Below are 46,306 nucleotides of genomic sequence, written 5' to 3' on the forward strand. Positions count from 1 at the left end.
GACCCGATGTGCTGGCCGCCCTGCGGGCGGGCATCCCGCTGCTGGTCACCGATGCGGCCCAGGACCCGCGCACCCGTGCGCCGGAGAGCCTCGCGGCCTTCGACGCCATCGACACGCGGGCCGCCATCACGGCCTCGCTGGTCAAGGACGGGCGCATGAGGGCGGCGCTCTACGTCCATGCACGCACGCCGCGGCCCTGGACCGAGCACGATATCGGGCTGGTGATCGAGGTGGCGGAGCGCACCTGGGCGGCGGTGGAGCGCGCGCGGGCGGAGAGCCGGCTGCGCGAGAGCGAGAGCCGGTTCCGCACCATGTCGGACGATGCGCCGGTGATGTCCTGGATCACCGATCCGTCGGGCGTGTGCACCTACCTCAATCGGCGCTGGTACGAGTTCACCGGCCAGTCGCCCGAGACGGCGGAGGGGTTCGGCTGGCTCGACGCCGTGCACCCGGACGACCGCGGCTGGTCGGGCGAGACCTTCCTGCAGGCCAATGCGCGGCGGGAGGCCTTCCGCCTCGAATACCGGCTGCGCCGCCGCGACGGCGCCTATCGCTGGGCGATCGACGCCGCCTCGCCGCGCTTCGACGCGAACGGCGAGTTCCTCGGCTATTTCGGATCGGTGATCGACATCCACGACCGCCGGCTCGCGGAGACGGGCCTGCGCGAGCTGAACGAGACGCTGGAGAGCCGGGTCGCCGAGCGCACGGCCGAGCTGATGAAGGCCGAGGAGGCGTTGCGGCAGGCGCAGAAGATGGAGGCGGTGGGCCAGCTCACCGGCGGGGTCGCGCACGACTTCAACAACCTGCTCACCATCATCCGCTCCTCCGTCGACTTCCTGCGCCGGCCCGACCTCGCCGAGGAGCGCCGCCGCCGCTACGTCGAGGCGATCTCCGACACGGTGGACCGGGCGGCCAAGCTCACCGGGCAGCTCCTCGCCTTCGCCCGGCGCCAAGCCCTCAAGCCGGAGCTGTTCGATGCGGCCGAGCGGCTGGACAACGTCACGGACATGCTGCGCACCATCGTGGGCGCGCGCATCGTCATCGAGACCGAACTCGCCTGTGACCCGTGCTGCGTCGTGGCCGATGTCAGCCAGTTCGAGACGGCGCTGATCAACATGGCGGTGAATGCCCGCGACGCCATGGAGGGCGAGGGCACGCTGACGATCCGGGCCGAGGGCGTGTCCGAGATGCCCGCGATCCGCAACCATGCCGCCAGCCCCGGCCACTTCGTGGCCGTGTCGCTCACCGACACCGGCTCGGGTATCCCGCCGGACCGGCTCACGCAGATCTTCGAGCCATTCTACACCACCAAGGAGGTGGGCAAGGGCACGGGGCTGGGCCTCAGCCAGGTCTACGGCTTCGCCAAGCAGTCGGGGGGCGACGTGGCGGTGTCGAGCACGCTCGGCCGGGGCACCACCTTCACCCTCTACCTGCCGCGGGCCGACGGGACCTGTTCGATCGACGACCGCGCGGCCCCCGGCGGCGAGGAGGCGGTCGAGCACGGCCGCGGAAGGCGGGTGCTGGTGGTGGAGGACAATCTCGACGTGGGCCGATTCGCGACGCAGATCCTGGAGGATCTCGGCTACGAGACCGTGTGGGCGGCGAATGCCGACGAGGCGTTGAGCGTCCTGGCCGGCCCGGCCCGGTTCGACGCGGTGTTCAGCGACGTGGTGATGCCGGGCATGAGCGGGGTCCGGCTCGGCCAGGAGATCCGGCACCGTCACCCGGACCTGCCGGTGGTGCTGACCTCCGGCTACAGCCACGTGCTCGCCGAGGAGGGACGGCACGGCTTCGAGCTGCTGCAGAAGCCCTACGCTGCCGACGAACTCTCGCGGGTGCTGCACCGGGTCATCGGCGGACGGCGCCGCTACGCTCCCGCGCCGGCCTGAGGCGGGCGGTCCGCCGCGCCGTCTCCGATTTGCCCTGCATCTGCTCGCCCGCCGGCGGCGCAGGTCCGCGCCGCGACCGTCCGTAAGGGCATCCCCGGGTGATTTCGCGGGCAAACCGAGCAACTAACCGGCCAGCAACACGTTGGGGGGGACCCGGATTTCCGCTCGGAGAGGAAGACCGTCATGTTGACCCGTACGACCTGCGCCGCTGCTCTGCTGGCCCTCACCACCGGCTTTGCCGTCGCCCAGACGACGGCCCCCCAGACCACCGCCCCGCCCGCCACCGCGCCGGCACCCGCGACCCCCGCCACGCCGCCGCCCGCGCGCGCCGACAACGCCTCGACGGAGGTCGACGCGGCCAAGGCGAGCAAGATCGGACTCGCCCAGGCGCTCACGACCGCCCAGAGCCAGGGCGGGGACGGGCGCGCCATCGATGCCGACTTCGAGAAGGCCGAGGGCAGCACCCCCGCGCACTGGGAGATCAAGGTGGTCTACCCGGACGGCAAGCTGGTCGAGCACTACATCAACGCCGACACCGGCGCGCTCATCAAGTCGGAGAACCAGCCCTTCGAGCGCTACTTCACCCGGTTGAAGGTCAGCGACTTCCAGAATGCCAAGACGTCCCTGAAGGACGCCATCGCGATCGCCGAGCAGAAGAGTGGCGGCAAGGCCTTCGAGGCCGAGGTGGAGCGCGAGGGCAGCTCGGTCATCTACGAGATCACCGTGGCGGTCGCCGACAAGACCCAGGAGATCAAGGTCGGCCCCGACGGCAACGTCGTGCAGTGAGCCAGGGCAGGATCGCATTTTCTGCGACGAACCGGTGACCATTTCGTCTGGGTGAATGCCCTCACGGGCGGGCGACGCGCGATGCGGGCGCCCGCCCTACCGTGTCCGGCGGCTGCCTTCCGCCTCGGCCCGCGGGCTGGGCGGCGGGCCTGAGGGAGCCGCGAGCCACGATCGCCGCCGCTCGATCAGCATCGCGAGCCGCGCCGCCCGCTTCTCGCGCCGGTCGCAGTCGCAGGACAGGTCCCAGGGGCCGTCCAGGCTCGGCCGCCCGCCATCCCCATCGAACAGGCTGGCGATCCAGACCACGGTGCCGAGCACCACCAGCACCACGATGCCGAGCACCGGCCACGCGAACACCAGCCCGGCCGCCAGCGCGAGGCCGAGCTTGAGGGCGAGCGATCCCGCGAGCTTCAGTTTCAGGAGCAGCGCGAAGGTGCCCGCGGCGCCGGCGCCGCCCCGCAGGCCCCGCAGGATCCGCACGCGCATCCGACGCCGCGCGGCCAGCGCCTCCAGCCGGCCCAACTCGCGCGAGACGCGGCGCATCGCCGTCCGGTCCTCGATCGGGCGCAGCACGGCCTGCCGGTCCACCGATCCCCCCACGCCCCGCCTCCCTCCGCACCGCAACGAACCTGCGCATACGCGCGGCGCGAGCGTATAGATGTGCGCGAGGGCACGCGCGCACGATCATGACGCAACGAAGATACCACTTGGAGGCGCTACGACAGGACGAAGCCGCCGATATGTCAAGCTCGACCATTCGCTATCGGCCGGCCCGTGTCATGAAACTGAAATAATTTCAAGTCGGACGGTTTGAAGATCCATCCTTGTCGGGTGGGATCGGATTTCGACTGCCGGAAAGTCTTGCACCGCGCGGATCGTTGTCTACAGTGCCGCCGCGGCCGGGATAGCCGCCGGACCACGACTTCGAGACGCATGAGCCTGACTTCCGCACAGATCCTCGATCTCGCACCCGATGCGCCGAGCCGCAAGGCCGGCCAGGATCAGGCCAAGCCCGCCAAGTGGAGTGCCCTCGGCCGGTCCGGGGAGATGATCTGGGGCGAGATCAAGGGCAGCGGGGCCAGCCCCTACCGCACCGTCGCGGATCTTGCCGGCCCGGCCTCGAAATGCACCTGCCCGAGCCGGAAATTTCCCTGCAAGCACGCGCTGGGGCTGATGCTGGTGGATGCCGCAGCCCGGCTCCCGGAGGCCGAGCCGCCCGACTGGGCCGCCGCCTGGGCCAAAACCCGTGAGACCCGCGCGACCGCGGCCGAGACCCGCGCCCGCGAGCCGGCCAAGCCCGTGGACGAGAAGGCGCAGGCCAAGCGCCGGCAGGCCCGCGAGGAGCGGGTCGCAGCCGCCCTCGACGAACTCGATCTCTGGCTGCGCGACCTGATGCGGCGCGGGCTCGCAGGCGTGCGCTCCGAGCCCTACGCGTTCTTCGACCGTATGGCCGGCCGCCTCGTCGACGGGCAGGCGCCCGGTCTCGCCCGCCGGGTGCGCGCCCTGCCGGGCTTCGCCGCCGCGGCCCCTCCCGCCGGGGCGCCCCGGCCGGAGGAGGCGCTGGCGCTCGGAATCGGCCGGCTCGCCCTCCTGGTCGGGGCGATGCGGCGCCTCGACTGTCTGACGCCGGAGCAGGCGGCGGCCGTGCGCGCGGCGGTCGGCTACCCGGTCACCGCCGAGGAGATGGCGGCCCGGCCCGACGCCGCGGATGCCTGGGCCGTGCTCGCCCACGCGGTGGAGGACGAGGACAAGCTCACCGCCCGCACGGTCTGGCTCGCCGGGCGCGGCAGCGGCGCCCTGGCGCAGGTGGTCGATTACGGCGCGCCCGGCTCGCCGCTGCCGCCCGTCCCGGCGGCGGGCCAGGATTTTTCCGGTGCCCTGGCCTTCCAGCCGGGCGAGCCGCCCCTGCGCGCCATCCTGCGCGAGGGGCGTGCGGCGCCCTCCCCCGCCGGGCCGCTCGCGGGTGCGACGACGGTCGCCGCGGCCCTCGACGGCTTCGCCGACGTGCTGGCCCGGGCGCCCTGGACCGAGCGCTGGCCCGTCCGGCTCGCGGGAATCCGCTTCGGCCACCTCGCCGGCTCCACGCCGGAGCGCCCCCTCCTCGGCCTGGGCGACGAGACCGGCAGCCTCGTGCTGCGGGCGGATCCGCGCCTGCCCGCCCTGCTGGCTGTGGCGGCGGGCGAGCGCGTCGACGTGTTCGGCCTCTACGACGGCTTCGGCCTCAACGTCCTGGCCCTCGTCGCGCAGGGCTGCCTCTACGCGGTGCCGGCCCAGGACTCGCAGCCGATCCTGATGCGGGCGGCCTGATGGACGCAGCGACGATCGCCGCCCCGGCCGCCGACGGCTGGGAGACCGCTCTCGCGGCGGCCCTCATCGGCGCCGAGCGCGCGCTGGCCGGACCGGCGGGCGCCCCCTTCGCGGATCTCGGTCCGGCCGGCGACGCGGGCGGCGGCCTGCTCGCGCGCCTCGCCGCGCAGGGCGTCCACCGCCTCGCCGGGGCGGGGCTCGCCCCCGACGCGCTCACCCCCGTGCCGAAGCGCAGCCTGCCCGGACCCGAATGCCCGCCCGCCGCCGCAGCGCGCCTCGCCCTCCTGCTCGCCGCCGGCCAGTCGGCCCGGTCGCGGCTAGAGGAATGGTGCGGCCTCGCGGCCGAGGCGGGCATCCGCGCGCCTGCCTGGCTGCTCCCGGCGCTTAGCCCCTATCGGTCACAGTGGCCGCGGGCGATCGAACGGATCGCCGGCCCCGAGATCGACTGGCTCGACCGCGCCTGCGCGGGCGGGAGCGCCGAGGCCGCGTCATCGCCGCAGGACTGGACGGAGGGCACGCCCGCTATCCGTCGCGATGCCTTCGCGGCCTTCCGGCAGCGCGACCCGGACGGCGCCCGCGAGGCCCTGGAGGCCGGCTTCCGCGGCGAGAAGGCGGACATGCGCCAAGTGCTCGTCGCCGCGCTGGACATCGGCCTCGGCGAGGCCGACGCGCCCTTCCTCGAAGCCTGCCTCGACGACCGCGCGAGCGGCGTCCGGGCGGCGGCGCAGCGGCTGCTGGCGGACCTGCCCCGCTCGCTCTTCGCCTCGCGCATGGCGGCGCGGGCCAAAAAGGCGCTCGTGATCGAGAGCAGCCGGGGTCTGCTCGGGGGCACGAAGCACGCGCTGACGGTGACGCTGCCGGAGGAATCGCCCACGCTCGCCCGCGACGGCATCGAGCCCCGCCCCTACCGGCAGAAGGCGGGCGGCGCGCGGGCGGGACTGCTGCAGGAGATCCTGTCGCAGACGCCCCTGCACGCCTTCGCCGAGCATCCGCCGCGGCTCTGGATCGAACTCGCGCTGCGCAGCGAGTGGGCGGGGCCGATCCTCGAAGGCTTCGTCGCGGCCGTGCGCCGCGAGGACGACCCGGACTGGGCGCGTGCGCTCGCCGAGGTCCTGGGCGAGGCCGCCGCGGGGCGCCTCTCGGGGATCCGGCCGACGAACGAGCTGCGCGACGACTGGGCGCGGGCGGCCGCCCTCCTGCCCGGAGCGGAGTGGGAGAGCTTGGTCGAGGGATTGTTTCGGAAGGCGGCCGTCGAGGTGGTGCTCGCCCATCTCGGCCACGCGCCGTCCGCCTTCTCCGAGCGCTTCACCCTCGCCCATCTCGACTGGCTCGCCGTGGTCACCCGGGCCCCGCCCGGGATGCGCGACCCGCTCACCCGGACTTGGATGATCGACCGGTTCGGCGAGCGGGCGTGGCCGGGCGAGCCCGCCGCCGCGGCCGCCGCCGCCATCCTGGCGCGCCTGCCCGCGGATGCCGACGAGCGCCTGCGCCGCCAATGCGCGACGCTGGCCGAGATCCTCGACCTGCGCGCCGCCATGCGGCGCGACTTCACCGGACCGGAGGGTGCCTGAGACATGCCGCAGACCAACGGGAGCAAGGCCGCGCAGCTGCGCCAAGCCGCCGAGGACGCCTTCGCGGAGGAGCTGGCCGCGCTGCGCGCCGCCGACGACCGGGCGCGCCCGCCGAACTGGCAGCTCTCGCCGCAGGCGGTCGTGACCTACCTGATGGGCGGGCGGCTGCCCTCCGGTTTCGAGGTCACTCCAAAGTACATCGGCGAGCGGCGCCTGATGGAGGTCGCGGTGGCGACGCTCGCCACCGACCGGGCGCTGCTGCTCCTCGGCGTGCCCGGCACCGCCAAGAGCTGGGTCAGCGAGCACCTGGCGGCGGCGATCTGCGGCACCTCGCGCCTGATCGTGCAGGGCACGGCCGGCACCAGCGAGGAGGCGATCCGCTACGGCTGGAACTACGCGCTCCTGCTTGCCAAGGGGCCGAGCCGCGAGGCGGTGGTGGCCTCGCCGGTGATGCGCGCCATGAACGAGGGCCGCATCGCCCGGGTGGAGGAGCTGACCCGCATCCCCTCGGAGACGCAGGACAGCTTCATCACGGTCCTGTCGGAGAAAACGCTGCCGATCCCCGAACTGAACGAGGAGGTGCCGGCCGAGAAGGGCTTCAACCTCATCGCCACCGCCAACAACCGCGACCGGGGCGTGAACGAGCTGTCGAGCGCGCTCAAGCGCCGCTTCAACACCGTGGTGCTGCCGCCGCCCGCCACCATCGAGGCCGAGATCGCCATCGTGGAGACGCGGGTGGCCGCGCTCGGCCGCGCCTTCGAGATCCCGGCCGAGCCGCCGGGCGCCGACCAGATCCGGCGCGTCGTCACGATTTTTCGCGAGTTGCGCGAGGGGGTGACGGCGGACGGCAAGAGCAAGGTGAAGCAGCCCTCGGGCACGCTCTCGACGGCGGAGGCGATCAGCGTCGTCGGCAGCGGGCTGGCGCTCGCCGCGCATTTCGGCGACGGCCGCCTCTCGGCCCACGATCTCGTCTCGGGGATCAGCGGCGCGGTGGTGAAGGACCCGGTGCAGGACGCCATCGTCTGGCGCGAGTACCTCGAGACCGTGGTCAAGGAGCGCGACGGCTGGAAGGATTTTTATAAAGCTGCCCGCGCGAGCGCGTGAAACTCCCTTGTAACCCTCCCCCCACGGATATCGGGCTTGCCCGATATCCGCATCACTGAGTGCTCAAGTCGGGCAAGCCCGACTTGAGAAGGGGGAGGGTGCCCGCGGAGCGGGCGGGAGAGGGGCTGCGCGACGGTGCCACTCTCAGTCGGCGTCGGACCAGCGGAAGCGGCGCTCCCCTCTCCCGACCCCCTTCGGGGGCCACCCTCCCCCGCAGAGGGGGGGGGCGCCGCGAGCCTCGCGCGCGAACCGGCCATCGAACCGAGGATGATCCGCCATGAGCCTGACCCTCGCCACCCCGAGCCGCGATGCCTGACATCCGCCTCTTCGGCATCCGCCATCACGGCCCCGGCTCGGCCCGCTCGCTCCGGGCGGCGCTCGATGCGCTCGACCCCGATTGCCTGCTGATCGAGGGTCCGCCGGACGCCGACGCGCTGATCCCGCTCAGCCTCCGGGAGGGCATGGCGCCCCCCGTCGCGCTCCTCGTCTACCGGCCGGACCGGCCGCGCGATTGCGCCTTCTTCCCCTTCGCGGATTTCTCGCCGGAATGGGTGGCGATGCGCCACGGGATCGCGGCGGGCGCGAGCGTCCGCTTCATCGACCTGCCGCACGCGAACCAGCTCGCCGACGGTTTCGGCGTGCCGGAAGAATCGCCCGAGGCCGCGCCGATCGACGCCGAGCCTCTGGCCGAGGCGACGGACACACCGCCCGAGGACGGCCCGGCCCCGGCGCCTGCCGCGATCCGGCGCGATCCGCTCGGCGAACTCGCCGCCGCCGCGGGCTATCCCGATGGCGAGCGCTGGTGGGACGCCCTGGTCGAGAGCCGCGCGGGCGCCGACGGCGACGTGTTCGCGGCCATCGGCGAGGCGATGACGGCCCTGCGCGAGGGCGCCGAGCTCGATGCGGACGAGGCGTTTCGCGAGGAGGCGCGCGAGGCGCATATGCGCGCGGCAATCCGCAAGGCGGCCAAGGAGGGGTTCGCGCGCATCGCCGTGGTCTGCGGCGCGTGGCACGTGCCGGCGCTCGCCCGCCACGACGCGAAGGGTCAGGCGACGGCCGACGCCGCGACGCTCAAAAACCTGCCCAAGACCAAGGTCGCCGCCGCCTGGGCGCCCTGGTCCTACGAGCGGCTGGCCTTCGCTTCCGGCTACCGCGCCGGCGTGCTCTCGCCGGAGTGGTACGACAGCCGCGTCGCCGAATTGTCGGGTCTGATCGGCACGCTGCTGGATGCCGACCTCGCCGGGGCGGGCGCCGAGGTGATCCGGGCGATCAACGACCGCGCCGCCCTCTCGGCCGACGTGTTCGACCTGATGGAGGCCCTGCCCCCGCTCGCCGAACTCGCCCGCTACGGCTCGGTCCGCTCCTCCGACACCGCGCCGGTGCTCGCGGTGGTGCGCGGGCTGGTGCCGCGCGTCGCCGCCGGGCTGGTGGCGGCCTGCCAGAGCCTCGACGACGACGCGGCCGCCGCCGCCAAGGGGCGCCTCGTCGCGGTCTCGGGCGCCGTCGCGCTCATCGAGGAGCCGGAGCTGAAGGCTGTGTGGCAGGAGGGCCTGCGGGGCCTCGCCGACCAGGAGCACGCCCATGGCCGTGTGGTGGGGCGCGCCGTGCGCCTGCTGTTCGACGACCGCGCCGTCGCGGCCGAGGAGGCGGGCGACCGGATGCGGCTGTCGCTCTCGCGGGCGGCGGCGCCCCCCGCGGCGGCAGCCTGGATCGAGGGCTTCCTCGAAGACAGTGGCACGGCGCTGATCCATGGCCAGGGGCTCTTGCCCGTCGTGGACGAGTGGCTGTGCGGCCTCGACGAAGACACCTTCACGGAGCTGCTGCCGCTGGTGCGTCGCACCTTCGCGACGATCGCGCCGGCCGAGCGCCGGGTGATCGGCGAGGCGCTGACGCGGCCGGGCGGCGGCGCGCCGGGCGACACCGCGCCCGGCCGGGTTTTCGACGCGGAGCGGGCCGCCCGGGTGCTGCCGATCCTGCGCCTGCTTCTCGGGCCCGCCCCGGCGGCCCAAGACACCCCTTTCACCCAAGACATCCCAGCCACCCTGGAGGATGGGCGGTGAGCGAGACCGAACGCCTGCGCCGCTGGCGCCTCGTGCTCGGCGGCGGCCCCGCCGACGGGACCGGCTGCGCCCTCGGGGAGCGGGACCAGCGCCTCGACCGGGCGCTCGGCGCCCTCTACGATTCCGACCGCGGCGCCAGCCTCGGCTCCTCCGCTCCATCTGTGCCGCGCTGGCTCGGCGACATCCGCGACTACTTCCCGGCCTCCGTCGTGCAGGTGATGCAGCGCGACGCCTTCGAGCGGCTCGACCTCAAGCGCATGCTCACCGAGCCGGAGATGCTGGACGCCGTCGTCCCGGACGTCTCGCTCGTCTCGACCCTGATCTCGATGCGGGGCCTGCTCGGCGGACGCACCAAGGAGACCGCTCGCCTCGTGGTGCGCAAGGTGGTCGAGGCGCTGATGCGCAAGCTGGAAGAACCCCTGCGGCAGGCGGTGAACGGGGCGATCGACCGCGCCAGCGTCAACCGGCGCCCGCGTCACGCCGAGATCGACTGGAACCGCACCATCCGGGCGAACCTGCGCCACTACCAGGCGGAGTACCGCACCATCATCCCGGAGACGCGCCTGGGCCACGGCCGCAAGAGCCGCGGCAGCCTCAAGGACGTGATCCTGTGCATCGACCAGTCCGGCTCGATGGCGAACTCGGTGGTCTATTCGAGCATCTTCGGAGCCGTGATGGCCTCGCTGCCCGCGGTCTCCACCCGCCTCGTGGTGTTCGACACCGAGGTGGTCGACCTCTCGGACGAGATGGACGATCCGGTTGAGGTGCTCTTCTCGGTCCAGCTCGGCGGCGGCACCGACATCAACCGGGCGGTCGGCTACTGCGAATCGCGCATCACCCGGCCCGAGGACACGATCCTCGTCCTGATCTCGGATCTCTACGAGGGCGGGGTCGAGGCGGGGCTGCTCGCCCGGGCGCAGCGCCTCGTCGGGGCCGGCGTGCAGATGGTCGCCCTGCTGGCGCTCTCGGACGAAGGGGCGCCGGCCTACGACCGGGCGCTCGCCGCGCGGCTCGCGGCCCTCGGCGTGCCCGCCTTCGCCTGCACGCCGGACCTCTTCCCCGACCTGATGGCGGCGGCGATCCGGCGCTCCGACCTCTCGGCCTGGGCGGCCACGGCGGGGATCGCGGCGGTTCCGGCCGCGGCTCAGGACGCGTAGCGCCGTGCGCGAAACCGGGTCTGGACACCCCATGACCGAGTCAGCGGGGCGAACCGGCTCGGCGTGCCGCCGGCGCATCAACGGAGTGACGCGATGATCATCTGGTCCGGCTGGGGGGCACTCACCGCCCTGATCATGGGGGCGGCGCTGGTGGCGGGCGTGCTCGTCGATCCGGCGCTCGCCCGCATCGGCCTCCCGACCCCGACCGGCGTCGTCGTGGTGTGGGTGGCCGCCGCGGTGCTGAACTGGGTCGTCGGCACGCGGCTCAACAACCGCCCGGGCCGGGAACTGGTCGATCCGCGCACCGGGCAGGTGGTGATCCTGCGCGGGCGCCACACGCTTTTCTGGATCCCCATGCAGTACTACTCGGTGCTGATCCTGCTGCTCGGCGCCGTCGCGATCCTGGGCGCGCTCGGCGCCGGGACGCCGCGGCGTCCGGGGTGATCCACCCGGACATCGCGCGCGGACAAGCCCCTTTCCCGGACGATTGAGATGATTTCCGTCTGATCGTTTCGAAATCAAGAATGGGCGGGATCCCCTCTCCCGTGTGGGAGAGGGGTAGGGGTGAGGGTGCGGGAGAGAGCAGGATGAGACGCGACCAGCACCGCGCTTCGTGGTTGAGCCTGAACCCTTCCGCTCCCTTCACCACAGTCTCAGCTTCACTGCAGGACCGTCGCCACCCTCACCCCCGGCCCCTCTCCCAAACAGGAGAGGGAGAAGCATAAGAATTCGCAAGGCTTCAGCCTGTCAGAACCGATGCAACAACAGAGCCGCTGCGCGGCACATCTCCCCTGGTTCCCGGATCTCCTTCCACTTCGTTTCAGTCGTCCGGGAAAGGGGTGGGAGTGACGGGCGTCAGCGATGAATCGAGATGCCATGAAGCGCGCCAAAGCCATCCCCGCGGAGCGGCCGGGCAAGTGGAGCGGGGCGCCGGAGCCATCGCCCGACGAGGCGCGGGTCGACTTGCCGGTGGCGCGCCGGCAGCTCGCCGGCCTGCTCCTCGGCGCGGGCGCGTTCGTCGCCACCGGGGCCTGGATGCTCGCCACTCGTCCGGACCCCGTCGTGGCCGGACTCGGCCTCCTGGCCATCGCCTTCTTCGGTCTCTGCGGCCTCGTCGCGTTGCGCGACCTCGTGCGGCGCGGCCCGGTCCTGTCGGTCTCGGCCTACGGCCTGTTCGACCGCCGATTCTCCACGGAGTGGATTCCGTGGTCGGCCCTGGACGGGTGCCACGTCGCCGGCGGGGTGCTGAGCGTGGCGGTGCGGCCGGAGCGCGATGCCGCCCTGCCGCTGACGCACCGCGCCCGCTGGATCGCCCGCTTCAACCGGATCGTCTTGCACCCGCGCGACCCGCGGTTCGCCAGCCTCTACTGGATGCCGTGCCAGGGCGTGGCAGGCGGCGGCGAGGCGGTCGCGGAGGCGATCGCGCGGGTCCTGGGCGGACCTCGCCGCCGGCGCTGACGGCCGCTCCGACACGGGCCGCCTCGCGCGGCGCTCAGTCCGCCGTCGAGAAGACGCTGTCGCCGATGAAGATCATGTCCCGGTCGGGCTGCGGCGGGTCCTTCTGCGAGCCGAAGGCGAAGAAGAGCCGCCGCACCCGCCCGTCCGCCCCCGTCAGGGTCAGCGTGTAGCGGTCGAGGGCGTAGCGCCCGCCCTCCGGCGCGCGGCGCCGGCTGAGCGCCGAGCCGACGCCGGTGGTCGCACCCGAATTCGTCGCCCCGACCGAGCCGCCCCGGCCGTAGCTGCCGTCAGGCCGGAAATCGTACCGGCTCGACACGGCGATCATCACGTCGCCGCCCATCGCGCTGTTGCCGCCGCCCGACAGCCGGCGATAGCCGCGCGACAGGGTCTCCCCCGCCCCTGCCGGGAAGGCCTTGAAGAAGCTGCCGTCCTGGAGGCGGTAGGAGAGCGGCTTTCCGCTCGTGCCGGTGAGCACGAAGTCGTCGCCCGAGCGGGTCCAGCGGCCGAAGCGGCGGGGCTTGGCCTGCCGCTCGGCCGCGAGGTCGACATCCTCCAGCGCCGCGTCGTCGATCTCGTAGGTGCTGCCGTCCCGCAGCAGGATCAGCGGCTCGAAGTCGATCGTGACCATGCCGCCGACCCCGACGCCGGTGGTGGCGCGGAAATACACCCCCTCGACCTGCGCCCAGTTGGCGGCGTGGCGCGGCTCCGCCGGGAGGGCGGCCGGCGGCGCCTCGGCGGGCGCCTCCGCCACGCGGGGTGGATCGTCGGCCCGGCGGGCTGGGCCTGCGATCCGGGCGCGCCCCTTCGCCACCAATCCCTCCTCCGTCAGATCGAGGGCGCGCAGCTTGGCCGGCGGGATGAACTCGCCCGAGAGGCCGGCGAGGAAGCGCGGCACCACGCCGAGCCGCCGGGCCGCCTGCCAGCCGGCGTGGTGCAGCACGGCCCGCAGCTTGACCTGCTCGGCGAAGGCGGCGCGCGTCTCCAGCCGGGACAGGGGCGGTTTGTCCGCCATCGGCATCACGAACTGCTCGCGGATGGCCCGGAGCGCGGCCGGGCTCGGCTCCGCCGTGGCGTCGTTGGCGACCATCCACTGGAGGACGACGAAGGCCGTCAGCACGTCCCCGGCATCGGTCGGGCGCAGGCCGGTGCCGTCGAGCAGGCTGCGGAAGATCGCGTCGTAATCGTGCTTGCTCATCTCGCGCGCCACCTCGGCCGCCGCGATCGGGTTGGTGGCCTGCAACTCGCGCACGTGGCGGGCGACGGTGCGGGCGCGCAGCTCCGCCGTGGATGTGAACGGAAGCTCGGCACCCGCTGGCCGCTCGCTTCCGCCGGGCTCGGCACCGGGTGCCCGGGGCGGCAGGGTCAGCTCCTGGGGCATGCCCATCGTCTGGGCCGCAGCCGGGCCGGCGATCAGGCACGCGAGAAGGCCGAGGGGGCGGAGGGCAGGTCGCATGGGATCGCTCCTGGTCGCGCGAGGGGTGGTCGGGGCCGCTCAGCGCGCCGGCCCGGCGCAGGCGGCCGGCGGCAGGCGGGCGAGGAGGAAGGTGCGGTTCTCGGCGTCCGGCGGCACGAACATTCCGGGCCGGCCGGGACCCGCCGCGGAAGGACAGGTGGCGTCCGGGCTGAAGCCCGGCCGGGCAGAGACGGCATGCGGCACCCGTGAGGCCGCGTCGTCGTTGACGATCCGCAGCCTTCCGTCCGGCAGGACCTCGACCGCGAAGTCGCCCGCGCAGCTCGCGCTTCGCCCGCAGCGGCGAATGCGGCCCCTTCCTCCGGGCAGCCGATCTCGCCCGTCGCGCTGCGCCCGTCGGCGAGGTCGACGCGCAGGGTCAGGGTCAGCTCCGGATCGATCCGGCCCGCGTCTCGCCGGGCGGCCACGAGGCCGCGGGACGAGCCCGAGAGGAAGAGGCCGGCGATGATCTGGCCCGGATGGCGGGCGAGATGCGCCGCGTCGTAGACGCGCCCGTAGCAGGCGCCCGCGGGCGGGAAGGCCCGCTCGGCGACGAGGCCCTGCGCCGCGGCGGTCATCGGCAGGGCGAGAAGCAGGAGCGCGGCGAGGCGGATCGGTGATAGCGGCATCGGCCCTCCGGCGTGAATGGAACGGTCAGGATTGCCGGCGGGCGCGCCAGAGCGCGACGGCACCGCCGACGAGCCCTGCGAGCAGCGTCAGCAGCATCACCGGCAGGAGGGCGATGACGATCCAGCCCATCATCGTCAGCCCGTAGAGCAGGCCGCCGATGTCGATGCCCGCGACCCGGCAGGGCTGCACCTGCGCCTCGTTCACCGGGCAGCCCGTGAGCCCCGCCAGCGACAGGCCCGCGGCGAAGAGCAGGGCGGGCAGCCACGCGAGGCCGGCGGCGATCACGGCACCCCGCCAGCCCCACCCGGCGAGCGGGCCGAACAGCAGCAGGCGGCCCAGGCGTTTGCCGTCCATCGGCGCTCGCTACCGCGCCGCGCCGCCGGCGCAGCGCTGCCAGGTGCGCTGATAGCCGGCCTCTCCGGGCCGGCCGTAGCACCAGCCCGCGGCGGCGAGCCGGCGGTCGAGGGCGTCGCGCCGCGTGCAGGCCTCCTGGGTCCGCGGGTCGTCGCCGCGGCCTCCGCGGCAGGCGCTGTTGAGCGCCGCCCAGTCCCGCAGCAGGGCGGTCGGCTCGCGGCCGGCCGGCGCGGCCCAGGCGGCCTGCGCCGCGACGAGGAGCGGGAGAACGAGGAGAGGCAGCGTCATGCTCGGCCTTTCAGGCGAGGGCGCGATCCGCGCGCCAGACCAGGGTGATCCCATCGCCCGCCTACGGCGCGCGGCTGTAGAGGCCGCGGAAGCTCACGTTCATGCCCCCGCAGGCGTTGTTGTCGTCGACGACGAGCCAGGGGCCGAGCCGCCGCATCCAGACCTTGCAGTCCGCGGCATCGCCCTGCCCGACCGGCAGCGTGCCCTTCTCGCCCATCGCGAAGCTCAGCGCGTCGCCGGAGGGCGTCACGGTGCCTTCGAGGCTGCCGAGGTTGACGGCCCCGCGCCGGACCCGGTCCGGATCGAGCGAGCCCCATGTGGCGTCGCCGGTGACCGCCAGCGTGCCAGGCCGGGCGCCCGGCTTCACCCGGATCGTCGCCTCGACCCGCGTCCAGGTGCCGAGCCAGCCCTCCGGCGCGACGGCGGCGGCCGGCGCGACGGTCACGGCCGCCGCCGGCAGCCAGCCGGACCGGCCCGTGTCGGTGCGCTTTCTGTCGCCGGGCGCGAGATAGGTGGCGCAGAGATAGGAGCCGCGCCGCGCCCCGATCAGCACGCGGTCGCCGGACACCAGATAGGCCCGAGCGCGGCATTCGAGCGAGGCGTCCGGGCAGCTCTTCCGCTCGATCGCATCCTTGACGAAGTGGGTGCGCTCGGTCCCGGTGATCGTTCCGACGGCGAGCGGCGCTGCGTCGGAGAGCTGCGGCAGGTCGCGGCAGGCGCCGTCATCCGCCGTCCCCTGTGCCAGGGCGCCGTGGAGCGGGACGAGGAGGATGGCGAGGCTCAGGTGGCGGCGCATGGGGGTCGGATCATCGGGGGCTCACGGCAGGTGTCGCCGCGGAGGCGCGGCGAGGACGAGGATGCGGGGACGAGGCAGCATGGGATCGCGACGCGGATGGGTGGCCGGGGGATTGATGCTGGCGGCGCTCACCGCCCTGGCAGCCGCCCTCTGGCTCCCGGGATTCCTGGCCCAGGATGCCTGCCTGGATGCGGGCGGGGCGTGGCAGGACGGTGCGTGCCGGCGCTGACCGCACCGGCGCCTACTTGGTCGTGATGGAGGCCGCGACGCGCTCGGCGCGGTCGATCGCGTCGGCCTCACCGGCCTCGGCCATGCCGATCACCCGCAGGTAGCGCGGACCGTCGAACAGCATCGTCTGCGTCACCGCGAGCGGCCGACCGGTTTTCAGGTCGGTCGCGGTGGCCCGCAGGCGCACGACCGCATTGGTGCCGCGGGTAGAGCGGGTCTCGTCCGTTACCGCGACGTCCTTCAGGTCGCGCAGGCTGCCGAGCGCCTTGCGGGCGAAGGCCCCCTCCTGCCCGGCACCTACCGCGGCTTGCCCGAGCGAGGGCGCGATGATGATCATCGGCTGCGTCCGCCCCGGATCGACGTCCTTCGGCCCCTCGGTCAGGAGCAGGGAATTGCCGAGCAGCACCCGCACGGGACGGAATCCGGCCCGGTCCCCGATCGTGTAGGGCAACGCCGCGATCTGGTCGTCGAGGCTCGCGGGCGTGCGGAAGGCGATGGAGCGCAAGGCCGCCTCGACGGCCTCGCCGGGCACCTGCGCGGCGGCCTGTTCGGGAACCTGCACGGTCACGAGGCCGGTGCCGGCGCCGCCCCGCACCACCGCGACCCACTTGGCGTAGGTGAGCCCGTGGGCGGCCTGGGCACCGCGCAGAAGCCGCCCCTCGCCGCCCGTAACCGCGAGCGGCTCGCCCTCTCCTTTCACGGAAAAGCCGGTGGGCCGCAGAGCCTCGGGGGTGAATTTGCGGCTGATCTCCGCGTAGGCCTCGGCGGGCATCTCCATGATGACGATCGAGGCGCCCGAGCGGTGCTCGAACCCTGAAAAACCCTGGGCGGGCGTCATGCCGGGCGGCGGCACGAGGCCGATCGATGAGGCGGGCGGGAAGACCGGCTCGGCGGCGAGCGCCACCGCGGGCAGGCCGGCGAGCGCCGCGAGGGCGACGAGCCGGCCGAGCGCGCGGCGCGAGAGCGGGACCATCATCGGGAAGAACTCCGCGGGCAGGGGCTTCAGCGCGTGGCGACGCGGCTGAGGACGAAGGTGTTGCCGGAGAACTGGACCTGTCCCGGCGCGCTCATGTGCTCCAGCATCAGGCGCAGGTTGCGGCCGAGCCGCGCCGAATCCGAGCGGGTCTCGTACCAGTACTCGGCGGCGGAGGCCCCGGAGCGCACCGGACGATGGTGCTCGTAGCAGCGGAAGGCGGCCATGTACTCCTCGGCGGCCTGGACCTCCTGGGCCGAGAAGCCGTTGAGGCGCACCACGTAGGCGGTCGGCAGGCCGCCGCAGGCCTCAGTGCCGGGCGCCGCGGTCACGCCGGCGGGCGGTGCCTCGCCCGAGGGCGCCGCGCCCATGGGCGCCGGTCCGGCATCCGCTCCGCGGCGCGGCGCCACGAAGCCGTCGAGCTTGGCGGTCAGGGCGGCGGCGACGTCGCCCGCGATGGTCTTGGCCTCGGCGCCGACCCGCTCCAGCAGGCATTCCCGGTCGCAGCCCTGCGGCAGGGGCGGCAATTGCAGGCCCGCCACCTCGAAGGAGCCGAGCGACTGGCCGGTGCGCACGTTGAGCAGCCGGCCGGGAATGCGGACCGCCGGCCGCACGATGTCCGAATAGGCCGACTTCGAGGCCGAGGCGTAGATCTGGAAGATCGCCACCACGTCGAGCGGCGGGTTCGAGACCGAGCGGGCCACCTCGATCAGCTCCGCGTCGCGGCGGCGCACGCGGTTTGGCTGGGTGAAGCCCATCGCCACGGCGGTCTCGTCGTAGACGTTGTAGCCGCGCAGGTTCATCGTCTCGGAGAGTTCGGCGATCACCCGCTGGAAGATCCGGTTGCCGCGCGGCACCGCATCCTCGTCCGCATCCTCGCCCATCACCACGACGTTGGGCTTGCCCTGCGCCAGGGCGGGCGCGGCCGAGAAATCGAGGAGCAGGGCGAGGGCCGCCGGGGCGGCCGCCAGGATGGCGCGGAATCGAAACATCGGGGTCTCCTGTGACACGGCTTTGAGGCTCAGTCGGCGCAGGGCAGCGCCGTCGGGGCGGCGTCGAAATCGTCGAGGTCGAGGGCGACGCGCAGGCGGGGATCGGCGAGGTGCGGCGCGGCGCAGGATTCCGCCGCCGGGATCACGAAGGACAGGCCGCCGGTGCGGGGGGCGATCAGGCTCACCTCGACGCGGCGGTTGATCCGCGCGAGCGGCGCGGACGGGTCCTTGAGCCGGCTCGGCCCCCAGCCGTGGACGCGCAGCCGGGCCGGATCGATGCCGTAGGCCTCGACCAGATGCGCCTTCACGGCCCGGGCGCGGGCGAACGACAGGCGGCGGTTGTAGGCCGGGGCGCCTGCCGCATCGGTGTGGCCGGCGAGCAGGAAGGCGTGGCGGGCCAGCTCGCGCGAGCCGAGCGCCTGGCCCAGCGGTTCGAGCTGGATGCGCGCCTCGGGCGTCAGCCGGGCGCTGTCGTAGGCGAAGAAGACCGTGAGATCGACCGCGCGGCCGGCATCGACGCTGAGCGCCGGCCCGCCGTCGTCGGGCGCGACCCGGACGGGCCGGGACGGCGCACCCGGGTTGCCGTCCGCGAACGGCGCGAGCGAGCGGATGATCGCCGTGGCCGAAGGGTTGGTGGCGCCGGCCTCCGCGGCTTCCACCGCCTCGTCCCGGGCCGGCGGCGCCGCGGTCTCGGGCCGGCCGAGGCCCGGCGCCTCGGTGAGCGGGTTCGCGCGGGCGCCGGCGAGCGGCAGGACGAGGCTGAGGCCCAGCAGCAGGCAGGCGCGCGCGGCTGCGCGATCGATCCGCATGTGATCACTCCCCTCTTGGGGCCTTGCTTCGGGGCCTTGCAGCCCCTTCGCTCCATCCCTGGACGCCGCAGAGCGGTTTTCGCCGCTCATCGCCCGCGCAGGATCGCGTTCATCTGGCCGGCATCGAGCGGCCCGTCGGCCGCCTTCGCGGCGGGCGGTGCCGGCGGTGCTCCCGCCGGGGCCGGACCCGCGGCGGCGGGTGCTGCCGCGGCGACCGGGCGGCCCTGCGCGGCCGCGATCTCGGCGAGCACGCGGCTGCGGCCGAGGATGGCGGTGAGCCGCGTCGCGCTGTTGAAGCTCGACGGGTCCTTCGGGTCGAGCCCGCCCTCCTTGTGGAGCGCGACGCCGGCCACCGCGGTGTCGAACATCAGCGAGCCGGAGGAGCCGCCCAGCGTGTCGCAGCGGTGGCGCAGGTCCGGCCCCTCGGGCTGGTCCTTCAGGGCGAAGCAGCGGAACCGGCTCATCACCTTGGGCCGCCCGAGCGGATGATGGATGACCAGCATCGAGCGGTTGCCCGGCACCGCCTCGCCCGAGAGCCGGGCTGTGCCGTAGATGGCGCCGGGATTGCCGGCGACGCGGGCGAGGGCGTAGTCGAGGCGCGCGTCGAACTCCACCGGGCGCGGATCGAGATCGAAGCGCCGCGAGCCCTTCCCGTCGAGGCTGAGGTAATCCATCAGGATCGACGCCTTGACGGGCGTGAGGTCGCCCGCCTGCGGCAGGCAATGGTGGTTGGTCAGCACGTAATCGCCCGGCAGGAGCGCGCCGGTGCAGGAGGCGCCGACCATCTGGCCGGAGCGGGCGTTGCGCAGCACGATGTCGACGCGCCCGATCGGCCGCGCGAGGGCGGCGAGGCCGTCCCGCGGGTCGAGTTCGCCGATCGGCTCGAACGCTCCCTTGTTCTGGTCGACATAGGCCGCGGCATCGCCCGTGGTCTGGCGCAGGGGCAGCTGGGCGCGGCCGTAATCGGCCGGATCGAATCCGACGCTCTGCGCGTGGCCCGCGCAGGGCGCCAGCAGCAGGCCCGTCAGCGCGAGGGTCCGGCAGCCTGTCCGGCGGCGTGCAGCCATCGTGGTCCTCCTCCCGGCGTGTGTAAGCCGGCTGTGTGACGGATCGTCGAAGGGGACGGGCGTCCCCTCCGTCAGCGGATCAGCGCGTGGGTGAGGCGCCCCCCGGGCGGAGGCGGCCCCGTCGCCGACAGAGCTTGAGCGGTGTAGACGAGGTTCTGCCGGGCGCCCTCGCGCAGGTAGTAGGCCTGCGCGCCGTCGGGCAGGGCCGCGGGCGGCAGGGCGGCGCTCCGCAGTTCCGGCCCCACCTCGATCCGCGCGCCCGGCGCGGTGGGCCGGAAGGCGAGGCCGCACAGCTCCGGCGCGAGCCGGCTCGCGCGCAGCCGCCCCTCTCCGTCCGCCGGCACGGGGCGGCGCTCGGCCGGATCGGCCCCGAAGGCCACGCGGCGGCAGGAGGAGCGGGCCGGCGCGATCAGTTCCTCGACCACGAGGGCGGGCGCGGCGACCCAGGTCTCGCGGACGGGTTCCGGCAGGCTTTGCGGCTCCGCCGCCGCGATCTGCGGTGCGGGATCGGGCGGCGCCTCGGCGCGGCCCTCGGGAGACGGGCGACCGTGCAGCGCGCCGAGCGCCGCCGCGCCCGCGAGACCGGCGGCGACCGCGAGGCCCGCCGCCATCGCGGCCGTCCGGGCGAGCCGCCGGCCCGGCGCGGCGGGCGCCCGCGCGTCCGGCCGGGTCAGTGCGTCGAGGGACGCGCGCACGGAGCCCGCGGGCAGGATCACGGGCGGGCGGGCGCGCCCGAGGGCGCCGAGCGCGCGCTCGGCCTCCGCCCGCTCCGGCCCCTCCGGCAGCAGCACCGCGAGACCGGCCTGCGGCGCGGCGTCGAAAAGGTCCCGCGAGCGGGCGATCTTGTCGAGGAGCGCGTAGTCGCCGGGCAGGATCGCGAGGTCGAGATCGACCGCGCCGGTGGCCCAGAGCACGAGATCGGCCTCGCCCGGCTCGGCCGCGAGGCGCAGGCCCCGCGCGATCAGCCCGTGCGCGAGGCAGACCGGCACCTCCCAGGAGCGGCCGGCGTCGAAGCTGCCGGAGAGGCGCAGTTCGTGCGGCACGGCCGCGACGCCCGGAATGCGTGCGAGCGGTCCGCCGGGCGCGGCGAGGCGGGCGTAATCCGCCGACCACGGCAGCGGCCGGTAGTCGCCCTCCGCGAATGCCGCGGAGGCCGGCAGCCCGGGACGGGGCCGCAGCGCGCGAAGCCGCAGCGGGCCGCCCGTCGTCGGCACCACGACCAGGACCGTGCGCGGTGTCATGCCGCCTCGCCGGTCATGCGCCCGCCGCTGCCGTCACAGCAGGAAGACCGCGCTGGCGGGATCGCCGAGCAGGCGACCGAGCCTGTCCGCCTCCGGCACGGCCGGATCGAGGGCGAGCACGATCGTGCCGTCGACCGGCGGGCCGAGATCGAGGCGCACGGCCTCGTCCCCGCGCATCGCCTCGATCACCCGCGGCATCCGGCCCTCGCCGCGCAGCACCAGCAGCGGGGGCGCGTCCGGCTCGGCGGGCAGGATGTCGAGCGAAAAAGGCCCGACCCGCCGGGACGACAGGCTGCCGTCGGAGGCCGCCAGCGCGAGGGGCGCGTGGGCGAGCGCCTGCGCGGCGAGCATCGTCCGGTAGCGTCGGGCGGTCTCGGGATCGCCGCGGATCGCCCGCTCCACCGCGAGGTCGACGGGGCGGCCCGGCTCCCGGGTCGCGTGGGCCCAGAGGGCTGCATGGCTCTGGCGGAGGGCGGGGGCTGGCGCGCGCAGAAGCCCGCGTGCCGCGTGGATCTCGGCCAGCAGGCGCGCCGCGCCGTCGTCGGTCATGGTCTCGGTCACGCCGCCTCCCCTGCATAGGCCGTCGCGAAGGCCTGCGCGAAGACCGCCCGGTCCGCCGCGAAGGCCGCGTCGAGGGCGTGCCGCCGGTCGAGGCTCTCGGCGGCGCGCACGAACCGGCCGGTTTCTTCGGCAAGGCGGACCAGCGCCGCATCGACGGCCGCGAAACCCGCCGCGACCCGCGCGCGGTCGTCGAACCCGGCCCGGCGGATCCGGCGCAGATCCGCCTCCGCCTCCCGGAGCGCGGCCTGCGTGTCGGCATCGAGGTCGCGGGCGAGGTCGGTCGCCGCGAGCCGCAGGGCCGCCGCGATGCGCAGCATCCGGCCGAGATGGTGCGCCAGCCCGGCCGCGCGGGCGGCCAGCGTCCGGTATTCTTCCGCCTCGGCGCAGGAGGCGCGCTCGGCGAGATCGGCGCCCCCGCCGCCCCGGCGCAGGCGGTTGGCGAGGCCCGACTGGACCCGCCCGAAGCTCGCCGCCCGCAACGCCGTCAGGGGGCGCGTGCGGTGGAAGGGTTCGAGGCGCAGCAGCTCCGCGAGGTCGTCGCGCTCGGCCCCGGTGAGGATCTTGGGGCCGTCCGGCAGGTCCGCGAGCAGGTCCGCCAGGGCGGCGGCGGGCTCGCCCGCCGCGAGGTCGGCCAGCGAGGCGGTCAGGCGCTCCTCCCAGCCTTCGATCGCGTCGAGAGAGGCGGCGGCGGAAAGACCGTCCAGGCCCTCGCGCAGGGCGGCAGCGGCCTCGTAGGTCACGAAATGCTCGGCGACGGTCCGGAAGCCCGGCCGCTCGCCGGTGCCCATCTCGACGCGCCAGAAGGCCAGGATGTCGTCGTCCGTGAAGGCGGCGCGGCCGCGCAGGAAGTTCAGGATGCCGCGGAAGCGCCGCTCCAGCGGTGCGAGCGGCAGATGGGCGCTGCGGTAGGCGGCCATGTGGCGGGCGAGGCGCTTGGCGAGCCGCTCGGCCTCCTCGGGCTCGGGCGCCTTCGCCAGATCGTCGAACCAGCCGGTGACGAGCGGGAACTGCGCCAGATCCTCCGCGGTCAGCGCGAACTCGGCCAGCGCGAGGAGCCGCGCCAGCCCGGCCCAGGTGGTACGCCACGCGCGAGGCCCGGCGAGGACGAGGCCGCGCGCATCGGCAGCGGCCATGTCGGCGCCCGCTCCGGCGAAGCGCGCCGCCACCGCCTCCGGCGTGGCCAGCCGAGGATCGAGCGCCAGGGTGACGAGGTCGCGGCCTTCGCCCGCTCCCGTGAGCCGGGCGAGCGCCGCCAGCGCGTGGGCGAGGTCCCAGAGCGGCTTGTCGCGGTTCGGCCGCACGGCGCCGGTGACGACGCGCGCGAGCCATCCCCGCTCCTCGCGAGACAGGGCCCGGCCCTCGCCCACGTTGGCGAGATCCGCCGCACAGCGCTCGTCGTAACCTCCGCTCATCCGCCTCCCTGCCCCGGGTGATCGCCGATGCACTGTCGACCCGCCGGGCGCGTCATGGTTAATCGCTGCGTCATCATTCGTCACCCTCTTGATCTGCCGAAGTGCATGCCGGCCCGGTCTTAGGTGCAGCGACGGTAGCGCGGCGGTGGATCCCTCATGGGACGCTCAACCGGGGCATCGGCGTGGGCGGTGACCGGCCACGCCGAGGCCCGGTCAGCTTGGCCATAGCTGCGCCAGAATCAGCGGTCAGGCGCGAGCCATGATCCGGATCCCAGCGCTCACCCTCGCGATCGCCTGCATTCTGGCCGTCGCGCGGGACCCCGTCGCAGCGGGGCCGTCGCCCGACGCGCGTGACTGCCTGATGCTCAAGGTGGAACTCGGCACCCGCATCGAGCAGCGCTGCGACGCCAGAGCCGGCGGGGAGATCGCGCGCCAGCATCCGGGCTTCAGGCCCGACACGGTGATCGCCTACGCCCTGACCGAGCCGCAGCAGCACGGGACGGAGGTGATCGCGCCGGGCGCCGTCGTCCGGAGCCGGGGGCACTGGTTCCGGCTCTCCTTCCGCTGCAGGACCACGCCCGATGGGCTCGGGATCGTGGCATTCGAGCACACGCTCGACCCGGAGATCCCGGGCTGGGACATGAGCAAGCTCGACCACGGCGATTGACGGCGCAACGTCGCGATCTGCACGAGGGACGAAGGTGGCCAGCGGCCGATGCCGGACGGGGCCGAACGTCGGAAATCACTCGCTTGAGGCGGCCTGATGTGGCAGTGCCGTAGCGCCCGGCAAGTCCAGCCGAAGTTTCACGACCGGCCGGCGCGATCGGATGGTGCGTCCGGGCAGATCAATCGGGTCGGGATGCGACCGTCGATCAGATCGTGTTCAGCGGTTCTGCGAAATATATTGGAGCGGGCGAAGGGAATCGAACCCTCGTCTTCAGCTTGGAAGGCTGCGGCTCTACCATTGAGCTACGCCCGCGGCGCAAGCAGAGTGCGTCTACACCTGCTTGACGTCAGGCGGCTTGATACCGCAGCGCGGGCGTTCGGGCAAGGTCAGGCTGGCGTGGATCGCGGCCGGATACGACGGATCGACCGCGTTCCGCGCCGGGCGCAAGCTGGCCGTTGACCCCCTCCCCAGCACAGACCGGAGCGCTCGCGCAGCGGACGGTTCGCCCCAGGGCCTAAACCGTTGACAGATCTGCGATCGGGCGTCTACGGGCCACCGCGTGGCCGAGGGCGAGGATTCGGCGCTCGGCCCGAGGGCAGGTGTCGGTTCACCGGCCGCGCGGACCACCGCGGATCGGGCCGCGCTCGAGCCCATTGACCAGACGGGAGGCATGGCGGTGACCGAGAGCCAAGCGCGCGAGGACCTGACCCGCTTCGCCAAGTCCCTGTTCGACCGCGGCTACTCGGTCGGCTCCTCGGGCAACATCAGCGTCGCCGTCGAGGACGGCCTGCTGATCACCCCGACCAATTCCTGCCTCGGTTTCCTCGATCCCGCCCGGATCGCCAAGCTCGACCGGGCGGGGCGGCATGTCGGCGGGGACAAGCCGTCGAAGGAGATTTTTCTCCATCAGGCCTTCTACGACACGCGGCCCGGAACCGGCGCCGTGGTGCACCTGCACTCCACCTATGCCACCGCCGTGTCGTGCCTCGCCGACACCGATCCCGAGGACGCCATCCCGCCGCTGACGCCCTACGTCGTCATGCGGGTCGGCCGCGTGAAGCTCCTCCCCTACGTCCGCCCGGGCGACCCGCGGATGGGCGAGATGATCCGCGACCTCGCCGGCAGCCACGCGGCGGTGCTGCTGGCCAATCACGGCCCGGCCGTCGCCGCGGCAGACCTCGCCACGGCGGTGTTCGCGGCCGAGGAGCTGGAGGAGACGGCCAAGCTCGTCACGCTGCTGAAGGACCGCCCGACCCGCCATCTCGACGCGGCTCAGGTTCAGGAGCTGGTCCGGGTCTTCGGCGCCGGCCGCTGAGGGGAGCGGGCTCATCCACACCATCCGGCCGCGGTTGCGTGGCGCGGGCCGCGCAACCGTGGTTTCTCATCTCATGCGCCGAACCGGACACCGCGCCAGCGCCGGATGCACGCGCGAAGGCTTCAGCAGGACGGCGGGAGCGGCATGGCGGGGTCGGGGCAGGTCGAGGCCGAGGCGGTGCGGGTCTCCGCCGCCGGACCGGCGGTCGGGCTCGCCGCCGTCATCATCGCGGCGACGGACGGCGAGCCGCGGGTGCTCACGGTGCCGGTTCCAGGCCAGCCCGCGGGCCGCGGCGAGGGCCTGCCGGCGGGTCCCCTGGAAGCGGCCCACCCGACGCTGGAGCGCGGCCTGCGCGCCTGGGTCGAGCGCCGCACCGATCTCGTGCTGGGCTACGTCGAGCAGCTCTACACCTTCGGCGACCGCGACCGCGGGCCGGACGGCGCCGGAGGCCACGCGCTCTCGATCGCCTACCTGGCGCTGGTGCGCGAGGCACGGCCGGCGCGCGCACCCGAGGCGGTCTGGCAGGGCTGGTACCGCTACTTTCCCTACGAGGACCGGCGCTCGGGCCCGCCGTCCTGCCTCGACGACCTCGCGGCGCGCCTCGACGCCTGGGCCAGGGCCGCGCCGGAGGCGGGCGAGCGGCGCCGCCGCCTCGACCGCATCGGCCTCGAATTCGGTGGGGCGGGGAGCTGGAACGAGGAGCGGGTGCTGGAGCGCTACGAGCTGCTGTTCGAGGCCGGGCTGGTGCCGGAGGCGGGCGCCCCCGAACGGGCGGCCGGGCAGCCGATGGCGCTCGATCACCGCCGCATGCTCGCCACTGCGCTGGGCCGGCTGCGGGGCAAGATCAAGTACCGGCCGGTGGTGTTCGAATTGATGCCGCCGGCCTTCACCCTCGGCCAGCTGCAGCGGGTGGTGGAGGCCCTCTCGGGCGTGCTGCTGCACAAGCAGAATTTCCGCCGTCTGGTGGCGCAGCAGGGGCTGGTGGAAGAAACCGACGCGATCAGCGCCGAGACCGGCGGCCGCCCGGCCCGGCTGATGCGCTTCCGCCGCGAGGTGCTGCTGGAACGGCCCGCCCCAGGCCTGCGCCTGCGGCGCGGCTGAGCGGTCACTCGCGCCGCAGCAGCCGGTCCACCATGACGTCCGACCAGAAGCCGGGCCGGAAATCCCGCCGCAGCGCCTCGGGGTCGTAGACGGTCTCGACCCAGTCGAGGAAGCTCAGGCCCTTGGCCTCGCCCTCCAGGCGGTAGCGGTCGAAGAACGCGTCGAGGATGCCGGTCTTGGCGAAGCGGAAATGGCCGAAGCGCGGCGAGAGCTGCCGGGCCGCCTCCGCCACCGGGCGCCCCTCGTGCAGCACGAGGTAGAGGGCGGCGGCGAAGCCCGCCCGGTCCGCGCCCGACTTGCAGTGGAGCACCGCCGGGTACTCGATGCCGGCGAAGAAGTCGCGGGCGGCGAGCAGCATCTGCCGGTCGGGCGCCTCGCGCGAGCGCACCACGAACTCGACCAGCCGCAGGTCCTGGCGCTCGCAGGCCTCGCGCTGCAATTGCCAGGAGCCGTGCTCGCGCCCGCCGCGCAGCGAGATCACGGTGCGCACGCCGCGGCGCTTGAACCACGCGAGATCGTGCGGCGCCGGCTGGGCCGAGCGCCAGAGCAGCCCCCGCCCCACCGGGTGGCGGTTGAGGTAGGCGAGGCGCAGGACACCGTGATCGACGAGCAGCATGTTCGCCCAGGCCCGGAGCCGGCCGCGGCGGCCGGCGATCGGCTGCTCCCAGCGCGCGATGCGGGCCATGCGCCGGGCGTAGCGGGTCTCGGGCGGAAGGAAGCGGTTGAACACGCGGGATGAGGGACCGGCGAGAGGACGGGCGGACGGGCGGGCCTGTCCGCCGGGCGGCGGCTATTTCTGAAGGGTCTCGGCATGTAGCAGCCGCGTGTCCCGACCGCAACGATGCGGGCGCTTTGCAGCCGGCAAACCAGCGTGGCATTGCACTTGCTCCCTGCCATCCCGCATCGTGTGGACGGACTCGCGCGATCCCGCAAAGCGACGCGCGGTCGGTCCTTCGGGAGTGGGGGAAGAGGTCGTGCGCACACAGGTCACCAGCATCCGCCGGGCGCGGTCGGACGATGCCCCGATGCTGTCGCGGGTCTTCGACGCGGCGTGGCGCGAAGCCTATCAGGGCATCATTCCGGGCGTCGCCCTCGACCGCATGCTGTCGCGGCGCGGGCCGGGATGGTGGCGCTCCACGATCGGGCGCGGGCGGCCCCTGGTGGTGCTCGACATCGGCGAGACGGTGGTGGGCTACGTCTCGTACGGCCGCTGCCGCGACCGCGCCCTCGATGCGGAGGGGGAGATCGACGAGATCTACCTCGATCCGGCCTATCAGGGGCTCGGCTACGGCACCCGCCTTTTTCGGGCCGTGCGCAACGACCTCGCCGACCGCGACGTGCCTCGGGTGGCCGTGTGGTCGCTCACCGAGAACGCGCGCGCGCGCAGTTTCTACGAGCGCCTGGGCGGGCGGGTGATCGCGGAGGCGACCGATCGGATCGCCGGCGTCGCCCTGCCGAAGGTCGCCTACCGGTTCGCCTGAGGGCGCCCGTCCCGGGGGCGCGGGTGCACCGCAACAAGCTTGTGCTGAGGATCGGCTGTCTCTAAGCAGCGGCGATCACGGGGTGCCGCGCCCCGCCGGGAGTTCGTCATCATGCGTCTCGACGCCATCGCCATCGGCAAGAACCCGCCCGACGACGTCAACGTCGTCATCGAGGTCCCGGTCGGCGGCGAGCCGATCAAGTACGAGATGGACAAGGATGCCGGCACCCTGGTGGTCGACCGGTTCCTCTACACGGCGATGCACTACCCGGGGAATTACGGCTTCATCCCCCACACCCTGTCGGGTGACGGCGATCCCTGCGACGTGCTGATCGCCAACACCCGCGCGATCGTGCCGGGTGCCATCATGAGCGTGCGCCCCGTCGGCGTGCTGATCATGGAGGACAATGCCGGCGAGGACGAGAAGATCGTCGCGGTGCCGTCGCGCCACCTGACCAAGCGCTACGACCGGATCGAGAACTACACCGACCTGCCCGACATCACCCTGCACCAGATCCAACACTTCTTCGAGCACTACAAGGATCTGGAGCCCGGCAAGTGGGTGAAGATCGTGCGCTGGGGCGACAAGGCCGAGGCGCAGCGCCTCATCCTCGAGGGCATCGAGCGCGCCAAGAAGGCGTGACGCGAGGCCCGACCTGAGGCCGGCCTCACGCCCGGAGGCCGCCCTCGTCCCAGACGCTCCAGCGGAAGACCTCGCGCCCCGCGCCGTCGAGGACGTGCACCGCCTCGGCCGCCGGGCCGGCCCGCTGCGGCACCCGGGCGCGGCGGAAAAGCCGCAGCGCCCGCTCGCGGGCAGCCTCCAGGCCGGCCACCCGCACCGAGGCCCGCTGGATCAGGCCCTCGGGGCCGGTGACTTCGATGTGGAAGGTCTCGCGCAAATCGGTGCTCCCTGGGGGCGCCCTCCATACGGAAGAGTCCCCCGGCGCGCCAGCGCGCCTCAGGTCTTCAGTACCGGCTCCTGCACGTCCCCGCTGCCGCGCCGGGCCAGGTAGTCCGGCTGAAACAGGCACATCCGCACCGCGTCGCGGTAGCGGCCGTTGACGAAGAACTCGTCCCGCAGCACGCCCTCGGTGGTGAAGCCGCAGCTCTCGTAGATGGCCACCGCCCGGCGGTTGTCCTTGTCCACGTGCAGGTAGAGCTTGTGGATGTTGAGGACACTGAAGGCGTAGTCGATGGCGATGCGCGTCGCCTGCCGGGCGTAGCCGCGGCCCTGGAAGGCGGGATGGACCGCGATCTGGAACTCGCAGCGCCGGTGCAGGTGGTTGATCTCCACGAGCTCCACCATGCCGGCCCGCTCGTCGCTCGCCGAGCCGACGATGAAGCGCCGCTCCGTCTGGTTGTGGATGTTGCGCTCATAGAGCTGCGCCAGCTCGGCGAAGGATTCGTAGGCCTCCTCGAACCAGTAGCGCATGATGCTGTCGTTGTTGTTGAGCTGGTGCACGAAGAGCAGGTCCTCGCGCTCCAGCGGGCGCAGCTTGACGATCAAGCTCATGGCGCAACTCCACGCGGTACGGCCAGTCTGATCCCGGACCCGCCGGCTGTCACGTCCTCTCCGCCAGCGCCGCCAGGATGCGCGCCCAGCTGCGCGTGCCCTTGTGGAAGCTCTGCAGGTCATACTTCTCGTTGGGAGAATGCACCCGGTCGTCGTCGAGTCCGAAGCCGATCAGCAGCGTGTCGAGGCCGAGGCTGCGCTTGAAGTCGCCGACGATCGGGATGGAGCCGCCCGAGCCGATCGCCACCGGCGCGGTGCCCCATTCCTCCGCGAGCGCGCGGCCGGCCGCGCCCAGAGCCGGCATGTCGAACGGCAGCGCGATCGCTCGCGAGCCCTTGTGGGTCACGATCTCGACCGAGCAATCCTCCGGGATGCGCGCCTGCACGAAGGCGCGGAAGCTCCGGTCCAGGGCCTCCGGGTCTTGGTCGTCGACGAGGCGGAACGAGATCTTGGCGCTCGCCTTCGCGGCGATGACGGTCTTCGTCCCCTCCCCCGTGTAGCCGCCGATGATGCCGTTGGCGTCACAGGTCGGGCGGGACTGGATCTGCTCGATCAGCAGGCGGTCGCGCTCGCCCGCGGGCCGGGACAGGCCGATCGGGCCGAGGAAGGACTCGGGCGTCAGGTCGAGCGAGCGCCAGCGCTCCAGCACCTCGGGGGGCGGCTGGCGCACGCCGTCGTAGAAGCCCGGCAGCGTCACCCGGCCCTCCTCGTCGTGCAGGTCGGCGATGATGCGTGAGAGCACCCGGATCGGGTTGGCGGCCGCCCCGCCGAACAGGCCCGAATGCAGGTCGCGGTCTGCGCAGGTCACGAAGACCTCGAAATAGGCGAGCCCCCGCAGCGAGGAGGTGATGGCCGGGGTGGTCCGATCCCACATGCCGGTGTCGCAGACCAGCACGAGGTCGGCCGTCAGCTCGGCGCGGTTCGCCTCCACCCATTCCGGCAGGTGCTTCGAGCCGTCCTCCTCCGCGCCCTCGATCAGCACCGTGACGCCGACCGGCAACTCGCCGTGGATCGCCTTCCAGGCCCGGCAGGCTTCGAGGAAGGTCATGACCTGCCCCTTGTCGTCGCAGGCCCCGCGCGCGCTGATCGCCCGGCGCCCGTCCGGCAGCGTGACGAGGCGTGGCTCGAAGGGCGGCGTCTCCCACAGGTCGAGCGGATCGACCGGTTGCACGTCGTAGTGCCCGTAGAACAGCACGTGCGGCGCGCCGGGCTTCGGCGCGTGGCCCAGCACCACCGGATGGCCGCCGGTCTCGCGCAGGGACGCCTCGAAGCCCATCGCGGCGAGGTCCGCCCGCAGCCACTCCGCCGCCCGCCGGCACTCGGCCGCGTAGGCCGGGTCGGTCGAGATCGAGGGAATGCGCAGGAAGGCGAAGAGCCGCTCCAGCGACGTGTCGAGGTCGCGGTCGATGTCGGCGAGGATCGGGTCGAGCGCGGGCATGCGGCACCTCCGGCGGGACTGCGCGCAGGCGTAGCCCAGAGCGGAGCGGGCTTGAAGCCCCGCCGACGCGGGGCCGGTCCGACCCGAGGGACACTCCACCGGGGAACCGCGGCAGGTTGGAACCGTTACGGACTAGCGCTCCGGTTGCGAGATCGCGGCGTTCGCGCGCCTCCCTGCCGGACAGCGCAGAGCCGCCGGGCCGACGCCCGGCCCGACACCCACCCTGGAAGGCCCATGCTCAGCGAGAGCGGCACGCGCGATGCCGGCGACCGGATCGCCATCACCCTGACGGTCAACGGCCAGCGGCGGCAATTGCAGGTGGCCCCCTGGACCAGCCTGCTCGACCTCCTGCGGGAGGAACTGGACCTCACCGGAACCAAGAAGGGCTGCGACCACGGCCAGTGCGGGGCCTGCACGGTCATCGTGGATGGGCGCCGGGTGAATGCGTGCCTCGCGCTCGCGGTGATGAAGGACGGCGCCAGCGTCACAACCATCGAGGGGCTTTCGACCGGGTCGCTGCATCCCGTCCAGGCGGCCTTCGTGGAGCACGACGCCTTCCAGTGCGGCTACTGCACCCCGGGCCAGATCATGTCGGCGGTGGCCCTGATCGAGGAGGGCCGCGCGCGGACCCGCGAGGAGATCCGCGAGTACATGAGCGGCAATCTCTGCCGCTGCGGCGCCTACACCAACATCGTGGACGCGGTGGAATCCGTCCTGAACGGGACCCCCGTCCGCCGGGAGGCCGCGGAATGAACCGCTTCGCCTACACCCGCGCCCAGAGCGTCGCCGAGGCCGTGCAGGCGCTCGCGGGCGACCCCGCCGCCCGGATCATCGCCGGGGGTACCAACCTCGTCGACCTGATGAAGTACAACGTCGAGCGGCCGCACCGGCTGATCGACATCACCCGGCTGCCGCTCGATGCCATCGAGGAGCACGCGGGCGGCCTGCGCCTCGGCGCGCTCGTGCCCAACAGCACGGTGGCGTACGACGCGCGCGTGACGGCGCGCTATCCCCTGCTCGCCAGCGCCATCCTGGCCGGGGCCTCGCCGCAGCTGCGCAACGCCGCCTCGACCGGCGGCAACCTGCTCCAGCGCACCCGCTGCTACTATTTTTACGACGAGGGCACGCCCTGCAACAAGCGGGTGCCGGGCTCGGGCTGCCCGGCGATCACGGGGGTCAACCGCATCCACGCGATCCTGGGCACCTCCGACCATTGCATTGCCACGCACCCGTCCGACATGTGCGTGGCGCTGGCGGCGCTCGAAGCGACGGTGCGGGTCGAGGGACCGAACGGCCCGCGCGGGATCCCGTTCGCCGAGTTCCACCGCCTGCCGGGCGACGAGCCCCAGCGCGACACAACCCTGGAGCCGGGCGAGATCGTGCTCTCGGTCGACCTGCCGGATCGGGATTTCTCGCACCACTACACCTACCTGAAGCTGCGCGACCGCCTCTCCTACGCCTTCGCCCTCGTCTCGGTGGCGGCCGCGCTGGAGATGGACGGCAATACGATCCGCACCGCGCGCCTCGCGCTCGGCGGCGTCGCCCACAAGCCCTGGCGCAACGTGGAGGCCGAGCGGAGCCTCGAAGGCCAAAAAGCCGCCCCCGAGACCTTCCGCAAGGCCGCCGACCTGATCCTGGCCGAGGCCAAGCCCTACGCCCATAACGGCTTCAAGATCGAACTGGCGAGGCGCGCCATCGTGCGCGGCCTCGCGCAGGCCGCCGCCGGCACGCCGCAATCCCAGACCGACAAGCGCATCCGCTGAGGCTTTCGCCGCATGGCCACCACCAACCTCACTGTCGGCACGGCGCAGAGCCGCGTCGACGGCCCCGCCAAGGTGACGGGCGCGGCGAAATACGCCGCCGAGTTCAAGGCGGCCGACCTCGCCTACGGCGTCGTCGTGTCGAGCGCGATCACCCGCGGCCGCATCACCGCCATCGACGCGTCCGCGGCGCTCGCGGTGCCCGGCGTGATCCAGGTCTTCACGCACGAGAACCGGCCCCGCACCGCGTGGCTCGACTACAATTACCGCGATCAGGTGGCGCCGCCCGGCTCGCCCTTCCGGGCGCTCAACGGCCCGGAGATCGCCTTCGGCGGCCAGCCGGTGGCCCTCGTGGTGGCGGAGAGCTTCGATCTCGCGCGCCACGGCGCCTCGCTGATCCGGGTGACCTATGAGGAGGAGGTGCCCAACACCGACCTCGACAGGAACCGCGACGCCGCCTACGAGCCGCCCAAGAAGCGCTCCGGCATCAAGCCGCCGCCCGACCCGCGCGGCGACGCCGAGGGCGCGCTCGCCGGCGCGCCGATCCAGCTGCGGCACGAGTACAAGCAGGCGGTGGAGCACCACAACCCGATGGAGCCGCACGCCACCACGGTGGTGTGGGAGGGCGAGGGCAAGCTCACCATCCACGACAAGATCCAGGGCGTGAACAACACCCAGGGCTACGTCTGCAGCGTCTTCAACCTGAAGCCGGACGACGTACGGGTGATCGCGCCCTACATCGGCGGCGCCTTCGGTTCGGGCCTGCGCCCGCAATACCAGCTCTTCCTGGCGGTCTCGGCGGCGCTCGAACTCAAGCGCTCGGTGCGGGTGGTGCTCAGCCGCGACCAGATGTTCACGCTCGGCTACCGGCCCGAGACGATCCAGACGGTGGCGCTCGGCGCCGACAAGGACGGCCGGCTCCAGGCGGTGCTGCACGACGCGGTCGCGGGCACCTCGACCTTCGAGGATTACCAGGAGGCGGTCGTCAACTGGTCCGGCCTCCTCTACCATTGCCCCAACGTCAAACTCGGCTACAAGCTCGCCAAGATCGATACCTACACGCCCGCCGACATGCGGGCGCCCGGGGCGGTGACGGGGGTCTTCGCCCTCGAAGTGGCGATGGACGAACTCGCCTACGCGACCGGGGTCGACCCGATCGAACTGCGCCTGCGCAACTACGCCGAGCGCGACGAGGGCGAGAACAAGGACTTCACCTCCAAGGCCCTGCGCGCCTGCTACGAGGAGGGCGCGGCCCGCTTCGGCTGGTCGCGGCGCAGCGCCGAGCCGCGCTCCATGCGCGAGGGCCGCGAGCTGATCGGCTGGGGCATGGCCACCGGCGTCTGGGAAGCCTACATGATGAAGTCGAGCGCCCGCGCCCGGCTCTCGCGCGACGGCAGCCTGGAGGTCGCCTGCTCGACCGCCGATCTCGGCACCGGCACCTACACGATCCTCGCCCAGATCGGCGCCGACGCGCTCGGCGTGCCGATCGAGCGGGTGCGCACGCTGCTCGCCGACACCGCCCTGCCGGAGGCCCCGCTCGCGGGCGGGTCGTGGACCGCGGCCTCCTCGGGCGCCGCGGTGGAGTTGGCCTGCCGCGCGGTGGCCGAGCAGCTCCTCGCCCACGCGCGTCGTCTCGACAATTCACCGCTCGCCAACGCCGACCTCGCCCACGTCACCTTCGTGGACGGCGAGATCCGGCTCGCGAGCGACCCGTCCCGGGCCGTCAAGGTGGCGGACGCGATGCGGGCGGCGGGCGTCGAGACCGTCGAGGCGACCGAGGCCGCCAAGCCCAGCCTCCTCACCAGCCTGCGCTACTCGGCCTACACCCACTCGGCGGTGTTCGCGGAGGTGCGGGTGGACGAGGAGCTCGGGGTCGTGCGCGTCACCCGCGTGGTCAGCGCCGTCGCGGCGGGCAAGATCCTCAACCTCAAGACCGCGCGCAGCCAGGTCATGGGCGGCGTCGTCATGGGCATCGGGGCGGCTCTGGAGGAGGAGTCGATGCTCGACCACAACCTCGGCCGGTTCATGAACCACAATTTCGGCGAGTACCACGTGCCGGTGAACGCCGACATCCACGACATCGAGGTGATCTTCGTCGACGAGCACGACGACAAGGTGAGCCCGATCGGCGTGAAGGGCCTGGGCGAGATCGGCATCGTCGGCGCCGCCGCCGCGGTGGCGAACGCGGTGTACCACGCCACCGGCAAACGGGTGCGCGAGATCCCCATCACGCTGGACAAGATCATCGGCTGACGCGGCGCCTTTGCCGCAGCCGGCCCCTGCGCGGGACGCGAACACCCGCGCGGCCTGTCGCGTTGGCTCCGGATTTCGAACCCGGAGACCCGACGTGAGCCAGCCTGACCACGAGACCACCTGGAAGGAGTTCAGCGAGGCGGTGAACATGACGCCGGCCGAACTGGAACGCTGGCTCGCCACCGAGGAGAGCCGGTCGGTCGGCTGGAGTCAGGACGGCGAAGGCGAATCGGTCGGCCACCGCGAAGGGCGCCGCATCGTCGAGATCAAGCACCGCCGCAAGGCCGACCTCACCGACGACGACTACGCCCACATGCGCAAGGTCGTCGGCTACGTCCGCCGTCACCTCGCCCAGGGCGGTCCCGAGACCGACAAGGCCGAATCGCGCTGGCGCTACTCCCTGATGAACTGGGGCCATGACCCGCTGAAGGACTGATCCGCGCGTCGCGGCATGGTGGCGCGGCAGCAGACGATCCTCCTCTCCGGCCGGCGACGTCTGAACCGTTTCTCCACGCCCCGGCGTCTTCACTGCAGATCGCTCCCCCTTCGTGCGCTTCGTCCCGCGGCATGCCGCGACTGGTCGGAAACTTGCCTCGTTCGGCGGCGATGCCGGGCGTCGGGAACGGACGTCCGATCGAGGGTGGGGCGGGGGCGATGCGGTTTCACGGGTGGTTGCGCGCGCGGGGAGTCGCGCCGGTCGGTCTCGTCCTCGGCGCCGCGGGTTTCTTCGCCGTCCGGCCCGCCGATCCCGAGGGGGCGGTGCAGGTCGGGCTCGCGGCGGCAGCGGCCGGCGCCGCATTGCTGGCGGCCTGCGGGACGGCGCTCGCCGCCGCGCGCGGACCGGCCGGCCCGGTCCGGCGGGGCATCGGTTTGGCGGCGTCCGCCGCCGGGATCGTCCTCGCGCTCCTGCTCTATCCGGGCCTGTCGCGCGGGATCGCCGGCCTGCGCGACCGGCCCGAGGAGGGCGCCCGCACCGTGATCGCCCTCGGCCCGCACGGCCGCGACATCCGCCTGTCCGGTCCGCTCGTGCGCGGGAGCGCCGATCGTCTCGCCGCCCTCCTGGCCGCGCATCCGGGCGCGACCCGCCTCCACCTCACCAGCGAGGGCGGCCTCGTCGCGGAGGGCGAGGCGCTCGGCGCCCTCGTCGCGGGGCACCGCCTCGCCACTTACGTGCCGGACTATTGCGTCTCCGCCTGCACCCTCGTCTTCCTGCACGGACGGGAGCGGATCGCGGGCGGGCAGGCGCGGCTCGGGTTCCATGCGCCCTACGAGACCGGCGTGTTCGGCGAGGTCTTCGAGATGGACAGCGCCGCGGAGCGCCGCGCCTACCTCGCTACCGGCCTCGCGCCCGATTTCGTGGACGAGGCCCTGCGGGTGCGGTCGGCCGAGATCTGGATTCCCCCGCTCGCCCGGCTGCGCGCGGCCGGTGCCGTGACGGCGGTGGTCGGGCCCGAGGCCCTGCCGGATTCGACCCTCGACGACGATCCCAGCTTGGCCGGCGCCCGCGCCGCGGTGCTGCGGACGGTCCCGCTGATGCGGGCTGCGGCCGACGCGGCGCCCGCCCTGCTCGACGCGATGGCCGCCTCGTACCTCGCCGCCTACCGGCAGGGCCGCAGCGAGGCGCACGGCCTCGACCGGATCCGGCGGGAAGCCGCCCGGCGCGTGGCGCGCGTGCTGGCCGGAGCGCCGGACGCGGTGGTGCGCGACCTCGGCCGGCTCCTCCTCGCGGCCCTGGCGGCGCTGGAGCCCGACGATCAGGACGCCTGCGCGGCGCTCGTCCGCGGGGCCGATCTGGTGAGTGCCGACGAGATCCTGTCGCGCCGCGCGCCGGTCGGGACCGACGCCGCCCGCGCCCTCGTGGCGCGCGCGCTCGCCGGGCGCAGCACCGACGCGCTGGTGGAGCCCCACCCGCGCCGCCGGGGCCTCGCCTCGCCCACCCGCCATCTCGGCTGCGGCGGGCTGCGCGACGCCCTCGCGGCCGCGCTCGACCGGCCGGGTGCCGCGTCCCTGCGGGCCTTGCTCTTCCCCGGCACGCGCCCGCCCCGCACCGTCGAAGCCAGTGCCCTGCCGGCCGAGTGAGGCTCCCGGCTACGCCACGCTCCGCTCGATCTCTTCCTCGTCGCAGATCACGCCCGCGGCGCCGACGAACTCGGAGGCGATCGGCGGGGCGGCGGCCCGGGGGGCGTCGCCCGGCGTGAAGGTGTCGAGGAAGCAGCGCATGACGTGGCGCACGCCCGCGTCGTTGATCGAGCGCAGATCCTCCGCGTAGTAGCGGCCCGCGTTGATGTTGCTCGCGACGATGTCGTAGGCCGGGAAGTAGACCGCCCGGGGATCGACCGCGGCCGCCTCGCCGGCCGCCACCCGCAGCACCGACTTGGTGTAGAGGTTCGATTCCAGCACGTGACGATCCTCGTAGGTGGCGATCATCGGCACCGGCGAGACCGTCAGGATCACTCGGGCCGCCGCGTTCACGCTCCACAGCCGGTCGAGGAAGCCGCGCAGGTCCGCCGTCACCTCCGCGGCGCCCGCGTTGACGAAGGCATACTCGGCCGGGTCGTAGACGCCGCCCGCGACCCCGGGCGCCAGCGGCAGGGCCGCGCCGTCCGCCCGGTGGCGCCAGCCCTCGGTGAGGCCGAGCGTCATCACGAACACGTCGAGCGTTTCGAACAGCTCGCGCACCCGCGCGAAATGCGCCTCGCGCGCCGCCTCGACGTCGTCCGCATGCGCGAAGCCCTGCGGCTCGACGGTCGGCCGGAAGGGATCGACGAGGCGGCCGTCCTCGCGGGGCCACACGCGGAGTTCGGGCCGGAAGGCGCCGTAGGCCCGGTCGAACAGCTGCACGAACTGGCGCGTGTAGTAGAGGTTGCCGTAGCGCGCCGAGAAGGTGCCGAACTGGCGCTGGGCCGCCTCGTCCGGCGGGGTGCCGGCTGGCGCGGCCTCGGTGATGTAGTAATGGTAGCCGGCATCGCGCAGCGCCTGGGCCACGCGCTGGGCGAAGCAGCTGCCGCCGGTCGCCACCCGGTCGGTCGGCAGGATCGGGAACGGCGCCGCCGGCCGCGGGTCGACCGCGAAGGGCGGGACGCCGGCCACCGCCCGGCGCCAGAACCGTGCGTCAGGCAGGTCCGTGTAGGGGTTGCGCGCCATTTCCATCCTCCCGCCCGTCGCCGCCCGGCTCAGGCTCGCGCCGTCTCCGCTCGCCCGGGCGCTCTTCTCCGCCCGATCCTGGGCCGGAGCGTGGCGGCGAGGCCCGTCCCGCGACGGTCCGTCGATCGCCGTGATCGGCAATTGCCAGGGGCGCGGCGTCGCCCGGTCGATCGAACTCCTCTGCCCCGGCAGCCGCGTGACGTCGCTGCCGACCGCGCGCCTCCGGCGCGATTTCCGGGATGCCGAGACTCTGGCGCGGGCGCTCTCCGGGCACGATCTCGTGGTCGCCCAGGTGCTGCCGGACGGGCTCCTGCCGGGGGGCTTTCCCGCCCTGCAGACGGGCCTGCCGCGGCTCTCGGTCTACCCCACCTTCGTCTTCTCGGCCTTCCATCCCGACATGATCTACGTCGGGCACGGCGGCAGCCGGGAGGGCTTCACCCCCTCCCCGCTCGGCCTCTATCACTCGGCCCTGGCGGTGTTCGGCTTCCTGCGCGGCCTCGACGAGGCGCGCACGCTGCGGCTCTTCCGCGAAGACATCTTCGCCCGGCTCGGCTATCTCGACGGCTGGGACGCCTCCGCGCGCGCGCTGCTCGCCGCCGCTTCGGCCGACGGCTGCCCGGTGGAGCGCGAGTTCCTGCGCTGGAGCCGCCGCGGCTGCTTCATGCACGGCATCAACCACCCGAAACTGTTCGTGCTCGGCGACGTCGCCCGCCGCCTCCTCGTCGAGGCGAGGCTGCCCGTGCGCGACGTGGAGCCGGAGGCCTACCTGCCGGACGACCTCGTGCGCGACGTCATTTGGCCGGTCTATCCGCCGCTGGCCGAGCGCTACGGCCTGCCGGGCTCCTACCTGTTCAAGGACAAGGTGCGGGGCAGCGGCCCGGCCACGCTCCACGACCTGCCGGGCTTCGTCGCGGCCTCGTTCCGGACCTACCGGGCCACGCCGCGGGCGCGCCTCGACGGGCCGCGCATGCGGGCCTGGGCGGCGGACCCGACCGTCACGGCCCTGTTCGACGCCGCCTGATTCCATGATCGCCGGATGAAGTTGTGATTGGTATCAAGCTACCAACTCAGTCGAGCGGGGTCGCACGCCCCCCTTTCCCGGACGACTGAAACGAAGTGGAAGGAGATCCGGGAACCAGCAAAAGATGTGCCGCGCAGCGGCGCTGCATTCTGCAACGTTGCAGAATACGGACGCTTCGCGACATCTTGTGCTGGGTCCCGGATCTCCTTCCGCTTCGCTGCAGTTGTCCGGGAAAGTGAGATTGGCGCGGATCCCTTCGTCATACGGCGCGGCCGTGCTCAACGGTCGTGTAGCGTGCCCCGCCTCAGGCGCAGCGCAGGTCGTCCTGCACGGCCCCGCCGCGCATCATCAGCGCGAGTTCCACCACGTCGGCCAGCACGAACGGCTTCTGCAGCACGATGCCGCCCTGCGCCCGGCGCTGGTCGGCGGTGGCGCTGGTGGTGGAGTAGATCACCGGACGGTCCGGATGCAGCGACCGGTAGACCTCGGCCACCGTCCAGCCGTCGATCAGCCCGGGCAGCCGAATATCCGTGAACAGCCAGCCGATCGCCGTGCCGCGCTCCCGCAATAGCGTCAGGGCCGCCTCCCCGCTCGAGGCCGTCAGCGTCCGGACGCCCTCCTGGTCGAACAGCGCGACCAGCATCTCCAGAAGGAGGTAATTGTCCTCCACGAGGAGGAGTGTGGTCTGGTCAGGCGTCGGCCCGGACATCGCTCGGCTCCCGGAAGGCGGGTTCCAGGCTGGACCCGCATGGTTAAGATTGTCTGAATGCCGCAGCGGCATCGCGCCGGGGGCGTCCTCCGGCCGTTACTGCAATGCAACACGCGTCGGCGGGCGGCGCGGGCGAGGCCCGGCGCCCCAGCGTGGCCGCATTTCACGCCTGATTAACCCTCAGCCACGGTTTCCGGCGGTGCGGTGCTTTCGAGGCTTCGCCGCAAGGGCTCGTCAAGGTTGACGGAACCTTCGCTTAACCGGCCGGGACCTATGAGGTCGCAAAGCGTGAGAGGCGGGCGCGATGCCGCGACGCGGCACCGGCCCCGCCAGAGGAGTACCGAAACGATGTCGCTGCCGCTCGCCTCGCTGCGCGTGCTCAGGGCCGCCGCCGCGGTCGGCCTCGCCCTGTCGATCGCCGCCTGCTCGTCCAACAAGGACCTCGCCGACGCCTCCGCCTACGCAGCCGGGGCGGGCGCCGCCACGCCCGGCAGCGCCCAGGATTTCGTGGTCAACATCGGCGACCGCGTCTTCTTCGACAGCGATTCCACCGACCTCTCGCCGACCGCGACCGCGACCCTCGATAAGCAGGCGCAGTGGCTGTCGCGCTACCCGCGCTACACGTTCCTGATCGAGGGCCACGCCGACGAGCGCGGCACCCGCGAGTACAACTTTTCGCTCGGCGCCCGGCGCGCCCAGGCGGTCCGCGACTATCTCGCCTCGCGCGGCATCGGCGGCTCGCGCATGCGCACCGTGTCCTACGGCAAGGAACGCCCGGTCGCGGTCTGCAACGACATCTCCTGCTGGTCGCAGAACCGCCGCGCCGTCACGGTGCTCGACGGCGGCGCGGGATCGTAGGCCGCGGGAGCATCGGCCGCACTTTTGCCGGATGGCGGCGCATCTGCTAAGCGCGCCGCCATCGCGACAGCCGAATTGCCAGCCATGATGCTCCGCCGCCTGCTCCTCGCCACGGGTCTCCTTCTTGCCGCGGCTCTCCCGGGCCGGGCGCAGGACGCCGCCGACCTCGTGGTGCGGCTCAACCGCCTTGAGAATCAGTCCCGCCAGATGGCGGGGCAGATCGAGACCCTCCAGTACGAGAACCGCCAGCTCAAGGAGCAGCTGCGCAAGTTCCAGGAGGACGTCGAGTACCGCTTCCAGGAGGGCAAGGGCGGGCGCCCGGCCGCGCCCGCGGCGGGCGGCACGCCCGCCAAGCCGCAGAAGCGCAGCGACGCCTTCGATCCCACCCTCTCCCCCTCCGCCCCGGGCGCGCCGCAGCCGCTCGGCGCCACTGCGCCCTCGACGCCGCGGGCGGTCGCCGCCGCCCCGGCGACGCCGAGCACCACCGCCACCCTCGCCCCTCCGGCGGCCGCCCTCGACGACGAAGCGGCCCCGGGCTTCGGTGAGCCCGTGGACCTCGCGCCGCCGCGCGCTCCCGCGGCGGTCGCCCCGCCGGTGCGCGCGCGAGAGAGCATCGCCGCCACGGGCACGGGCGACGCCAAGGCCGATTACGAGGCGGCCTACGCCTACGTGCTGCAGCGCCAGTACGAGCAGGCCGAGATGAGCCTGCGCCAGTTCATCCAGTCGCATCCGCGCGACGCGCTCGTGCCGGACGCCACCTACTGGCTCGGCGAGAGCTACCTGCAGCGCAACCGCACCCGCGAGGCCGCCGAGCAGTTCCTCAAGGTCTCCACCGACTACGCCCGCTCCCGCAAGGCCCCGGACGCGATGCTGAAGCTCGGGACATCGCTCAACGCGCTCGGCGCCCGCGAGCAGGCCTGCGCCACCCTGGCCGAGCTGGAGCGCAAGTTCCCGCAGGCCTCCGCCTCCGTGAAGCAGGGCGTCGACCGCGAGCAGAAGCGGGCGCGCTGCGCCGCGTGAGGCCGCGGCCTCCGGCCGAGGACGACCCGCTCGGTCTCGCGGAGAGCGCGGAGCGTCTGGCGCCCTGGCTCGGGCCGGCGGCGCGCGCGGGGGTGGTGCTCGCGGTCTCGGGCGGCCCCGATTCGACGGCACTGATGGGCTGCGCCGCGTGCCTGCCCCCCGCCGTTCCGGTGCTGGTCGCCACAGTCGATCACGGGCTGCGGCCGGAATCGTTCGCCGAGGCCGAGGCGGTGGCGCGGGCGGCCGAAGCGCACGGTCTGCCGCATCGCCGCCTCGCGTGGCGCGGCGACAAGCCCCGCACCGGCCTGCAGGAGGCGGCGCGCGCGGCGCGCTACTGCCTGCTCCGCGCCCTCGCCCGCGAGGTCGGCGCGGGGGCGCTCCTCACCGCCCACACCCTCGACGATCAGGCCGAGACGGTGCTGATGCGGCTCTGCGCCGGGTCCGGGCCGGCGGGGCTCGGCGGCATCGAGCCGGTGCGGGATCTCGGCGGGATCGCCCTGGTGCGTCCCTTTCTCGACATCCCCAAGGCGCGGCTCGTCGCCACCTGCGCGGCGCGCGGCTGGGCCTTCGCCACCGATCCCGGCAACCGCGACCCGCGCTTCGCCCGCGCGCGGCTGCGGCGGGTGATGCCGCTGCTCGCTGCTGAGGGCCTCACGCCCGCGCGTCTCGCCCGCCTCGCCGAGCGCGAGCGCCGCACCGAGGCGGCGCTGGCCGCAGTGGCGCAGGCGGCCCTGCGCACTCTGACCCGGTCGGCTCCCGCCTCGGCCCTCGCCCTGGATGCCCCAGGCCTCGCCGCGCTGCCCCCGGCGGTGGCCCTGCGGGTAATGGCGGACGCGATCACGGCATTGGGCGCGCAGGCCCGCCCGGTGCGGCTGGAACGCCTCGAAGGCGCGCTCCTCGGCCGGCTCCTGCCGGCCATCGCCGAGGGGCGGGCGCTGCGCCTCACGCTCGGCGGCGCCCTGATCGCGGTGTCGCAGGATCTCCTGACGCTGCGGGCGGAGCCCCCCCGCCGCCGCTGAGCCGCCCCCGCCCTCCCGCGGACGAGCCGCCGCACTCCCGGCCGATTTACTTGGCAAGGGGGGAGGCGACGCCTACATTGGGCGTCGAGGGTGAGCGGCCGTCCCGGCGCGCCCGCTGGTGCCGCCCTCCTCAAGGAATGTCTGTTCGATGAACCCCAATTTCCGCAACTTCGCCCTGTGGGTGGTGATCTTCCTGCTGGTGCTCGCGCTGGTGACCCTGTTTCAGAACCCGGGTCACCGCTCCGGCGGCAGCGAGATCGCTTACAGCCAGCTCCTCAACGACGCCGATGCCGGCCGCATCCAGAGCGTCGTGATCTCCGGGCAGGAGGTGAGCGGCACCTACACGGGCGGCGGCACCTTCACGACCTACGCGCCGAACGATCCGTCGCTGGTGTCGAAGCTCCAGGGCAAGGGCGTGACCATCACGGCCCGTCCGCCCTCGGACAACACCCCGTGGTTCATCGCGCTGCTCGTGAACTGGCTGCCGATCCTCGTCTTCATCGGCGCCTGGATCTTCCTCAGCCGCCAGATGCAGTCGGGCGCGGGCCGGGCCATGGGCTTCGGCAAGTCGAAGGCCAAGCTGCTCACCGAGGCGCACGGCCGTGTCACCTTCGAGGACGTGGCGGGCGTCGACGAGGCCAAGGAGGATCTGCAGGAGATCGTGGAATTCCTGCGCGATCCTCAGAAATTCCAGCGCCTCGGCGGGCGCATCCCGCGCGGCGTGCTGCTCGTCGGTCCCCCCGGCACGGGTAAGACGCTCATCGCGCGTGCGGTCGCCGGCGAGGCGAACGTGCCCTTCTTCACCATCTCGGGTTCGGACTTCGTCGAGATGTTCGTCGGCGTCGGCGCCAGCCGCGTGCGCGACATGTTCGACCAGGCGAAGAAGAACGCGCCCTGCATCATCTTCATCGACGAGATCGACGCGGTGGGCCGTCACCGCGGCGCCGGCTTGGGCGGTGGCAACGACGAGCGCGAGCAAACCCTCAACCAGCTCCTCGTGGAGATGGACGGCTTCGAGGCCAACGAGGGCATCATTATCATCGCGGCGACCAACCGCCCCGACGTGCTCGACCCGGCGCTGCTGCGTCCCGGCCGCTTCGACCGCCAGATCATCGTGCCGAACCCGGACGTGATCGGCCGCGAGCGCATCCTGCGCGTTCACGTCCGCAAGGTGCCGCTGGCCCCGGACGTCGACCTGAAGGTGATCGCCCGCGGCACCCCCGGCTTCTCGGGCGCCGACCTGATGAACCTCGTCAACGAGGCGGCGCTGCTGGCCGCCCGGCGCGGCAAGCGCATCGTCACCATGCACGAGTTCGAGGATTCGAAGGACAAGGTGATGATGGGCGCCGAGCGGCGCACCCTCGTCATGACCGACGACGAGAAGCGGCTCACCGCCTACCACGAGGGCGGCCACGCCATCGTCGCGCTGAACGTGCCGGCGACCGATCCGGTCCACAAGGCGACGATCATCCCGCGCGGCCGGGCGCTCGGCATGGTCATGCAGCTGCCGGAGCGCGACAAGCTCTCGATGTCCTTCGAGCAGATGACCTCGCGCCTCGCCATCATGATGGGCGGGCGCGTGGCGGAGGAGATGATCTTCGGCCACGACAAGGTCACGTCGGGCGCGCAATCCGACATCGAGCAGGCCACCCGGCTCGCCCGCATGATGGTGACGCGCTGGGGTTTCTCGCCCGAACTCGGCACCGTCGCGTATGGCGAGAACAACGACGAGGTCTTCCTCGGCATGCAGGTCAACCGGCAGCAGAACGTGTCGGAGGCCACCGCCCAGAAAATCGACGCCGAGGTGCGCCGCCTCGTGGAGGCCGGCCTGCAGGATGCCCGCCGGATCCTCGAGGAGCATCGCGGCGACCTGGAGGCCCTCGCGCGCGGCCTGCTCGAATACGAGACCCTCAGCGGCGACGAGATCCGCGACCTCCTCGACGGCAAGCCGCCCGTGCGCGACACCGGCGACTACCCGCCGACGCCGGCCCGCGGCTCCCCCGTCCCCTCCGCCGGCCGCGGACGGCCGCGGGAGAACGACGGCGGCTACGAGCCTCAGCCGCAGGCCTGAGGCGCCTGGAACCGGAACGCCAGAAGGGCGGCGGGAGCGATCCCGCCGCCCTTCTCGTTGGAGCGGTCAGATGAGGGTGGGGTCAGCGGCTGCCGCCGCCGCCGCCGCCCGCGCTGTTCGAAGCCGGCTTGTTGTTCGATTCGGCGTTGCTGGCGGCGCCGGACGAGCTGTTGGCCGGGCGGCCCTGCGCGAGCGCAGGACCCGCCACGAGCATCAGGATGGCACCGAGGGTCGCGATCTTCGTCATGAGGCGTTTCTCCCTGAACGGGCTGGCCGGCCGAGAGCCGGCGCGGTCCGGGAGCCAACGCTTTCAGGAGGAACAAGATCCCATCCGCGAACGATCAAGCTTGGCGGTTTATCAGGAAATCAGCCAAGCCCAGCAGAACAGAAGCGCGAAGAAGGCGCCAGAACTCAGCAGGACCGCTCTGACTTCACGGTGCTGAAGCAGGATATTCTCTGTAAGATGGATCATGGCGGGGAGCGGGCGGGAGTAACAGGAGTGTCATCTCATGTTCCGCCTTAAAATGCGATGAGCATGATTGCGGAGGCGACGGCGATCCGGCGATTGTCACTCTGCGGCAACATCCGGTGTGGCGCGAATGCCGCGTTAAGAATCGCTGAGAGTTCGTGAGGGAGCGGCACCACCGTTAACCGGTCGGTAACCATGCTGCGCGCTTCATGGTTGTAGGTAACAACTCGTCAACAGCCGTGACCAGCATCAGCCACACCCGTCCTTCCCTCCCGCTGCGAGGACGCTCCTTCCGGGCGCTCGTCCTCGCCCCCGAGAGGCCTCTCGACGATTGGTTCGCGAAGCTGGACGATCTCGTCCGGAATTCGCCGACGCTGTTCGCCGAGCGGCCCGTGATCCTCGACGTGGCGGGCATGACCGTCCCGGTCGAGGCGCCGCCCGCGGCGGAGACGACCGACACTCCCCCGGCTGCCGAGGCAGCCGAAGAGGAGACGCCGGCGGAGGGCCCGGTCCCCGACCCCGCCGCCTGTGCGGGTGACGGCGCAGCGGCCGAGCCCCCTGCCCCGGCCGAGGCCGAACCCGATCTCGCGCGCATCCTCGCCGAGCTGGAGCGGCGCGGGATCCGCATCATGGGCATCGAGAAGGCGGACCCCGCCTGGACGACGCCCGCGATGCCGCCCCGGCTCAGCGGCGGGCGCCCCGCCGACCTGGCGCTGCCTCCCCCGCCCGAGAAGCCGAAGCCGAGCTCGCTCGTGCTCGAAACGCCGCTGCGCTCGGGACAGAGCATCTTTCACCCCGACGGCGACGTCACCGTGATGGGCTCGGTGGCCTCGGGCGCCGAGATCCTGGCCGGCGGGTCGATCCACGTCTACGGCGCGCTGCGCGGCCGGGCCATCGCGGGAGCGGGCGGCAACCGGCGGGCCCGCATCTACTGCCGCCGCTTCCAGCCCGAACTGCTCGGCATCGACGGGCTCTTCCGCACCGCCGAGATGACCGACCCGACGCTGCGCGACAAGGCGGTTCAGGTCTGGCTGGAGCGCGACGCGCTGCGCATGGCGTCCCTCGACTGACGGACGCGCCTTGGAAGCCGGCGACCACGGCCGCCGGCTCGTTCACACCACCGATTCTCGACCGCAGCCCGCCGGATGACCGGCATCGCGCCGCGGACCGGCGCTCTTGAGCAGGCGCATTTCGGCTCGGCGTTCCAAATCTCGGCGTTCCTGGTCTCGGCCTTCTTGGGGGAGCAAGACAATGGCGAAGGTACTGGTTGTCACATCGGGCAAGGGCGGCGTGGGGAAGACGACCACGACGGCGGCCCTGGGGGCGGCCCTGGCG

47 protein-coding genes and 1 tRNA gene are annotated in these 46,306 nt (G+C 73.1%); 28 read left to right on the forward strand and 20 right to left on the reverse strand.

Going from position 1 to position 46,306, the window contains the following annotated elements; translation table 11 throughout:
• The coding region (locus tag ACKUB9_RS27540; RefSeq protein ID WP_410825960.1) for a PAS domain S-box protein at window positions 1-1,889 on the forward strand (1,889 nt) is incomplete at its 5' end.
• Window positions 1,890-2,072: 183 nt separating this feature from the next.
• Window positions 2,073-2,675 carry a PepSY domain-containing protein gene (locus ACKUB9_RS27545; RefSeq protein ID WP_407529185.1) on the forward strand — a complete coding sequence of 201 codons (603 nt, stop codon included), beginning with the start codon at window positions 2,073-2,075 and terminating at the stop codon, window positions 2,673-2,675.
• Window positions 2,676-2,771: 96 nt separating this feature from the next.
• Here ACKUB9_RS27545 and ACKUB9_RS27550 read toward each other — a convergent pair whose 3' ends face one another.
• The gene (locus ACKUB9_RS27550) at window positions 2,772-3,275 is read right to left on the reverse strand and encodes a hypothetical protein (protein ID WP_407529186.1); all 504 of its coding nucleotides are present in this window, start codon (window positions 3,273-3,275) and stop codon (window positions 2,772-2,774) included.
• A 333-nt stretch (window positions 3,276-3,608) separates the two neighbouring features.
• Between ACKUB9_RS27550 and ACKUB9_RS27555 the strand changes: the two genes are divergently transcribed.
• The 7 genes from ACKUB9_RS27555 (at window position 3,609) to ACKUB9_RS27585 (ending at window position 12,332) form a co-directional block, all read left to right on the forward strand.
• Entirely contained in the window at window positions 3,609-4,982 is a 1,374-nt protein-coding gene (locus ACKUB9_RS27555; protein ID WP_407529187.1) for an SWIM zinc finger family protein, read from the forward strand.
• Window positions 4,982-6,553: a DUF5691 domain-containing protein gene (locus ACKUB9_RS27560; protein WP_407529188.1), complete on the forward strand. Its 1,572-nt coding sequence runs from the start codon at window positions 4,982-4,984 to the stop codon at window positions 6,551-6,553. The genes ACKUB9_RS27555 and ACKUB9_RS27560 overlap by 1 nt, the downstream gene beginning before the upstream one ends.
• Before the next feature lie 3 nt (window positions 6,554-6,556).
• Window positions 6,557-7,657 (forward strand): ATP-binding protein, encoded by a 1,101-nt coding sequence (locus tag ACKUB9_RS27565; protein WP_407529189.1) that lies wholly within the window; start codon window positions 6,557-6,559, stop codon window positions 7,655-7,657.
• 308 nt (window positions 7,658-7,965) lie between these two features.
• Complete coding sequence (locus ACKUB9_RS27570) at window positions 7,966-9,717, forward strand: DUF5682 family protein (RefSeq protein WP_407529190.1); 1,752 nt, start codon at window positions 7,966-7,968, stop codon at window positions 9,715-9,717.
• On the forward strand, window positions 9,714-10,874 hold the full coding sequence (locus ACKUB9_RS27575) for a VWA domain-containing protein (protein WP_407529191.1): 1,161 nt from the start codon (window positions 9,714-9,716) through the stop codon (window positions 10,872-10,874). The genes ACKUB9_RS27570 and ACKUB9_RS27575 overlap by 4 nt, the downstream gene beginning before the upstream one ends.
• A gap of 93 nt (window positions 10,875-10,967) precedes the next feature.
• On the forward strand, window positions 10,968-11,318 hold the full coding sequence (locus ACKUB9_RS27580) for a hypothetical protein (protein ID WP_407529192.1): 351 nt from the start codon (window positions 10,968-10,970) through the stop codon (window positions 11,316-11,318).
• A gap of 432 nt (window positions 11,319-11,750) precedes the next feature.
• Window positions 11,751-12,332: an STM3941 family protein gene (locus ACKUB9_RS27585; RefSeq protein ID WP_407529193.1), complete on the forward strand. Its 582-nt coding sequence runs from the start codon at window positions 11,751-11,753 to the stop codon at window positions 12,330-12,332.
• A 34-nt stretch (window positions 12,333-12,366) separates the two neighbouring features.
• On the opposite strand, the gene ACKUB9_RS27590 is transcribed toward ACKUB9_RS27585, so the two are convergent.
• Window positions 12,367-13,785, reverse strand: coding sequence for a hypothetical protein (locus ACKUB9_RS27590; RefSeq protein ID WP_407529194.1), 1,419 nt, complete (start codon window positions 13,783-13,785; stop codon window positions 12,367-12,369).
• A 488-nt stretch (window positions 13,786-14,273) separates the two neighbouring features.
• On the opposite strand from ACKUB9_RS27590, the gene ACKUB9_RS27595 reads away from it, so the two are divergent.
• On the forward strand, window positions 14,274-14,402 hold the full coding sequence (locus ACKUB9_RS27595) for a hypothetical protein (protein WP_407529195.1): 129 nt from the start codon (window positions 14,274-14,276) through the stop codon (window positions 14,400-14,402).
• A gap of 34 nt (window positions 14,403-14,436) precedes the next feature.
• On the opposite strand, the gene ACKUB9_RS27600 is transcribed toward ACKUB9_RS27595, so the two are convergent.
• The 3 genes from ACKUB9_RS27600 to ACKUB9_RS27610 all read right to left on the reverse strand — a co-directional run bounded on the left by ACKUB9_RS27600 (window position 14,437) and on the right by ACKUB9_RS27610 (window position 15,850).
• Complete coding sequence (locus ACKUB9_RS27600; RefSeq protein WP_407529196.1) at window positions 14,437-14,766, reverse strand: hypothetical protein; 330 nt, start codon at window positions 14,764-14,766, stop codon at window positions 14,437-14,439.
• A 9-nt stretch (window positions 14,767-14,775) separates the two neighbouring features.
• The gene (locus ACKUB9_RS27605) at window positions 14,776-15,054 is read right to left on the reverse strand and encodes a hypothetical protein (protein WP_407529197.1); all 279 of its coding nucleotides are present in this window, start codon (window positions 15,052-15,054) and stop codon (window positions 14,776-14,778) included.
• A 61-nt stretch (window positions 15,055-15,115) separates the two neighbouring features.
• Window positions 15,116-15,850 carry a hypothetical protein gene (locus tag ACKUB9_RS27610; protein ID WP_407529198.1) on the reverse strand — a complete coding sequence of 245 codons (735 nt, stop codon included), beginning with the start codon at window positions 15,848-15,850 and terminating at the stop codon, window positions 15,116-15,118.
• A gap of 79 nt (window positions 15,851-15,929) precedes the next feature.
• On the opposite strand from ACKUB9_RS27610, the gene ACKUB9_RS27615 reads away from it, so the two are divergent.
• Window positions 15,930-16,079: a hypothetical protein gene (locus tag ACKUB9_RS27615; protein ID WP_407529199.1), complete on the forward strand. Its 150-nt coding sequence runs from the start codon at window positions 15,930-15,932 to the stop codon at window positions 16,077-16,079.
• Window positions 16,080-16,091: 12 nt separating this feature from the next.
• Here the strand turns inward: ACKUB9_RS27615 and ACKUB9_RS27620 are convergent, their stop codons facing one another.
• The 7 genes from ACKUB9_RS27620 to ACKUB9_RS27650 form a co-directional block, all read right to left on the reverse strand.
• Entirely contained in the window at window positions 16,092-17,054 is a 963-nt protein-coding gene (locus ACKUB9_RS27620; RefSeq protein WP_407529200.1) for a hypothetical protein, read from the reverse strand.
• 26 nt (window positions 17,055-17,080) lie between these two features.
• A complete protein-coding gene (locus ACKUB9_RS27625; RefSeq protein ID WP_407529201.1) occupies window positions 17,081-18,043 on the reverse strand; it encodes a hypothetical protein in 963 nt (320 codons plus the stop codon).
• A 29-nt stretch (window positions 18,044-18,072) separates the two neighbouring features.
• Window positions 18,073-18,852: an OmpA family protein gene (locus ACKUB9_RS27630; RefSeq protein ID WP_407529202.1), complete on the reverse strand. Its 780-nt coding sequence runs from the start codon at window positions 18,850-18,852 to the stop codon at window positions 18,073-18,075.
• 86 nt (window positions 18,853-18,938) lie between these two features.
• On the reverse strand, window positions 18,939-19,919 hold the full coding sequence (locus ACKUB9_RS27635) for a trypsin-like serine peptidase (RefSeq protein ID WP_407529203.1): 981 nt from the start codon (window positions 19,917-19,919) through the stop codon (window positions 18,939-18,941).
• Window positions 19,920-19,990: 71 nt separating this feature from the next.
• Window positions 19,991-21,160, reverse strand: coding sequence for a hypothetical protein (locus ACKUB9_RS27640; RefSeq protein WP_407529204.1), 1,170 nt, complete (start codon window positions 21,158-21,160; stop codon window positions 19,991-19,993).
• A gap of 33 nt (window positions 21,161-21,193) precedes the next feature.
• Window positions 21,194-21,721: a hypothetical protein gene (locus ACKUB9_RS27645; RefSeq protein ID WP_407529205.1), complete on the reverse strand. Its 528-nt coding sequence runs from the start codon at window positions 21,719-21,721 to the stop codon at window positions 21,194-21,196.
• Entirely contained in the window at window positions 21,718-23,133 is a 1,416-nt protein-coding gene (locus ACKUB9_RS27650; RefSeq protein WP_407529206.1) for a hypothetical protein, read from the reverse strand. The genes ACKUB9_RS27645 and ACKUB9_RS27650 overlap by 4 nt, the downstream gene beginning before the upstream one ends.
• 259 nt (window positions 23,134-23,392) lie before the next feature.
• Here ACKUB9_RS27650 and ACKUB9_RS27655 point away from each other — a divergent pair, with 259 nt between their 5' ends.
• Window positions 23,393-23,800, forward strand: coding sequence for a DUF930 domain-containing protein (locus tag ACKUB9_RS27655; protein WP_407529207.1), 408 nt, complete (start codon window positions 23,393-23,395; stop codon window positions 23,798-23,800).
• 238 nt (window positions 23,801-24,038) lie between these two features.
• On the opposite strand, the gene ACKUB9_RS27660 is transcribed toward ACKUB9_RS27655, so the two are convergent.
• Window positions 24,039-24,112 (reverse strand) — tRNA-Gly (locus ACKUB9_RS27660).
• A gap of 364 nt (window positions 24,113-24,476) precedes the next feature.
• Between ACKUB9_RS27660 and otnC the strand changes: the two genes are divergently transcribed.
• A complete protein-coding gene (otnC, locus tag ACKUB9_RS27665) occupies window positions 24,477-25,115 on the forward strand; it encodes a 3-oxo-tetronate 4-phosphate decarboxylase (protein ID WP_407529209.1) in 639 nt (212 codons plus the stop codon).
• 144 nt (window positions 25,116-25,259) lie between these two features.
• A complete protein-coding gene (locus ACKUB9_RS27670) occupies window positions 25,260-26,216 on the forward strand; it encodes an NUDIX hydrolase (RefSeq protein WP_407529210.1) in 957 nt (318 codons plus the stop codon).
• A gap of 4 nt (window positions 26,217-26,220) precedes the next feature.
• Here ACKUB9_RS27670 and ACKUB9_RS27675 read toward each other — a convergent pair whose 3' ends face one another.
• On the reverse strand, window positions 26,221-26,946 hold the full coding sequence (locus tag ACKUB9_RS27675; protein WP_407529211.1) for a fused DSP-PTPase phosphatase/NAD kinase-like protein: 726 nt from the start codon (window positions 26,944-26,946) through the stop codon (window positions 26,221-26,223).
• Between the two features lie 244 nt (window positions 26,947-27,190).
• Here ACKUB9_RS27675 and ACKUB9_RS27680 point away from each other — a divergent pair, with 244 nt between their 5' ends.
• Together ACKUB9_RS27680 and ppa are read left to right on the forward strand one after the other, a co-directional pair.
• Window positions 27,191-27,697: a GNAT family N-acetyltransferase gene (locus ACKUB9_RS27680; protein ID WP_407529212.1), complete on the forward strand. Its 507-nt coding sequence runs from the start codon at window positions 27,191-27,193 to the stop codon at window positions 27,695-27,697.
• A gap of 111 nt (window positions 27,698-27,808) precedes the next feature.
• Window positions 27,809-28,339: an inorganic diphosphatase gene (gene ppa / locus ACKUB9_RS27685; protein ID WP_407529214.1), complete on the forward strand. Its 531-nt coding sequence runs from the start codon at window positions 27,809-27,811 to the stop codon at window positions 28,337-28,339.
• Between the two features lie 25 nt (window positions 28,340-28,364).
• Here ppa and ACKUB9_RS27690 read toward each other — a convergent pair whose 3' ends face one another.
• Genes ACKUB9_RS27690 through ACKUB9_RS27700 form a run of 3 tightly spaced genes read right to left on the reverse strand, consistent with a single transcriptional unit; the run spans window position 28,365 to window position 30,647 of the window.
• Complete coding sequence (locus ACKUB9_RS27690; protein ID WP_407529215.1) at window positions 28,365-28,595, reverse strand: hypothetical protein; 231 nt, start codon at window positions 28,593-28,595, stop codon at window positions 28,365-28,367.
• A gap of 59 nt (window positions 28,596-28,654) precedes the next feature.
• Window positions 28,655-29,203, reverse strand: a complete 549-nt coding sequence (gene speG, locus ACKUB9_RS27695; protein ID WP_407529237.1) for a spermidine N1-acetyltransferase — start codon at window positions 29,201-29,203, stop codon at window positions 28,655-28,657.
• A 55-nt stretch (window positions 29,204-29,258) separates the two neighbouring features.
• Entirely contained in the window at window positions 29,259-30,647 is a 1,389-nt protein-coding gene (locus tag ACKUB9_RS27700; protein WP_407529216.1) for a M20/M25/M40 family metallo-hydrolase, read from the reverse strand.
• Window positions 30,648-30,881: 234 nt separating this feature from the next.
• Here ACKUB9_RS27700 and ACKUB9_RS27705 point away from each other — a divergent pair, with 234 nt between their 5' ends.
• From ACKUB9_RS27705 to ACKUB9_RS27725, 5 genes are all read left to right on the forward strand, one after another.
• Entirely contained in the window at window positions 30,882-31,400 is a 519-nt protein-coding gene (locus ACKUB9_RS27705) for a (2Fe-2S)-binding protein (protein WP_407529217.1), read from the forward strand.
• Complete coding sequence (locus ACKUB9_RS27710) at window positions 31,397-32,410, forward strand: FAD binding domain-containing protein (protein WP_407529218.1); 1,014 nt, start codon at window positions 31,397-31,399, stop codon at window positions 32,408-32,410. The genes ACKUB9_RS27705 and ACKUB9_RS27710 overlap by 4 nt, the downstream gene beginning before the upstream one ends.
• 12 nt (window positions 32,411-32,422) lie before the next feature.
• Window positions 32,423-34,660, forward strand: a complete 2,238-nt coding sequence (locus ACKUB9_RS27715; RefSeq protein WP_407529220.1) for a xanthine dehydrogenase family protein molybdopterin-binding subunit — start codon at window positions 32,423-32,425, stop codon at window positions 34,658-34,660.
• A 94-nt stretch (window positions 34,661-34,754) separates the two neighbouring features.
• Window positions 34,755-35,096 carry a DUF3140 domain-containing protein gene (locus ACKUB9_RS27720; RefSeq protein WP_407529221.1) on the forward strand — a complete coding sequence of 114 codons (342 nt, stop codon included), beginning with the start codon at window positions 34,755-34,757 and terminating at the stop codon, window positions 35,094-35,096.
• Between the two features lie 236 nt (window positions 35,097-35,332).
• Window positions 35,333-36,739, forward strand: coding sequence for a hypothetical protein (locus tag ACKUB9_RS27725; RefSeq protein ID WP_407529222.1), 1,407 nt, complete (start codon window positions 35,333-35,335; stop codon window positions 36,737-36,739).
• Window positions 36,740-36,748: 9 nt separating this feature from the next.
• On the opposite strand, the gene ACKUB9_RS27730 is transcribed toward ACKUB9_RS27725, so the two are convergent.
• Entirely contained in the window at window positions 36,749-37,804 is a 1,056-nt protein-coding gene (locus tag ACKUB9_RS27730) for a GSCFA domain-containing protein (protein WP_407529223.1), read from the reverse strand.
• Here ACKUB9_RS27730 and ACKUB9_RS27735 point away from each other — a divergent pair.
• Complete coding sequence (locus ACKUB9_RS27735) at window positions 37,794-38,825, forward strand: WcbI family polysaccharide biosynthesis putative acetyltransferase (RefSeq protein WP_407529225.1); 1,032 nt, start codon at window positions 37,794-37,796, stop codon at window positions 38,823-38,825. The two genes, ACKUB9_RS27730 and ACKUB9_RS27735, sit on opposite strands and share 11 nt — an antisense overlap.
• A gap of 304 nt (window positions 38,826-39,129) precedes the next feature.
• On the opposite strand, the gene ACKUB9_RS27740 is transcribed toward ACKUB9_RS27735, so the two are convergent.
• The gene (locus ACKUB9_RS27740) at window positions 39,130-39,534 is read right to left on the reverse strand and encodes a response regulator (RefSeq protein ID WP_407529226.1); all 405 of its coding nucleotides are present in this window, start codon (window positions 39,532-39,534) and stop codon (window positions 39,130-39,132) included.
• 348 nt (window positions 39,535-39,882) lie between these two features.
• Here ACKUB9_RS27740 and pal point away from each other — a divergent pair, with 348 nt between their 5' ends.
• The 4 genes from pal to ftsH all read left to right on the forward strand — a co-directional run bounded on the left by pal (window position 39,883) and on the right by ftsH (window position 44,502).
• Window positions 39,883-40,392 carry a peptidoglycan-associated lipoprotein Pal gene (gene pal, locus ACKUB9_RS27745; protein ID WP_407529227.1) on the forward strand — a complete coding sequence of 170 codons (510 nt, stop codon included), beginning with the start codon at window positions 39,883-39,885 and terminating at the stop codon, window positions 40,390-40,392.
• An 87-nt stretch (window positions 40,393-40,479) separates the two neighbouring features.
• Window positions 40,480-41,412, forward strand: a complete 933-nt coding sequence (gene ybgF / locus ACKUB9_RS27750; RefSeq protein ID WP_407529239.1) for a tol-pal system protein YbgF — start codon at window positions 40,480-40,482, stop codon at window positions 41,410-41,412.
• Window positions 41,409-42,431 (forward strand): tRNA lysidine(34) synthetase TilS, encoded by a 1,023-nt coding sequence (gene tilS, locus ACKUB9_RS27755; RefSeq protein WP_407529228.1) that lies wholly within the window; start codon window positions 41,409-41,411, stop codon window positions 42,429-42,431. Before ybgF ends, tilS begins: the two co-directional genes overlap by 4 nt.
• A gap of 148 nt (window positions 42,432-42,579) precedes the next feature.
• On the forward strand, window positions 42,580-44,502 hold the full coding sequence (gene ftsH / locus ACKUB9_RS27760; RefSeq protein WP_407529229.1) for an ATP-dependent zinc metalloprotease FtsH: 1,923 nt from the start codon (window positions 42,580-42,582) through the stop codon (window positions 44,500-44,502).
• A gap of 82 nt (window positions 44,503-44,584) precedes the next feature.
• On the opposite strand, the gene ACKUB9_RS27765 is transcribed toward ftsH, so the two are convergent.
• A complete protein-coding gene (locus ACKUB9_RS27765) occupies window positions 44,585-44,749 on the reverse strand; it encodes a hypothetical protein (protein ID WP_407529230.1) in 165 nt (54 codons plus the stop codon).
• 461 nt (window positions 44,750-45,210) lie between these two features.
• Here ACKUB9_RS27765 and minC point away from each other — a divergent pair, with 461 nt between their 5' ends.
• Window positions 45,211-46,041, forward strand: a complete 831-nt coding sequence (minC, locus tag ACKUB9_RS27770; protein WP_407529232.1) for a septum site-determining protein MinC — start codon at window positions 45,211-45,213, stop codon at window positions 46,039-46,041.
• A gap of 75 nt (window positions 46,042-46,116) precedes the next feature.
• On the forward strand, window positions 46,117-46,306 hold a 190-nt coding region (locus ACKUB9_RS27775), incomplete at its 3' end, for a hypothetical protein (protein ID WP_407529233.1).

It is taken from the genome of Methylobacterium oryzisoli (assembly GCF_046557895.1).
GTDB classification, from domain to species: domain Bacteria; phylum Pseudomonadota; class Alphaproteobacteria; order Rhizobiales; family Beijerinckiaceae; genus Methylobacterium; species Methylobacterium oryzisoli.

Bases quoted from the DNA above. Each gene is read 5' to 3' on its own strand.
- ACKUB9_RS27545 (WP_407529185.1), top strand. From the start codon at position 2,073: ATGTTGACCCGTACGACCTGCGCCGCTGCTCTGCTGGCCCTCACCACC.
- ACKUB9_RS27555 (WP_407529187.1), top strand. From the start codon at position 3,609: ATGAGCCTGACTTCCGCACAGATCCTCGATCTCGCACCCGATGCGCCG.
- ACKUB9_RS27560 (WP_407529188.1), top strand. From the start codon at position 4,982: ATGGACGCAGCGACGATCGCCGCCCCGGCCGCCGACGGCTGGGAGACC.
- ACKUB9_RS27565 (WP_407529189.1), top strand. From the start codon at position 6,557: ATGCCGCAGACCAACGGGAGCAAGGCCGCGCAGCTGCGCCAAGCCGCC.
- ACKUB9_RS27570 (WP_407529190.1), top strand. From the start codon at position 7,966: ATGCCTGACATCCGCCTCTTCGGCATCCGCCATCACGGCCCCGGCTCG.
- ACKUB9_RS27580 (WP_407529192.1), top strand. From the start codon at position 10,968: ATGATCATCTGGTCCGGCTGGGGGGCACTCACCGCCCTGATCATGGGG.
- ACKUB9_RS27585 (WP_407529193.1), top strand. From the start codon at position 11,751: ATGAAGCGCGCCAAAGCCATCCCCGCGGAGCGGCCGGGCAAGTGGAGC.
- ACKUB9_RS27590 (WP_407529194.1), bottom strand. From the start codon at position 13,785: ATGCGACCTGCCCTCCGCCCCCTCGGCCTTCTCGCGTGCCTGATCGCC.
- ACKUB9_RS27595 (WP_407529195.1), top strand. From the start codon at position 14,274: ATGCGCCGCGTCGTAGACGCGCCCGTAGCAGGCGCCCGCGGGCGGGAA.
- ACKUB9_RS27600 (WP_407529196.1), bottom strand. From the start codon at position 14,766: ATGGACGGCAAACGCCTGGGCCGCCTGCTGCTGTTCGGCCCGCTCGCC.
- ACKUB9_RS27605 (WP_407529197.1), bottom strand. From the start codon at position 15,054: ATGACGCTGCCTCTCCTCGTTCTCCCGCTCCTCGTCGCGGCGCAGGCC.
- ACKUB9_RS27610 (WP_407529198.1), bottom strand. From the start codon at position 15,850: ATGCGCCGCCACCTGAGCCTCGCCATCCTCCTCGTCCCGCTCCACGGC.
- ACKUB9_RS27615 (WP_407529199.1), top strand. From the start codon at position 15,930: ATGGGATCGCGACGCGGATGGGTGGCCGGGGGATTGATGCTGGCGGCG.
- ACKUB9_RS27620 (WP_407529200.1), bottom strand. From the start codon at position 17,054: ATGATGGTCCCGCTCTCGCGCCGCGCGCTCGGCCGGCTCGTCGCCCTC.
- ACKUB9_RS27625 (WP_407529201.1), bottom strand. From the start codon at position 18,043: ATGTTTCGATTCCGCGCCATCCTGGCGGCCGCCCCGGCGGCCCTCGCC.
- ACKUB9_RS27630 (WP_407529202.1), bottom strand. From the start codon at position 18,852: ATGCGGATCGATCGCGCAGCCGCGCGCGCCTGCCTGCTGCTGGGCCTC.
- ACKUB9_RS27635 (WP_407529203.1), bottom strand. From the start codon at position 19,919: ATGGCTGCACGCCGCCGGACAGGCTGCCGGACCCTCGCGCTGACGGGC.
- ACKUB9_RS27640 (WP_407529204.1), bottom strand. From the start codon at position 21,160: ATGACACCGCGCACGGTCCTGGTCGTGGTGCCGACGACGGGCGGCCCG.
- ACKUB9_RS27650 (WP_407529206.1), bottom strand. From the start codon at position 23,133: ATGAGCGGAGGTTACGACGAGCGCTGTGCGGCGGATCTCGCCAACGTG.
- ACKUB9_RS27655 (WP_407529207.1), top strand. From the start codon at position 23,393: ATGATCCGGATCCCAGCGCTCACCCTCGCGATCGCCTGCATTCTGGCC.
- ACKUB9_RS27670 (WP_407529210.1), top strand. From the start codon at position 25,260: ATGGCGGGGTCGGGGCAGGTCGAGGCCGAGGCGGTGCGGGTCTCCGCC.
- ppa (WP_407529214.1), top strand. From the start codon at position 27,809: ATGCGTCTCGACGCCATCGCCATCGGCAAGAACCCGCCCGACGACGTC.
- ACKUB9_RS27700 (WP_407529216.1), bottom strand. From the start codon at position 30,647: ATGCCCGCGCTCGACCCGATCCTCGCCGACATCGACCGCGACCTCGAC.
- ACKUB9_RS27705 (WP_407529217.1), top strand. From the start codon at position 30,882: ATGCTCAGCGAGAGCGGCACGCGCGATGCCGGCGACCGGATCGCCATC.
- ACKUB9_RS27710 (WP_407529218.1), top strand. From the start codon at position 31,397: ATGAACCGCTTCGCCTACACCCGCGCCCAGAGCGTCGCCGAGGCCGTG.
- ACKUB9_RS27715 (WP_407529220.1), top strand. From the start codon at position 32,423: ATGGCCACCACCAACCTCACTGTCGGCACGGCGCAGAGCCGCGTCGAC.
- ACKUB9_RS27730 (WP_407529223.1), bottom strand. From the start codon at position 37,804: ATGGCGCGCAACCCCTACACGGACCTGCCTGACGCACGGTTCTGGCGC.
- ACKUB9_RS27740 (WP_407529226.1), bottom strand. From the start codon at position 39,534: ATGTCCGGGCCGACGCCTGACCAGACCACACTCCTCCTCGTGGAGGAC.
- pal (WP_407529227.1), top strand. From the start codon at position 39,883: ATGTCGCTGCCGCTCGCCTCGCTGCGCGTGCTCAGGGCCGCCGCCGCG.
- ybgF (WP_407529239.1), top strand. From the start codon at position 40,480: ATGCTCCGCCGCCTGCTCCTCGCCACGGGTCTCCTTCTTGCCGCGGCT.
- ftsH (WP_407529229.1), top strand. From the start codon at position 42,580: ATGAACCCCAATTTCCGCAACTTCGCCCTGTGGGTGGTGATCTTCCTG.
- ACKUB9_RS27765 (WP_407529230.1), bottom strand. From the start codon at position 44,749: ATGACGAAGATCGCGACCCTCGGTGCCATCCTGATGCTCGTGGCGGGT.